The organism is Patiriisocius marinistellae, assembly GCF_009014635.1.
Taxonomy (GTDB): domain Bacteria; phylum Bacteroidota; class Bacteroidia; order Flavobacteriales; family Flavobacteriaceae; genus Patiriisocius; species Patiriisocius marinistellae.
The window spans coordinates 1384120-1441790 of sequence record NZ_BKCF01000001.1 but is presented as its reverse complement, the minus strand read 5'-3'; the positions used below and the strand labels follow the sequence as shown (position 1 = coordinate 1441790).

Genomic DNA, 57671 nt, shown 5'->3' with positions numbered 1-57671 from the left:
AAAATCTCTTGTTCCTAGGTTGTCCTCAACTAAAGGAGATGCCCAAAGACCACGACCGTAAGTTGCCGCGTAAAGTGTATTTGTGGTGTGATTAATATCAAATTCATTAATAACTACATTAGGCATATTTGTATTATATGGTTCCCAGTCTTGAAGTGTATTATCAATATAATATATTCCATAATCCATCCCTAAATACAATCCATCTTGCCCATTGTCATCCCAGATAAGTGCAGTTGCACTAAAATTAGGCAAGTTCTTTTTATAACTTTCCCAAGTTTCGCCACCGTTATTTGACACAAATACTTTATTATTATTATTTGTTGCTACGGCTATTTTATTAGGGTTTGTAGGATGAACTGCCAATGAGCGCGCTGAACCTCCATAGGTACCCATGTCTTCCCAATCTGTAGCGCCACCATTTTGTGTTCTAAATAGAAGGGTATTATCTGTAAAATACATTATTTGATTGTTTGATGGGGCTATTTTTAAGTTATCTATATTCCTTATGCGCTCTTGCGAAATTGTTGTCCAAGAATTACCATTATTAGTTGATTTTATAACATTTTTATATGCTACATATAGTGTGTTTTGTTCAATTGGATCTTGCTCTAGAGGAGTTACCCAATTTCCACTACCTCCACCTGGAGTATTAACACCTTGATTACTGTTTCCTTGATTTGTTGAGCGGTATAAACCTCCATTTTGAATCATCCCAAAAAACAAGTCGCTATTTGTATTTGAAACAAATCCTTCCATACCATCTGCTCCATACCATTCTCTCCACCCAGTACCTTCTGTATAAAATGATCCTCCATTATCTTGTGAACCTCCTACTACAGTTACGTCTGCTTCTTGGGAAACCCCTATTTTATAAAATTGACGAATTCCTAGTCCTTCTGAAATATTTTCATAATAATCTGCATTTAAATTTTGTGTGTCCTCGGCTTTGAAAAAACCACCATCTGTTCCAACAAATAATATACTATCAACAAATCCAATGATGTCTACATCTGCATGACAATACCCTATTCCTTGATTCGCAGCACTATTTATTAACCAATTTGAAGTACACTCAAAAGAAACTCCACCATTTAAAGAGCGCCATGTTTGAATACCTGCAATATGAACCTCATCAACATTATTTGGATTTACTGCAATATCCATATCTCTTGGTGCTTGTCCACTATTATCTTGTCCATTTACATCGTACCCAAAATAGTTAAGACCACCCTGATTTAATCCTGTAAAAGAATCACCACTATTTGTAGATTTAAAAATCCCTCCAAAGATTCCTGAACTTGCCTGAATCACATAAACTACGTCTGGATTATCTTCAGAGACTCCAATCATTTGGGCATCGTTAGATAAATTAGGCGTTGTTGTAAAGGTGAGTCCACCATCAATAGATTTATGAAATTCATTTCCCGAAGCATATACTACATCTGGATTTCCAGGTTTAAATTCAATATCAAAACCTCGATTATCGCCTGTTATTTGTGTCCATGAATTCCCGCTATCATCACTACGGTATATTCCTGCGTACTCAGCTGTTGCATAAAGAATATCTGTATTTGTAGGGTGAATTAAAATTTTATTTACAACTGAATTACCAATAGAACCTACTGCATTCCAAGTTCCTCCCGCATCTAATGATTTAAAAATTTGTCCGTTTGTAGACCCAAAATAATATACAGAACTATCTAACGGATCAATTGTCACTGAGTATGATGTAATGTTTGAAAACATATCTGTCAAAGGATTCCATGATTGACCTCCATCTAGTGTTTTCCATATACCGCCACCTTCTGAACTTATAATAATATGATCTACATTGTTTGAAGCTAATGAGAATCCTGTCACTCTGCCTAGACCAGGACTCCAAGAACTTAGGTTATTAAAATTAAATGGTCCGAGTTCTTCCCAGTTATCGACAAGCTGCGCCCTGCTTGCTGCTGTTTCATTTAGATAATCATTATAACGTTCAAGCTCTGCTATATTTTGAGCGTCTGTAGGTATGTAACCATTTTCATTCATCCTTCTATTTGCCATGTACTCCCAGCGTTTAAACTGTTTGTAACCAGAACCTCTACCAGTGTCTCTATTAGCAAAATATGCCTCGGCATTTGCAACAACTGCTTCCACAGAATGAGTTCCTGCATCAATCATACGCAAATATTCTTGTGCCGAAACAGTTGAAATAGAAATAAAAAGAACGAATAGGGAATAAATAATTTTTCTCATAAATTAAAAAATAAAGCCAAAATAGCTGATTTACATAGCCTAACAAAAATAGCCAAAAACTGCCCATCACAAAACAAACTTTGTACATTTACATCTCATAAAAAACACCTATTTATCTCCTTTCTATGTCTCCATATCAAATTTTAGGTCTTATTGGTGGTTATTTTGGATTACTACTATTAATCTCATATTTAACAAATAGAGGTGGTAGTAATGCAGATTTCTTTAAAGCAGGAAAACAATCTCCATGGTATTTAGTTGCTTTTGGAATGATAGGCGCATCGCTTAGTGGTGTTACTTTTATTTCTGTTCCGGGAGCTGTAGAAGGGATTAGTTTTGGATATTTTCAAGTCGTATTGGGTTATACAATTGGCTACGCAGTAATTGGAATGGTACTTTTACCACTCTACTATAAATTAAATCTTACCTCTATTTATTCCTATCTTGATGGAAGATTTGGGAATGCCTCCTATAAAACAGGAGCATCTTTCTTTTTACTCTCGCGTATTGTTGGTGCTAGTTTTAGACTATATCTCGTTGCCATTGTGTTACAAGATTTAGTTTTTGATAAGATGAATTTCTTCGGAAATGAGGGCGTCCCATTTTGGATCACTGTTACAGTTACCATCTTACTTATATGGCTATACACGTTTAAAAGCGGAATTAAAACAATCGTTTGGACAGACACGCTGCAAACCTTATTTATGCTCATCGCATTAGGTGTAGGAATTTATTATGTTTCGGAAGGTTTAGGACTTTCGGGTGCATCACTTTTTAATGCTATTAGCGAAAGTGATATGTCTCAAATTTTCTTCTTTGATGATATAAAAAGCGGAAACAACTTTTTTAAGCAATTTATAAGCGGTGCATTTATTGCCATTGTTATGACTGGACTTGACCAAGATATGATGCAAAAAAACCTCACCTGCCGTACGTTAAAAGATGCTCAAAAAAATGTATTCTGGTTTACACTCGTTTTGACGGTAGTGAATATTGTCTTTTTATGCCTTGGGTTATTATTAACTCTTTACGCGCAACAAAACGGAATCGATGCGACAAAAGATAAATTATTCTCTACAATAGCTGTAGAATCTGGTATGGGAATTGGGCTCGCAGTGTTCTTTTTACTTGGACTCATCGCAGCGGCATACTCTAGTGCAGATAGTGCGCTAACATCACTAACAACCTCTTTTAGTATTGATATTTTAGATATTGAAAAGAAACATACCGAAGAAAAACAAATAAAAATTAGAAAGCGCGTTCATATCGCTATGTCATTTGTGCTAATTCTGGTTATAATTTTCTTTAACTACATAATTGGAGATACCTCTGTCATTACAAAACTCTTCACCTTTGCTGGATATACGTATGGACCTCTGTTGGGATTATATGCTTTTGGACTTTTTTCAAAGTGGAATGTAAAGGACAAATTTGTTCCATTAATAGCCATAGCATCGCCATTTTTAGGATATGCTATTAGTCATTATAGTCTAGTGTGGTTTGGATTTGAATTTGGTTTCTTTATCCTTATCCTAAACGGACTCCTTACCTACTTAGGATTAGTATTGATTCGTACCGAGAAGTACTAACGTGCAAGCAACTTCACTCTCAATATTGTTTTCTGAAAGCAACGAGTAGAATGCTGGGTTTTCTGTTCCAGGGTTGAAGATTACACGTTCTGGTTTTAATGATAAAATGTAATTGTAATATTCCTCTTGTCGTTGTGGGTTAAGGTACAATGTAACAGTATCAATATCTTTAAAAGGCACTTTTTCTGTTTCAATTTCAACGCCAGCAACTTCACCTTTTCTAAGTCCTATTGCAACTACGGGATGCTTGTACATTGTTAATCTATTGATAGCAATATTTGAATATCTATTTTCTTTAAGACTCGCGCCAATAACTAAGGTTTTCTTTTTCATAATGTGTTTATTCAACATAAAAATAGCTTTCAAATAAATGAAATTTCAGAAGAAAATGTTAAAGTTGAAATCAAGTGTAACAGGTTTAAAAAAGATACGTCTATTACATAGAAACGTTTTCACTTTATTGCGATGAATTTTACGTTGATGGTTAGTGTTAATAATTGCAATAAAGTTACAGCCCCAAAATTCTAGGTTTCGGGGCTGTTTTATTTTAATAATTTTCTTCGGAAATATTATAAGATTAAAAAAAAATTAAAAAAACTGCAACACTAACAATAATCTAACCGTCTATAAAGAAAAAGATGCCATTGTTTGTTTTGAGCATCGCCTAAGAAAAAAATTATATAATTATTTGAATTAGCCTTCACAATCATATAAGTAAGTACGTTAGGTTTTAAGTGTAAGCCCTCAGAGAAGTCTGGGGGCTTTTTTATTATAAAACATTTATTATCTAATGGACCATCTTTTTAACACAGAAGACACAGAAAATAAAATTTCAAATCGTAAGTCAAAACCCTACCACCTAATAATGGATTTGACAGAAAGTTTTAAAAATTTAATATTATGCATTCTATCAAATTTTTAAAAGAACTATCCCGAAAAATAGTATTCATTTCGATTTCAGTTCAAAAAACCCTACCACCTAATAACCACACTACCCCACGTAAAGCCACTACCAAAGGCAGCCAGTACCACCAAATCACCATCTTTTATTTTTCCTTGTTCCCAAGCTTCAGATAAAGCGATGGGGATGGATGCCGCTGTTGTGTTTCCGTATTTTTGAATGTTATTGAACACCTTTTCATCCGCCACTTTCATTTTATGCTGGATGTATTGCGAAATACGCAAGTTGGCTTGATGCGGGATAAAAAGGTCAATATCTGCCGTGGTCAAACCGTTTGCTTCGAGCCCTTCTTTAATGACTTCGCTAAAACGTACTACAGCATGTTTAAAAACAAACTGCCCGTTCATGTGCGGGTAATACGGTATATTTTCTTGGTCGTTAGCAGCGATAATTTCTGGCACCCAATGTTGTGTGGCTGGACCTTGTAACGCCAATTCGTCTTTGTGTTTTCCTTCACTGTGCAAGTGGGTGGAAAGAATTCCGCCTTTTTCACGCTCATTTCTTGAAACAACAACAGCTCCTGCTCCATCACCAAAAATCACTGAAACTCCTCGCCCACGTGTTGTAAAATCGAGGCCGCCACTATGGTTTTCACTACCAATAACGAGGACGTGTTTGTACATTCCGGTTTTTATAAATTGATCTGCCACCGAAACCGAATACACAAACCCACTACACTGGTTTCTTACATCCAGCGCGGGTATCGTTCGCATTCCCATCATTTCTTGCACCTGCACGCCACCACCCGGAAAATACATATCTGGGCTCAACGTTGCAAATACAATCATGTCAATATCATCTGGAGTCAATCCTGCTCTTTCCAGCGCAATTTTTGAAGCCTTCACTCCCATAATTGAAGTCGAATTGCCATCCCCTTTTTTAATATGTCGGCGTTCTTTGATACCTGTACGTTCTTGAATCCACGCATCGTTGGTATCCATTACTTTTGAAAGGTCATCATTGGTGACCACATTTTCAGGGACATAGTGCCCCACACCACTAATTTTTGAAGAATACATAATTTGCTTCTGTTTTAATGCGGAAAGATACATATTTAGCAATTTGTGGTCTTACTTTTTAAACATCTTTTAGTATGCGTGCATAATAATTTTGTGTTATTTGGATTAAATTTCCGTAACTTTTCTGACTCAAAAAAATTAGCACTATTGTATCGTTCTTCGGAAATATTAATGAGATAAAAACGGTAACAAGCATTTAAAATTTCCGAAGCGAATATTAGTATCATTAAATTAAAAAAACTATGAAAAAATTAACCTTACTATTTGCCTTTTTAATTTGCCTGTCGCCATTAGTTGCGCAGGACACAAATGGATATCAAAAACCCCATAAAGCAATTTTAGACCTCGTGGATGCGCCACTTGCGCCTTCGGTTTTGCTTGATGACAAAGGTGAAAATGTAGTAATGCTATTTCGTGACCCGTATAAAAGTATTGCAGAGTTATCTGAAACCGAGTTGCGCTTAGCAGGATTGCGAATCAACCCTAAGACAAATATAGGGAGTCGTACTAATTTTTGGAACAATATTAAAGTCAAAAAAGCTACTGCAACAACAGATACGCAAGTAAAAGGTATGCCCGCAAATCCAAGGCTTTCAAACTTTACATGGTCACCCAATCAAAAAATGATTGCGTGTTTGAATACTACAAACATGGGTGTTGAAGTATGGGTATTGGATATTGAAAATGCAAGCGTAAAAAAAATTACAAATGCTACTGTAAACGCTAATATGGGCGATGCGCTTAATTGGTTTAAAGATAATAACGCGCTATTAGTAAAAATGCTACCAGCAACTAGAAACCCACTTATTAATGTGGATGAGGCGGTACCTACTGGGCCAACAGTTTCGCTTAGTAATGGTGAGAAAGCTCAAAATAGAACGTACCAAGATTTATTAAAAAACCCAAACGACGAGGCAAATTTTGAGCAATTAGCAATTTCTGAAATTAAAAAGGTGGATTTGAATGGGACTGTTTCAAACTTTTTGCCTAGCGGAATGTACCGTAGTATTTCTTTCTCTCCTGATGGGAATTATGTATTAGTTTCAAAAATTAAAAGGCCTTTTTCTTATTTAGTTACTTATAGAAGATTCCCGTATGATGAAATGGTTTATGACAATAAAGGAAATTTAAAAACAACGGTAAACGAAGTGCCTCTTGACGAGGTGCGCCCTAAAGGTTTTATGTCAACCAGAATGGGAAAACGCAACATGAGCTGGAGAGCTGATAAAGCTGCTACACTTACTTACGCAATGGCACAAGATAAAGGAGATCCAGAGATTGAAGTGGAATATAGAGATATTGTCTATCAATTAGACGCTCCATTTACAGGAACAGGAAAAGAAATTTTTAAAACTAAACAACGTTTTTCTGGTATTACTTGGGGAGATGATAATACGGCAATAGGTTATGATTATTGGTGGAATACTCGTAATACAAAGACATATTTATTTAACCCATCAAATGGTGGGAAAGACGCTAAAATTATAGGTGACCGTAATTACCAAGACCAGTACAGTGACCCTGGAAATTTTGTTACAAAAAGAAATGAATATGACCGCTCAGTCTTAGTGCTTGATGGAACAACTGCTTATTTAATAGGTGATGGGTATTCTGAGAAGGGGCAATTCCCTTTCATTGATGAAATGAATATGAAGACCCAAAAAACAAATAGATTATATGAGTCTGCTTACACAGATAAAAAGGAAGATATTTATGAGATGATCGATATTAAAAAGGGGAAAGTACTTGTACGTATTGAATCCCAAAAAGAATATCCTAATTATTATTTCAGAAATATTAAAAAGAAGAATGATTTAACTCCGGTTACCGCTTTTGACAATCCTTTTAAAAGTCTGCAAGATGTACATAAAGAAGTTATCACCTATAAAAGAGATGATGGACTAGAATTAGAAGGAACGCTATATTTACCTGTAGGTTACGATAAAGAAAAGAAAGAAAAAATGCCAATGGTTCTATGGGCATATCCAAGAGAGTTTAAAGACAAAAACAGTGCATCCCAAAGCACAACCAACCCCAACGAATTTATATACCCTTATTATGGGAGTCCTGTTTATTGGGTAACACGAGGGTATGTAGTTCTTGATGATGCAGCTTTCCCTATTGTGGGTGAAGGTGATGAGGAACCTAATGATACCTTTAGAAAACAGCTGGTAGGTAATGCAAAAGCAGCTATTGATGCGGTGGACAATTTAGGGTACATTGACAGAACACGTGTAGGTGTTGGCGGTCATAGTTATGGTGCATTTATGGTTGCAAATCTTTTAAGTCACAGTGATTTATTTGCTGCCGGAATTGCAAGAAGTGGTGCTTATAACAGGACGTTGACTCCTTTTGGTTTTCAAAGTGAAGAACGTAGTTATTGGGATTCTCCAGAAACCTATAATACGATGTCACCATTTATGCACGCAGACAAAATGAAAACACCTTTGCTCTTAGTACACGGAGAAGCAGATAATAATAGTGGAACATACCCACTACAAAGTGAGCGTTATTTCAATGCTTTAAAAGGACTAGGCGCTCCAGCGAGGTTAGTGATGTTACCTAAAGAAAGTCATGGTTATCGCGCAAAGGAGAGTATTCTTCATTTACTATGGGAACAAGATACGTGGCTAGAAACATATGTTAAAAATAGAAATAGCAATGTGATAAAAGCAAAAGAGCAAATTAAAAAATAACTAGTAAATTCATTTTTAAAGAAAAAATCCCACTTTACGAGTGGGATTTGCTTTTTATATGCTTTTTCTAATTCACTAAAATACGAAAAGAGAAGCGTGTGCCTCTCTTTTCTAAACAACCTAACCAATAAATTAATAGTTTACAAAGAATTGTAAATTCTACTATTTTATGATATAAAGATACAATTTTGTTTAACTATTTGTAAAAATCAATAAACAAAATTTTGTTAAAGTTTATTGCTCACTAAATTGTCATATTTATTTCAAACCTCAATTTCAGTTTCGCTGTGACATCCTGTCATCTAAATGGTTTTGGTACTTTGTTTGAAATAGGGATATTAATTGCAGAAAATTTTAATGCCTTGCATATTTCCGCAGTGAATATTTTTTCAGAAACGAATACTAATAACTCCGAAAATTATCGGAATAAAATAAATAAAACAATGAGTACAGGGACTATTAATGTAGCGGTGGAGAATATTTTTCCACTGATTAAAAAGTTTTTATACAGCGACCACGAAATCTTTTTACGTGAGTTAATAAGTAATGCCACAGATGCTACTTTAAAGCTTAAACACCTAACTAATATAGGTGAAGCTAAGGTTGAATATGGAAACCCAATTATCGAGGTGAAGATTGATAAGGAAGGAAAAAAATTACACATCATCGACCAAGGAATTGGGATGACCAAAGACGAAGTTGAAAAATACATTAACCAGATTGCATTCTCTGGTGCTGAAGAGTTCATCGAAAAATATAAAGACACAAAAGGTGAAGATGCTGGAATTATTGGACATTTTGGTCTTGGTTTCTACTCTGCCTTTATGGTTGCAGATAAAGTTGAAATCATTACAAAAAGCTTCAAAGATGAACCTGCAGCACACTGGACGTGTGATGGTTCTCCTAATTATACATTAGAAGAAGCATCAAAAACAGAGCGTGGTACTGAGATTATCCTTCATATTAGTGAGGATGAAACATCATTCCTTGAGGATAGTAAAATTCAAGGATTACTTAATAAGTATAATAAGTTTATGCCGGTGCCAATTAAATTTGGTATGAAAACCGAAACACTTCCTAAACCAGAAGATGCGAAAGAAGAAGATCCAGCACCTACTCAGGAAGTTGATAATATTATCAACAACCCTACTCCAGCATGGACTAAACCACCTACAGATTTAAAGGACGAAGATTATAAATCTTTTTACCGTGAGTTGTACCCAATGCAATTTGAGGAGCCATTATTCAATATCCACTTAAATGTTGATTATCCTTTTAATTTGACGGGTATTTTATATTTCCCAAAGATGAGCAAGGACATGCAAATCCAGAAAGATAAAATACAGTTGTTTCAAAACCAAGTGTTTGTTACAGATAATGTAGAAGGTATTGTGCCAGAATTTTTAACAATGTTAAGAGGTGTAATTGACTCACCAGATATTCCATTAAACGTATCTCGTAGTTACTTACAGGCAGATGGTGCTGTAAAGAAAATTTCTAGTTATATTACACGTAAAGTGGCAGATAAATTAAAGAGCTTATTCAATGAAAACCGTGAGGATTTTGAAGCCAAGTGGGACGATATTAAAATTGTGATTGAGTACGGTATGTTGACGGAGGAAAAATTCTTCGATAAGGCACAGGATTTTATGTTATATCCAACTGTAGATGGTAAATATTTCACATTTGCAGAGCTAAAAGAAAAACTTGCTGCAGCACAGACTGATAAAGATGATAAACTTGTATTGTTATATGCGAGTAATAAAGATGAGCAGCACAGTTATATAGCTTCTGCGCAGGACAAAGGATATGAAGTTTTGTTATTAGACTCTCCTATAATTTCGCACTTGATTCAAAAGCTAGAATCTAGCAAAGAGAAAATCTCTTTTGTACGTGTTGACGGTGACCATATTGACAATCTTATTAAAAAAGATGAGGAAGCAATTTCAAAATTAAATGATGATGAAAAGGAGACGTTGAAAACTTTCCTAACGGAAACAATACCAGCCGATAAATTTACGGTTCAATTAGAAGCAATGGATAGCAATTCAAATCCATTTATTATTACTGAACCTGAATTTATGCGTCGAATGAAAGAGATGCAACAAAATGGTGGTGGTGGAATGTTTGGGATGGGCAATATGCCAGAGATGTTCAACCTTATTGTGAATACAAATCACGAGTTGATTTCAGAAATTCTAAACACAAAAACTGCTAAGAAAAAAGAACGTTTAGTAAATCAAGCACTAGACCTTGCAAAGCTGAGCAAAGGATTATTGAAAGGTGCAGACATGACTTCGTTTATTAAGCGCAGTTATGAGATGATAAAGTAAGCAGTTTGCTTATTTAATTTTAAAGGCTTCGGAAATATTAAATTTCCGAAGCCTTTTTTATTTTATTTAGAAAAGGTTTTTAAAATCAATATTAACCACTTTTATGATTAGTATTAAAGTGTGATATATAAATTGAAACAACCAAAATTTTAAGACTTCAAATTTCCGAAGTTTTTAAAGTTCATTTAGATTTGTTCTACAAACTAAAAAACCTCACTTTGAAACACTTATCACTATTTCTTCTACTAAATATATTATTCCCTTTTATTTCAGTATCACAATATGTTCAATTAGGTGACGATATTGATGGTGAATCCTTTGGTGATTTTTCAGGATGGTCCTGCACTCTAAGTAGCAACGGAGATGTACTGTGTGTTGGCGAACAATATAATAATGAAGGTGGCCCCACCAGTGGTAGTGGTGCAAATTTTGGACAGGTGCGCTGCTATCGATGGAACGGAACCGCATGGGTAGCATTGGGTGATGAAACTCATGGCGAAGTAACAAATGATAATTTTGGCGGTGACATTGAAATGAATCTTAATGGTACTCGCTATGCAGCTAGTGCCACTGGAGCGGTTACAGGATACGTGAGAGTTTATGGTTATACTGGCTTAATATGGCAACTTATAGACAATGAGATAGTAGCACAAAATAGCGGAAATTCTTTTGGAGCAGACATATCAATGAACGGTCCTGGTAATATTGTTGCCATTGGTGAGCCAAGAGATGATACTAATGGGAGTGATAGTGGTCGTGTGCATATATACATAAACGCTTCAAATACTTGGCAGCTAAGAGGAACTCCCATTAATGGAGAAGGCGCTGGTTATCGTAGCGGAACATCTGTCTCAATTAACAACAATGGCTCAACGGTTGCTATTGGAGCTATAAATGATGATTCCTCTCCCGGACAAGATGGAGCAGTAAGGATATATGATTTTGATGGTACTTCTTGGATTCAAAGAGGTTCAGCTATTTATGGTGGCACAGACACAAACGCTTTTGGATCAGATGTTTCTATTAACAATAACGGTAACGTAGTAGCTATTGGAGACCCTGGCAGTAATGCTGGAGGTGGAGGATCAAGTTCTGGATTAACTCAAGTTTACGAGTTTAATGGGACAGATTGGGTTCAAAGAGGTCAAAGTTTATTTGGGGTAAATACTTCAGACAATTTTGGAACTTCTGTTTCGCTTGATGGCGATGGAAATACTTTATTAGTTGGTGGTGATGGTAGTTCATTTTCAGATCCTGGATATGTGAAATTTTATGAATATGATGGGACAACATGGGTTCAAGTGGGAGCTACAATTGTTGCCGAAAATACAGGTCAAACACAATCGCAATATTTTGGCCACGCCACAGCAATAAGTAATGATGGTCTTACTGGAGCTGTTGGAGACTATTACAATCAAAATGATGGAGATACATTTCCTATACCTAAAGGAAGTACACGTGCATATAGAAGAGATCCATCAGCAACTCAAGATCCCGTTGCAATATGTCAAGACATTACAGTATTCCTTGATATCAATGGCATGGCAACTATTGTTCCCGCTGATATTGACAACGGTTCATCAGATGCTGAAGGACCGGTAACACTCTCCATAGATTTAAATACTTTTACGTGTGCAAATCTTGGCGCAAATACTGTAACTCTTACGGTTACAGACAATGAATCAAATACTGCTACCTGCCAATCAACAGTAACAGTAATAGATAACATCCCTCCCACTATAAACTGTCCAGCAAACCAGAATGGAACTACAGATGCAAATTGCGAATTTATATTACAAGACTACACAGGGTTAGGGGTAACTTCAGATAACTGCAGAAATGTAACTACAACACAAGACCCGCTACCAGGCACAGCAATTGGAACAGGAATAACCACAATTACATTAACTGCTGATGATGGTTCAAATAGTTTTACATGCGTTTTTGAAATACTTATCGAGGACACCACAAACCCAATAGCAAATTGTATAGCACCATTTACCCTCGATCTAGATGCCAGCGGAATGGCAACCATAACTGTAGCGGATATTGATAACGGCTCATCAGATGCTTGTGGGATTACTTCACAAGTTGATATAACAGACTTTTCATGTGCAGATATTGGAGATAATACAGTAACACTTACAGTAACTGACTCAAATGGAAATAGCTCTATCTGTACTACTATCGTTACAATTGAAGATCCCCTAAATTCATGTAATCTTCCACCAGTAGCTAATTGCCAAGACGTAATAGTTTCTGAAGATTCAAATTGTCAGGGTAATGCAACAGCTTCAGATTTTGACAACGGCTCATTTGATCCAGAGGGACAACCTGTCACAATAACAGTTTCACCCGTAGGCCCCTATTCTTTAGGTGTTACAACCGTAACCTTATTTGTGGATGATGGGGTTTCGACGAGTTCTTGTACAGCAACAATTACAGTAAACGATGCAACTCCGCCAACCATAACCTGTCCACTTAATATAACTGAAAGTGCAGATAATAATTGTGGTTTTATCCTTCCTGATTACACCTCAATGGCTACGGCGATGGATAATTGTAGTCCCATTATGGTAACACAATCTCCTCCCCCTGGCACAACTATAATGGCTGGAATGAATACAATTACTTTGACCGCGAGCGATGGAAATTCAACTGCTGACTGTACGTTTATAGTGGATGTAATAGATGATACGCCACCTGCCGTAATTTGTAATGATATAACAGTTCAGTTAGATAACACCGGAAGTGTAACAATCACTGCTGCAGATGTTTCTTCAGCAAGTAGTGATAATTGTTCGGTAGCTTCGGTGACGATTGATAATGATACATTTAATTGTAGTAATATTGGTCTTAATAATATACTTATAACTATTACAGATACTAGTGGAAATATTTCTACATGCAATGCAATCGTTACGGTCGAAGACAATATAGGACCTTCTGCTATTTGTCAAAATATCACCGTATTTCTAGATGCAACTGGAATGGCTACAATTACACCATTAGATATTAATAATGGAAGTACTGATAATTGTGAAATAGATAATTATGCCATTGATATCACTACGTTTGATTGTACAAACATTGGCGATAATACAGTTACACTTTTTGTGAGTGACATAAACGGAAACACTAGCAGTTGTACATCAACAGTGACAGTAATTGATGATTTTGCGCCAATGATTACATGTCCAAATACGATAACAGAGAGTGCAGATGGTAATTGCACATTGATTCTTCCAGATTACACTTCAATGGCTACAGTTATGGATAATTGTAGTTTCATTTCAGTAACACAATCACCTGTTCCAGGTACCGCTGTTATCATAGGGGTGAACATGATTACCTTAACAGCGAGCGACGGAAACTCAACTGCTGATTGTACATTTATAGTTGATGTTATTGATAATACGCCACCTGCCGTGATTTGTAACGACTTTACGGTTCAATTGGACAGTACAGGAAATGCAACCATTACTGCTGCTGATGTTGCTTCAGGAAGCACTGACAATTGTACTATTGATACAATTCTACTTGATAATGATACATTTGACTGCAGTAACGTGGGATCAAATAACGTGACAGTAACGGTTACAGATACTAGCGGAAATACCTCTACTTGCACATCGATTGTTACGGTTGAAGATATGGTAATCCCTTCGGCTTTATGCCAAAATATCACCGTTAGTCTTGACAGTACAGGAAGCGTAACGATACTACCTCAAGATATTGACAATGGAAGTTCAGACAACTGTGCTATTGACACATATGCACTAGACATTGATACATTTGATTGTAGTAATCTTGGTGAAAACACAGTAATATTAACAGTAACAGATGTTAATGGAAACTCAAGTACTTGTAACGCCATGGTAACAGTAGAAGAAACCGAAATTCCCACTGCAGTTTGTCAAAACATAACAGTTGCTCTTGACGCAACAGGAGTTGCTTCAATAACGGCTGCTGAATTAGATGGCGGTAGTACAGATAACTGCGGAAATATAACAACAACAATTGATATAGATACTTTTACCTGTGATAATTTAGGGACTAATGAAGTTACCTTAATCGTAGAAGATATAAATGGAAATGTCAACACTTGTATAGCAATTGTAACCATTGTTGATGAAACTGCACCTACGGCCGCATGCCTAAATATTACTGTTGAACTTGACGGTAATGGTATGGCGGTAATTGAAGCAAGTGATATTGACAACGGTAGCACAGATACGTGTGGTATAACAAATATTGATATTGATACTTTCTTTTTTGATTGTTCAAATTTGGGAGAAAATATAGTTACACTAACAGTAACTGATGACTCTGGCAATCAAAGTTCATGTGAGTCCACTGTTACCGTTATAGGAACAAGTGCTGTGCAGGCAATATGTCAAAATATTACAGTTCCATTAGGACAGGATGGAACAATGACCATTAACCCTATAAATGTGTATGGTGGAAATCTGGATGTAAGTTGTCCAGAAACAGTTTTCAGTCTTGATAGAGATACTTTTACATGTAATGATATAGGACAACAAATAACCATTACACTAACTGCAACCGATAATAACGGTAATACAACAAGCTGTCTAGCACAAGTTAATGTTGTAGATTCACTTGCCCCAATAGTGACCTGTCCGGAGAATCAAACCGTAATATCAACGGGACCTTATGAATTACCAGATTATTTTGCCATTGGTGAGGCTACTGCAGTTGACAATTGTACTACTCCAATAACCATTTTTGATCAAGACCCTTCACCTGGAACATTGCTTGAACAAGGCACATATACTATTACTTTAATGGCTGAAGATAGTTATGGTTTTGAAGGTGATTGCGAATTTATTTTAGTTGTAGATGATGTTTTGGGTACTTCTGAAATATTAAAAGAAATTAGCTCAATAGGTTTATACCCTAATCCAGCAGATAATTTAGTTTCCTTAAATAATCCATCAAAAATACAAGTGAACCTCATCACTATTTATGACATTATAGGAAGGCTCATAATTACTGAAAATATTAAAAACGGAACTTTTGAAAAAACAATTGACATATCCACATTACAAAGTGGAAACTATCTAGTAATGCTTCAAACTGAAATAGGAAAGTTTACAATCCAACTCATCAAAGAGTAAAAAAATCCATCATAATATTAAAATGAATCGTTTCAATTTTGGAACGATTTTTTTATTTAAAATCAAGATATTCTTATAAAAAATAGTTCAAAAACACTAAAAACTACATTTTATCGTAAATTTTTTAACTTGAACGATTATGTAAGATTACGTACTTCTACGTATATCATAAAATTTTGTTAATCAGTATATTGCCTCCAAATCATAATGCTGTTTTAGATGAAAAAAACAATACTTTTCTATACTCTCCTCCTACCTTTCCTAACAGTTTTAGGCCAGATTAATGATGATCATAGAAATAGTTCATTATTAAAAAATACAATTAATAAAAACGTTGATTTAGACTTATTCACAAAATCAGTTTTAAACGGTACAACTGGAGATGATGCTTTTATAATTTCTGAAATCGCAAATTCTTTAATAGTTACCATGAACGGTAATGAGGTTTTGATGCAATCAATTGAAAATACGACAAGTTTAACCATTAATGGAGGTAATGGTGATGATTCTGTTGTAATAAATTTTACAGATACTAATTTTTCTTTTCCCATTACTTTTAATGGTCAAAGACAAGCAACTACAAAAGGAGATTATTTAGCTATAAGAGGAACATTCTTAAATCAAATAATTACACATACTCCTCCTGGATTAGATGGAAATAATGGTCATTTAGATTTAGATGGTGTAGTAATTAACTTTACAGGCCTAGAACCTATTAGCGCAGGAGATGCTGCAAATACTATAATCAATCTACCTAATGGCGTAAACAATAATGCTACTGTTAGAAATAGTATCAATCCTGGAGAAATAGAAATTATTGACAACGGAGCAACATTTGAAGACACTATTATTCCTAACCCAACCACATCACTTACCATTAATGGTGGAGATATGAATGACGAAATATTAGTTCGTAATTTAGATATCGCTTTTGATGCTAATTTTACTATAAATGGTGGAGGTCAAATTGATGAAGTAACTTTTCAATCATTTACTCCTGTAAATATAGGAACAGGTGATTATTTAATAAATGCTCAAATAATAATTGTAGATGGACCTGTTATCACTTCAGGAGCTGGAAAAATAGATTTTAATGCCATTAGAAATATTATAGCATTCTCAACAAGCTCAATTACTACCTCAAATGGAAATATTACTCTTAACGCGAATACCTCTGGAACTTTTATAGGACCTGACACAAACGCCATTATTATTGATGGTGGTTTGGTAAACTCAGCAGCAGGTACAATAATGATGACTGGTGTTGCCACAGGAAACGGTATTAGCAATAATAACCATGGTATTAATTTGACAAATAATGCCTTGATTGAAACAATAGGAAGTGGTAGCATTTCTTTAAACGGCTCTGGTGGAAGCGGAATAGAATCAAATTATGGCGTAAACATAAGTAATTCGGTGGTCAAATCTAATGGCGGTGGAGTTTCAGTGAATGGAATTGGAGGAAATGGAACAGACATAGGTAGTGTAGGAGTCGCATTAATCAATATGTCGATGATTGAAGACACTTCATCGGGTACTGTTGTTATTTCTGGTCAAGGTAGTACCGGAACAAATTTCAACTACGGAATACTAATGAATGATTCCTTTATACAATCTAATAGTGCAGAAACACGTATAAATGGAACTGGAGGTATGGGAACTAATTCTAATAATGGTATTTATTTAAATGGTTCATCTATACAATCTAACGGTGGTGGTATAACTGCTAATGGAGCTGCTGTAAATAATAGCGGCAGTTCAAACAGAGGTGTCTTTCTAGACAATCAATCAGTTATGAAAGATCTTTTATTGGGAGAGATTTTAATTACAGGGCAAGGAGGAAATGGAAATGGAGATAATCAGGGTTTTTATGTAAGAAATTCGGTTGTTGAAACTAATGGTGGCGGTATAATTGTTAATGCTACTGCTGGAAATGGGACTGGTAGTGGTAATAAAGGTATATATCTATCAAATCTTTCTAAAATGGAAGATCTTTCTGAAGGAGAAATTTTAATTAATGGTCAAGGTGGTACTGGAATAGAAGAAAACACAGGGGTACATATAGAAAACTCATCAATACAAACTAATGGTGGTGGATCTAATATTAATGGTACAGGAGGTAACGGAACTATTGATGAAAATCAAGGAGTCGCCATATTAAATGCAGCTAAAGTAATTGAACTTTCAACCGGTACTATATCAATTAATGGACAAGGTGGTATCGGTGATGAATTTAATAGAGGAATACAAATTGAAGGAGCAAATGTGGATGTGATTTCAAATGGCGGTGACATTAATATTTTGGGATCTGGTAACCTTGCTGCATTTGGTTATTTTAATATAGGTGTAAGTATCAGAAATTTAGCTCAAATTTCAACCATTAATAATGGCTCTATAAATATTAATGGAACAGGAGGAAGCGGTATAGATTTTAATTATGGTTTAGAGGTTTTAAATTTAGGTACTGTTGTAAGTGCTGTAAATGGTAATATAATTTTGAATGGACTTGCAACAAGTTCAACAGGAGGTTTTAGTGGAGGTTGCTATTTTAATTCTGAAATAACAACTTTGGGTACTGGAAATATTACAATTTTTGGTACAGCTGGTAATGCTAATGGCCCTGGCATTTCATTAAGAAATGATGATGCATTAATTGATGCTGGTGGTGATATAATAATGACAGCAATTACGGGTCCTTTAGTCACACCTAACGGCATACCTCCTTCTAGTTTAGTTGTGGGAAACTCGTTTACATTTAACGGTGAAATGAGACCCGGTTTGAACCCTACATCATTAGCCCAATTTCCAATTAACGCAGCGGTAGCAATTTCTTCTGGAGATATTTTTACGGTTAATGTAGCTGGTGAAACGGTTGGTGGTTTAGATTACGATCAATTATTAATTACAGGAACCGTAGATATTACAGATGCTACTTTAAATCTAGTGGATAATATATTTATGCCTATTTCTCAGGCATCGACTATAACGATTATAGACAATGATGGTGTAGACCCTGTAATAGGCACATTCAGTGGGTTTCCTGAGGCTGCCGAATTTACTTTTAATGCTCAACAGTTAATTATTAGCTATACAGGTGGTGATGGAAATGATGTAGTACTTTATGTAGATTCATTACCAACTGCAATTTGCCAAGATATTACCGTCCCTTTAGACGTTAATGGCAACGTAAGTATTGTTCCTTCACAAATAGACAATGGATCATCCGACCCTGATGGACCAGTTACCCTATCTATAGATATGGATATGTTTAGCTGTGCAGAAATTGGGCCAAATACAGTAACGCTTACTGTAACTGATAGTAGAGGAAATACAGATACTTGTACTTCAACAGTGACTGTTGAAGATGTTACGCCCCCAACCATTGTATGTCCTGGAAATCAAGCAGAAAGTTTAGATGGTTCAGGAACTTTTACAATACCAGATTATACGGGACTAGCAATTACAAATGATAATTGTACCGTTGTATCAGTGACTCAATCGCCACTTCCAGGAACTGTGATTGGACTTGGCCCTATTACAATTACTTTAACTGCAAGCGATGGTACAAATACAGCAGATTGTACTTTTATTTTAATGATTACAGACGATACACCTCCAATGATTGCGTGTCCTGCAGAACAAATGGGTACTGTAGATGAGAACTGTATGTTTGCTTTACCAGACTACACATCACTCGCTACAGCTACTGATAATAGTGGTATTGTAACGGTAAGCCAATCACCTACCCCTGGAACAATGGTGGGAGTAGGAACAACCTTAATTACTTTAACTGCTGACGATGGAGGTAATACTGCGGATTGTACTTTTGATGTAGTTGTTAGCGATACAATTCCACCAACTATTTTATGTCCTGCAGATTTAGCAGAAAGTGCAGATGGTTCAGGAACATTTACACTTCCAGATTACACATCATTAGCAATCACAAATGATAATTGTATGGTAGTTTCAGTAACACAATCGCCGCTTCCAGGAGCTGTTATTGGTCTTGGCACTACTACAATTACATTAACTGCAAGTGATGGTACAAATACTACTGACTGTACTTTTATTATAACTATTACGGATGATACACCACCAGTCATTGCATGTCCTGCAGACCAACTGGGTACTGTAGATATAAACTGTATGTTTGCTTTACCAGACTACACATCACTCGCTACAGTTACTGATAATAGTGGTATTGTAACGGTAAGCCAATCACCTATCCCAGGAACAATGGTAAGCACTGGAATAACAATAGTTACATTGACGGCTGATGATGGAAATAATACTGCAGATTGTACTTTTGATGTAATCGTTAGTGATACAATTCCACCAACTATCTTATGTCCTGCTGATCAAGGAGTGAGTGCTAATGGTACTGGGACATTTACACTTCCAGATTACACAGGTCTTGCAATCACAAATGATAATTGTATGGTAGTTTCGGTAATGCAAATGCCTACAGCCGGTTCTGTAATTGGTCTAGGTGCAACCGTAATTACACTAACTGTAAGTGATGGAACAAATACAGCAGACTGTATATTTACTGTAAATGTAACTGATGACGAGCCTCCTATGATCACATGCCCTGCAGATCAAGTAGGAAATGTTGACACCAATTGTATGTTTGCTTTGCCAGACTATACATCACTCGCTACAGCTACTGACAACAGTGGTGTTGTAACAATTACTCAGTCTCCTATTGCAGGAACAATGGTAAGCACTGGGTTAACAATAGTTACATTGACCGCTGATGATGGAAATAGCACAGCAGATTGTGCTTTTAATGTTACGGTAAGCGACGCCATCCCACCAACGATTATATGTCCTGCAGATCAGGCAGAAAGCGCAGATAGTTTAGGAGTATTTACACTACTAGATTACACAGGACTCGCAACCACAAATGATAATTGTATGGTAGTTTCAGTAACACAAATGCCTGTTCCAGGAACTGTGATTGGACTTGGTACTTCTATAATTACATTAACTGTCAGTGATGGTACAAATACAGCAGATTGTACTTTCAATATAACTATTACAGATGATACCCCTCCTATGATTTCATGTCCTGCTAATCAAGTGGGAGAAGTGGATGCCAATTGTATGTTTACTTTACCTGATTACACATCACTTGCTACAACTTCAGACAACGGTGGTATAGTAACAGTAACTCAATCGCCCATTGCAGGAACAATGATAAGCACGGGTGTAACAATAGTCACATTGACTGCAGATGACGGAAATAGCAATACAGCAAACTGTGCTTTTAATGTTACAGTAATTGATACAACTGCTCCTATGGCAATGTGTGTGGCACCATTTTCAATTTCATTAGATAATTTTGGGATGGCTAATATTTCCGAAGTAGACATCAATAATGGAAGTATTGACAACTGTTCAATCGCTAGTATTTCTATTGACATTACAAGCTTTACATGTGCAGATATAGGTGATAATACAGTTACATTAACTGTAATTGATTCTAGCGGTTTAATGAGTAGTTGTAGCACAATTGTAACTGTTGAAGATACAGTAGCTCCTTCGATTAATTGCCCTGCTGACCAAGTAGGTAGTGTGGATGGAAATTGCGAATTTTTAGTTCCAGATTATACAATGCTTGCTACGGTTACAGACAATTGTCTTTCTGCTTTAAGTATTTCGCAAGACCCTGCACCTGGTGCAATTTTAACTCAAGGAACTACTGTTGTTACAATATTTGCTGATGATGGGACAAATATAAGTAGTTGTATATTTAACTTAAATGTTATTGATGATATAGCTCCAACAGTTGCATGCCCTGGAGACCAAACCGAAAGTACAGATGCTAGTTGTTCTTTTACAATTCCGGATTATTCTGGACTTGTAATGGCTTCAGATAACTGTGCGAATCCAGTTTCCTTAACCCAATCTCCAGCACCAGGTACAATAGTAAACACAGGAATTTCAATAATTACAATTATTGCATTTGATGGAACAAATTCTAGCAGCTGTACATTTAATGTAAACGTTATTGATGACATTGCTCCTACAGTACTTTGCCCAGCAAATCAAACTGAAAGTGCAGACACAAACTGTGAATTTGTTATCCCAGATTATTCTGGGCTTGCAACGGCTTCAGATAATTGTGCAAACCCTGTTGCTCTAACACAAACTCCAGCACCGGGGACTATTGTAAGCATAGGTGTTACCCAAATAACAATTTTTGCAGATGACGGAACAAATACAAGCAGTTGCAATTTTGACTTAAATATTATTGATGATATAGCTCCAACTATAACGTGTCCCAGCAATCAAACCGAAAGTGCAGATAGTACTTGCTCTTTTATAATCCCAGATTATTCTGGATTAGCTACAGCATTTGACAATTGTGCAAACCCTGTTACCTTAACACAATCTCCAGCAACAGGGACTACAGTGAGTATAGGTATTACGCAAATAACATTATTTGCAGATGATGGAACAAATATAAGTAGTTGCGTTTTTGACTTAAATATAATTGATAATATTGCTCCAACTATAATGTGTCCTGGAGATCAAACCGAAAGTGTAGATGCTACGTGTTCTTTTGTAGTCCCAGATTATTCTGGACTCGTCACAGCTTCAGATAACTGTGCAAATCCTGTTTCTTTAACGCAATCTCCAGCACCGGGAACAATCGTAGGCACTGGGATTACACTAGTTACAGTTTCAGCATTTGATGGAACGAACACTACAGATTGCACCTTCAACATTACTGTAATTGATGACATTGCTCCAGTAATTATTTGTCCATTAGACCAAAATGAAAGTGCAGATACAAATTGTGAATTTGTCGTGCCAGATTATACTGGATTTGCAACCACTACAGATAATTGTGGAGTTAATTCTATAATTCAAACACCAGTAGCAGGTACTATAGTTTCAGTAGGAATTACAAATATTGAATTAGTAGTTTCTGACGGGACAAATACTGAGAACTGTCAATTTATCTTAACAGTCACAGATGATACTGCTCCTACACTTAGTTGCCCTGGCAATCAAACCGAAAGCGCCGTTGCTAATTGCGAATTTATTATCCCAGATTATACACCACTCGTGAGTGCCACAGATAATTGTGGAACGGTAACGGTAACTCAAATTCCTGCTGCGGGGACAACCGTATTAGTTGGAACTACAATTATTACAATGACAGCAAGTGATGGCATAAATAGTGATTCCTGCACATTTGACCTCAACGTTGTAGAGGCGACTCCACCTATTGCAATTTGCCAAAACATAACGGTTATTCTTGATGCTACAGGAACAGCAACAATTTCAGCGGCAGATGTTGATAATGGTAGTAATGATAACTGCGGAAACGTAACAACAACGATTAATATAGACACATTTGACTGTGAAGATTTAGGAACAAATGAAGTAATACTCACTGTAGAAGATGACAACGGAAATATTGCGACCTGTACTGCAATTGTAACAATCGTTGATGAAACTGCTCCAGAAGCATTATGCAACAATATAACAGTTGAACTTGACGGTAATGGGATGGCAGTTATAGAGGCAAGTGATATTGATGGCGGAAGTACTGATGCCTGTGGAATTGTGTCTTTTGAAATAGAAGTAAGTCAAACAATATTTGACTGTTCAAATATAGGAGAAAATATTGTTACATTAACAGTGACAGATACATCTGGAAATCAAGCAACATGTGACGCAACAGTAACCATTATAGGAACAACTGGAGCTGTTGCCATATGTCAAAATGTAACAGCGCCATTAGGACAAGATGGAACTGTAACGATTCCAGCTATAAGCGTTTATGGAGGAACACTAGATATTAGTTGCCCAGAAAATGTATTTAGTCTTGACATTGACACATTTACTTGCGATGATATAGGACCACCAGTTCCTGTAATACTTACCGCTATAGATAATGATGGAAATATTACCACATGTCAAGCTTTTGTAAATGTGGTTGATTCTCTAGAGCCTATGATAATTTGTCCAGATAATCATACAGTAACCTCAACTGGTCCTTATGCACTACCAGATTATTTTGCAACTGGCGAAGCAATAGCCATGGATAACTGTACAGACCCTGTGACAGTATTTGACCAAGACCCTAGTCCAGGAACTCCATTAGAACAAGGCACACATATAATTACATTATCAGCTCAAGACAATAGCAATTTTGAAGTTGAATGTGAGTTTGTTTTAATTGTAGATGACCTATTAGGAACAAACAATACAGAACTTTCAGTAGCTACTATTGTAATGTACCCTAATCCGGCCTCAAATGTGGTGATGATTTCAAACCCTCAATTAGTTATTATCGACCAGATTTCAATCTATGATATTACTGGAAGATTAGTGCTATTGCAAACTGAAGTTCATGAAGAGAGAACTACGCTAGATATTTCAACCTTGCAAGGAGCAACTTACGTTGTTATAATTAACACTGAGCTTGGTGATGTAATAAAGCAGTTGGTTGTGGAATAAATTGAACTAACATAAAAAACTCCCTAAATTTTAGGGAGTTTTTTTTATTTTACGCTACAAACGCAAACCTACTAATTAGATTTAATATTTTGGATCTAAGTTTACGATACCGTTTTCAATTGCATAAACTACAAGACCTGCACTGTTTTTTGCTTCGGTTTTTAGGAGTAGATTGTTACGGTGTCCTTCTACGGTGCGTGGGCTTATAAATAGTTTTTCTGCTATTTCGTTTGTGGTTAATTGTTGACAGATAAGTTGTAGAACTTCACTTTCTCTTGTTGACAAATGGTTTTTATCAAATCTAGATTTTGTTGCTTTCCCTTTATTAAACAAACCATCTTTGATAAACTGAAGTACTTTTTCATCATAAAAAAATCCTTTTTCTGCTACCTCCTTTATGGTTTTTACCATAAGTGTGGGTGAGCTATTTTTTGCTAAATAAGCTACGGCACCTATTGATATCATATTTACCACAAATGGTTTACTAAAGTAACTAGTTAAAGCAATTACTTTACAATTTGGAAATTCTTTTTGGATTAGCTTTGTTGCCTCTACCCCATTAAGTTCTGGCATTTTCAAATCGGTTATTATGATATCGGGTAGTGTTTCTGCTACTCTAAGTTGATCAACTAAGTCTTTGCCATCAGCTGCGTCAAATAATATCTCAAATTCTTCAACTCTATTTAGTATAGCTCGCATTCCTTGTCTAAAGAGCTGCTCATCATCGGCAAGGACCATTGTTATTTTTGTACTCATTGTTTTGGTTGTTTAAAATTTCCGAAGTTGGAAATTTTATGTTTTTAGATTGTTTGAGTCTCGGGAATTTCAGAAGTAATTATAAATGTGCTCCCTTTTCCAACAATACTATTTATGTGTATCTGGCAGTTAAGTATTGCTGCTCTACTTTTAATATTTTGTAACCCAAGACCTGTTCGTTCTTCTAGACCTTTTATTGAAAAACCTGAACCGTTATCCTCAAAGGTTAAAGAAAATCCATTAGAGGCTTGTAGCAATTTAAACTTGATTTGGGTAGCTTTTCCGTGGCGTGTGGCATTATTGATTAGCTCTTGTACTATTCTAAAAATATGAAGTTCTTGGGTACAATTTAATTGCAGTTCTTGGATTTTAATTTCATACAACATTTGCAGTGCATTTGTTCTTTTAAAATCCTCAAAAAGTTCTTCTAGTGCAACTTGCAGACCAAATTTATCCAGTACAGGTGGCAGTAAATCATGGGCAATCCGTCTTGAACTTTCTAATGTGTTTGTGACTACATTAAGTACATGTTCTAGTGACATTCTATCTTCTTTAGATAATTCTGGATTATCTAGTAAGGTGTGGGTAGTCAAACTCACTACATTCAATTTTGCACTAATATCATCGTGTAAATCTTGTGCAATACGTTGACGTTCCTCTTCCTGTGTTGCTATTGTGGTTTGTAATAATTGGTCTTTATATTTTACTTGTAATCCTATTTTTTCTAATTCTTTTTGAACGATTCGTTTACGAGAATAGAAAAAGAACAACATTAACCCTGTTGTTAGAAACACGGTAAAAATTATACCGTAAACGAGAAATGCTATTAAACTGTCTTGCGTCTCCATTTTGAAATATTAAATTTCCATTCAAGAAATATTACTACATGTAACAATAAATATGAGATTCTATTTATTTCTGAAATATTAAATGCTGTTTCATCACTTAAAATATTTTTATCAATATTGTTTGTAAATAAAGCATATAATAAAAAGATTAATGAACTAATAGATAAGTATACTAATAACCCCCCACTTACCAATAAATAGTCTCCCTTTTCTGTTAATGAATTGTACAAATGGACCATGATATAACCCAAGACTGGAATGGTCGCTATCAAAATTTCTGGTAAATTAAAATATACAAAATCATCTGGCCAAACTATATAATAAACTATTAATGCTATTAAAACAATAACGAGTAAAAGGTTAACAACTTTTTTTTGTTTTTTATTGAATAACGATTTATAAAAAAATGACAAACAAAGAAATTGAATAATTAAATAGACATGAAATAAAAATAAATTATTACCAGTCAAATCTGCCACATAATCAGCAACTAATTGATTTAAAAATATTAAGACTAGGTATAATGCTAATAAATTAAGCGACCTATTTTTTTTAATTTTAAAAGCACTATACAGGTATAGAACTGAATTAAAACCAATTAGAATAAACCATAATTTACCAATTAACTGTAATAGTACTTGCATAAATTAACTATGATACAAAGAACTATTTTTATTACAATATACAGGACACGGTTTCCCAAAATCAAAAGCACCACTTCCAGCTAATTTTACTTGTGGTTTATCTAGGCTATTTTCAACTTGATCTTGTGCTTCACCATTAACCTCAACTGTACCTACTAACACTATTTTCTTTTCAGCTTTTGCTACACTTTTAGGGTTTGATGAATCCATAATCAAACCATTATACGCACGAATACCATCAATTGGGTAAGAAGTTCCATCTGTAATTAAATTTCCATTACCATCTGGTTTTAATACTTTAAGCTCGGTAAGTAATTCTAACAAATCTACCATTGGTATAAGAAATGCTTTTGCTTGATCTTTGCAGTGTTCTTGCCACGCTTGAGTCCAAGCTTCAGCATCACCAATTTTCACACCATTTGTTGGTAATGCTGCATTATTTTTTGATTCACTCATCTTATATAAATTTTAAATTTTGGTCATTTGTTTTTTACAAGTTCTTAAAAATACCTCGTATAAAAAATAGCTAACCACAAAACGGGTGTTTTTACGTGGTTTTGGTTTTTATACTTTAAAAAGCAAACTATTTAAAATCAATAATTTGTAAAACGATCAACAGTTTAAAAAAATTAAGCATCCCAGAAAAATCTTTAAAGCCGTTTATCGAAAACATTTAAGCTACGTGATTTTACTTGATGCTAATTTTTTGTTAATTAGTATATTGCCCCTTTAAATAATACTTGCGACTTATAATGAAAAAAAATACCCTGCTATTTATTACAATTGCCTTTTTTCTCTTTAGCTATAGTGGGTTTACACAATGTGGACCTGGTCAAAATATTTCTCAAAATATTGAACAAGTTAGTTTACCCTCGCAACCAGGTGATGCATATGGGCAGAGTTTTACAACATTTTGTAACGGTAGTATAGAGTCATTAACCGTTTATACAAATGGACAAGCAAGCGCTACATTATTAATGACAATTTTTGAAGGTACAGATGCAACTACACCACTTGCAACACAACCCTTTACTATAAATAACGGAACCACAGAATTTTTAATACCGTTCCCTTCTAATCCCGCAGTGATAAATGGAGGTGTTTACACCTATATTATATCAGGGCAAACTCTTCCTATTTCTTGGCAAGCATCCTTTGGTAACGCTTATCCTAATGGGAGTATATTAGAATTACAGCCAGGCGAATTCCCTAATTATCATGATCCTACTTTTGATTTTCGTTTTATCGTTGGCTTTGTTGACGAAGTAGACCCTATTGCCATTTGTCAAGATATAACCGTACAATTAGATGCTACAGGGAATGTTACAATTTTACCATCAAGCATTGACGGAGGAACAAGTGATGACAGCGGTAGTTTTACATTAACTTTAGACAATGACACCTTTGACTGTAATAATGTAGGGGCAAACATGGTACAATTAACCGCTACAGATGCAGCAGGTAATAGTGACATTTGTAATGCGACTATTACCATTGAAGACACTATGCCTCCAATAATAACATGCCCTGAAGACATCACTGAAAGCGCAGATATTAATTGTATGTTCACTCTTGATGATTACAGAGCACTTGCTACTGTGACAGATAATTGTGCAGCATCAATTTCAATCACACAAAACCCAGCTCCTGGAACAGCCATAGGATTAGGAGTTACACAAATAACACTGGAAGCAACAGATGGAACAAACGCTATAGATTGTATATTTAATGTAACCATAGTCGACGATACCCCTCCAGTTATTAATTGCCCATCAGACCAAACCAGAATTGTAAATATTAATTGCGAATACGTAATACAAGACTATCGTTTTATAGCAACATTTTCTGACAATTGTAATTCAATAATTATAAGTCAAACCCCTCCTATAGGCACTATAGTAGGTCCCGGAACAGTACAAATAACCCTAGAAGCAACTGACGGAACAAATACCGAAAACTGTATGTTTGATCTTACAGTAATTGATAACGAGGATCCTCTTTTAATTTGCCCTTCAGCACAAACCGAAAACGCAGACACCAACTGCCAATTTGAAGTGCCAGATTACAGTCTTCTTGCATCTATAGAAGATAGATGTGGTATAGCATCTATAGTACAAACTCCAGCTGCTGGAACATTTATTGGCATAGGAGATACGTTGATTGATTTAGTAGTAACTGATACTTCTAACAATAGTAGTATTTGTAATTTTACACTAACGGTATTAGACAACACTCCGCCAATCATCGGCTGCCCATTAAACCAGACAGTTTCGGCAGATATCAATTGTGGATTTATACTTGAAGATTACACAACATTAGCAACAACGAGCGATAACTGCGGAAACGTAACCATCACACAAAATCCCGTTGCTGGAACAACAATATTGACAGGAACAACAACAATAACACTATTTGCAAACGATGGCACAAACTCAAACACATGCACGTTTGATATTACTGTTATTGATGATACGCCACCAGAAATCTCATGCCCGGCAGATATCACAGAAAATGTTGACGCCAGCTGTACTTTTACACTCGGAAATTACACCACATTAGCAACAGCAACAGACAACTGTACAATAGTTTCAATAACTCAAAGTCCAGTGCCGGGAACAGCTGTAATGGCAGGAGTAACACAAATAACATTAACTGCTTTTGATGGTACAAATACCACAGATTGCAACTTCAACATTACAGTTATTGACGGAACACCGCCAGAAATAACGTGCCCAGACAACCAAACCGAAAGCGCAAATGCAGATTGTCAATTTGAAGTACCAGATTACACTGCACTAGCAGTTTTCTCTGATGACTGCGGAATTTCAACCGTTACACAAACACCTACCGCTGGAACACTCGTAAATATCGGGAATACAATTGTAGAAATATCAGTTTCAGATGGAACAAACACCGAGAGTTGTAGCTTTAATCTAAACGTAATAGATGATACTCCGCCAATCATCGGCTGCCCATTAAACCAGACAGTTTCGGCAGATATCAATTGTGGATTTATACTTGAAGATTACACAACATTAGCAATAACGAGCGATAACTGCGGAAACGTAACCATCACACAAAATCCCGTTGCTGGAACAACAATATTGACAGGAACAACAACAATAACACTATTTGCAAACGATGGCACAAACTCAAACACATGCACGTTTGATATTACCGTTATTGATAATACGCCACCAGAAATCTCATGCCCGGCAGATATCACAGAAAATGTTGACGCCACCTGTACTTTTACAATCGAAGATTACACCACATTAGCAACAGCAACAGACAACTGTACAATAGTTTCAATAACTCAAAGTCCAGTGCCGGGAACAGCTGTAATAGCAGGAGTAACACAAATAACATTAACTACTTTTGATGGTACAAATACCACAGATTGCAACTTCAACATTACAGTTATTGACGGAACACCGCCAGAAATAACGTGCCCAGACAACCAAACCGAAAGCGCAAATGCAGATTGCCAATTTGAAGTACCAGATTACACTGCACTAGCAGTTTTCTCTGATGACTGCGGAATTACAACCGTTACACAAACACCTACCGCTGGAACACTCGTAAATATCGGGAATACAATTGTAGAAATATCAGTTTCAGATGGAACAAACACCGAGAGTTGTAGCTTTAATCTAAACGTAATAGATGATACTCCGTTAGTAATTGAATGTCCAATGAACGAAACCGTTTCTGCAGACATTAATTGTGAGTTTATAATTCCAGATTACACAAGTATTATTATGACAATTGAAAACTGTGGCCCAGTGACAGTCACTCAAAATCCAGTTGCTGGAACAATTGTTTCAACTGGAGCAAATACCATAACAATTTCGGCAGATGACGGACAGGATTTTGTAGAATGCATGTTTGATGTCATTGTAAATGATAATATTCCGCCAACAATTAGTTGCCCAATTGACCAGTTTGAAAGTGTTGATGTTGATTGCATGTTTTCCGTACCAGACTACACTTCCCTTGCATTAGCTATGGATAATTGCACAGTAATTTCCGTAGAACAAAATCCGTTACCCGGGACACTCGTTGGGTTAGGAGATACAACAATAACGTTAATTGTATCTGACGGAACTAATACAGATACTTGTAGTTTTAACTTAAACGTAAAAGATAACACACCTCCTGTTGTAACCTGTCCAGATAACATCACTGCATTTGGAGATCCTAACACGTGTGACTTTATTGTCCCAGATTATTTAAGCCTAGTTACCGCTAGTGATAATTGTTCTATAGTTTCTGTTACTCAAGACCCACCTGTTGGCACAATAGTAACTCCGGGAAATCTTATTGTAACTTTTACCGCATTTGATGGCTTGAATGAAACTAGTTGTGATTTTACCGTTACAATAATAGACAATACACCTCCAACAATAATGTGTCCTCCAACACAAATTGTAACTGTAAATTCAGATTGTCAATTTATATTGCCAGATTATACCTCATTAGTCACTGCAAACGATGCTTGTAGCACACCTACCATTGTACAAACCCCTCTAGCTGGAACTATTGTTAATGTAGGAACAACAATTGTAACAATGGAGGCTTCAGATTCTCAGAATACAACAAGTTGTACTTTTGAGGTGATTCTTGAAGACAATACAAATCCAATTGCTATTTGTCAAGATTTTACCATCTTGCTTGATGCATTAGGCACAGCTACATTATCTCCTAGTGACATTGATGATGGTAGCAGTGATAGTTGTAGTACGGTTTCGCTTACAGTGGACATTGACACTTTTGATTGCAGTAATATAGGTATCAATCCTGTTGTGTTAACTGTGACAGATAATGCTGGAAATACAAGTTCTTGTACAGCCATGGTAACGGTAGAAGATATAATTGCGCCACAAGCCATTTGTCAAAATATTACAATACAATTAGACGCCTTAGGAATGGCTGTTATTACACCAGCAGAAATTGATGGAGGAAGTACAGATGCCTGCGGAATAAACAACTTAGCTATTGATATTACCACTTTTGATTGTTCAAACATAGGTACTAATAATGTTACACTTTTCGTTTCAGATAATAATGGAAACAATAGTTCTTGTGTCTCCATTGTCACAGTAGAAGACACCCTTCCCCCTACTGCTATTTGTCAAGACATTACTGTACAACTTGACACCATGGGAATAGCAAACATTGTAGCTGCAGATGTTAATAACGGGAGTACAGATAATTGTGGAGTTGACACAATTTCAATCGATATTAATACTTTTGATTGCTCAAACATTGGCACTAATAATGTGACGTTAACGGTTACAGATATCTTCGGAAATTCTAGTCAATGTACAGCTATTGTTACTGTTGAAAATAATAACATTCCAACAGCTATCTGCCAAAATATTACCGTACAATTAGATACTACAGGAATGGTGACAATTATCCCATCAGATATTGATGGTGGTAGTGTTTTAACATGTATCGCTACAACCCCTTTATCAATTGACATAGACACATTTGATTGTTCAAACATAGGACCTAATGATGTTATTTTAACAGTTACAGATGACCAAGGAAATACAAATAGTTGTACAGCTACCGTCACAGTAGAAGACACAATAGCACCACAGGTTCTTTGTCAAAACATTACTGTACAGCTAGACGCTACTGGAACTATTTCAATAACACCCGCAGCTATTGATGGCGGTAGTTCAGATGCTTGTGGCATAAGTGCTACGAGTATTGATATTGATACTTTTGACTGTTCAAACATTGGTGCTAATAATGTTACCCTCACCGTAACAGACATTAATGGAAATACTCAATCATGTATTGCTGTCGTTACGGTAGAAGAAACCGAAAACCCAATTGCACTTTGCCAGAACATCACGGTTTCACTTGATGCTAGCGGTTTTGTAACAATTATTCCTTCAGATGTTGATGCTGGCAGTAGTGATAATTGTAGCATTGCAACAATAATGATAGATAACGATACTTTTGATTGTACTAACATAGGTGAAAATGATGTAATATTGACAGTGACTGATACCTTCGGAAATGAGAGCTCTTGTACTGCTGTGGTAACCATTGAAGACACGACTGCACCTACAGCAGTTTGCCAAGATATTACGGTGATGCTTGATGCTAATGGAACAGCTACTATTACTGCTGCTGATGTTGATGGAGGAAGCTCAGATGCCTGCGGAATAGAATTTACAGCAATTGATATCACATCTTTTGACTGCAGCGATGTAGGAGCTAATAATGTAATACTAACCGTTATTGATTTATATGGTAATGAAGCAACATGTACTGCTGTTGTAACCGTAAATGAACTTAACGCAACTCCTATTGCAGTTTGTCAAAATGTTACCATCCCACTAATGCAAAACGGTACTGCTACTTTATTACCTCAAGCACTAGACGGTGGTTCTAGTGGAGCTGGATGTTCAAATGGATTAAGTATAGACATTAACACTTTTGATTGTAGCGATATAGGAACACCCGTTATGGTAACCTTAACAATTACAAATGGTAATGGAGACACTGATAGCTGTGTAGCTTTTGTTAACGTAATTGATGGATTAGCTCCAGAAGTTTTATGCCCAGCAGACCAAACAGTTATCTCAACAGGCCCGTATGTACTACCAGATTACTTTGCTACAGGAGAGGCTATGGCAATTGATAATTGTACAGATCCAGTTACAGTAACAGATCAAGATCCTAATCCTGGAACATTACTTGAACAAGGCACACATATTATCACGCTATCTGCTCAAGACAATAATGGCTTTGAAGGTGAATGTACTTTCGTATTAACTGTAGATGATACCTTAGGTAATAACACCTCTCAAATCTCATTAGCAACAATTACACTCTATCCTAATCCAGCAACAAATTATATAATACTAAGTAATCCACAAAATGCTGCATTGACATCTCTTTCAATCTATAACCTCAACGGTAAACTAGTACAAAACGAAGATTTAATAATGATGGGAGTTAATAAAAAAATAGATGTTTCCTTATTGCAGAGTGCAAACTATCTTGTTATAATTGAAAGTGAACAGGGTCAAATCACAAAACAGCTATTAATAGAATAAATTCTAACAAATAAAAATGAACAATCAACACTTTATTTAATATTATTTCTTTTCAACTAAATCGTCGAGTGCATTATCTATATTATAATACATAAACTTATATCCTAAAGCTTCAATTTTTTTACTACTTACTAATTGCCCTTCTGTTACTAAAATTGCCATTTCACCAAGTGCTAATTTAAGTACAAAACTAGGAATATTAGGTAACCACATGGGAACGTTATATTTATTAGAAAGAAGTTTGGTAATTCGCTTATTAGTAACTGGCGTGGGAGCTACGGCATTAAAAACCCCTTCGTCTCTATCTTTTAAAAGTTTCATGTAAATCCCTGCTATATCATCTATATGTATCCATGATAACCATTGATTTCCATTTCCTATTGCTGCAGGAGCACCCATTTTAACCGGTTCGACTAATTTAGAAAAGGCACCATCGTTTTTATCAAATACAACACCAGTTCTTACTTTAGCAACATCAATACCTAATGACTTAAATTGATTTGCTACAGCCTCCCAAGCAACAACTACTTCACCTAAAAAACTATCTTCAACACCTACGTATTCCTCTGTATAGAGCTCTACTTCACTATTAGGATAAATACTGATACCACTTGCAGAAATAAAATGTCCTACACTATGGTCTATTGATTTCAAGGTTTCGAAAATTAAGTTTGCAGTTTGTGTTCTGCTATCTAAAATTATTTTCTTGTAACTTTTAGTCCATCTTTTAGCAATAGTAGCTCCTACAAGGTTTATAATTGTCGTAACTCCATTAAATGCTTTTGCATCAATTAAACCCTCTGCTGGATTCCAATAAAAGCCTTGATAATTTTTTGTATTTTTTATTTTTTCTTTACTCGTAGTTAAATAATGTACAGCAATCCCTTTATCGTGACACAACTCTGTAATTTTTGAGCCAATGAGTCCTGTGGCCCCTGTAATTAATACCTTCATATTCTATTCATTATAGCTTATATTAAAGATAGCTACGATTTTATAAATTTGAAATATGATTAACAATGATTAACTAAAGATTGTGAAGGAATTTTGAATTTTCAAAAGATTAGTATTACCCCTATTATAATTCAATTGATATTCTATACTTTGATTAGAGATAAATCACTTTTTAATAAAATTAATTATTTTTTGGTAGCACGCAACATTTCTCTTTTCCCTGGAGGTCCCGGAAGGCGCTCAACTTTAAAACCTACCGTTTCCATCGCTCTACGAGCACTTCCTTTTGCAGCATAAGTAACAAGAACACCATTTTGCTTTAGTGCATTATACATTGTAGAAAAAGTACTTTCGACCCACATTTCTGGATGCACCCTAGAACCAAAAGCATCAAAATAAATAATATTAAATTGTTCTTTATCAATAATTTCAGAAAACTTTTTTTGCTCTTTTTTTAAGCCGAAATGAGGTGTAATTAGTCCCATTGTTTCCCAAGGGATTTCGTGCATTTTATTAAAGTTTTCTTGAGATGCGTTCAACTCATTTGGATAGTTTAGTTGAGATGTTTCAGAAACAGTAACTGGGTAAGCTTCCACTCCAGTATATTGAATTTGAGTTTTTAAATTTTCACTTTCAATTTGGGTTAAAAAAGCATTTAATCCAGTACCAAAGCCAATTTCTAAAATTGCAATATTAGTATCGCCAGAAATTTCGGCATAATGATGCAAGCCCATTTTAATAAAAACGTGTATTGCTTCATTAATAGCACCGTGCTTTGAATGATACTGTTCGTCTAACTCTGGAATATAGATAGACACAGAACCATCTCCTGTTGTTATAATTTCGCGTTTCAAACTATTCTTCTATAGAAGATTCTGCAGGTATTAAAACTCCTGAAGACATAAAAGACAATGTTCTTTTAGGCTCTGTAATTAAAGCAATCTCTTCTGGTGTACTTCCACCATCTTCTGCGTAATGACGTTGCTCTTCTACACTAACCTCTGCAACAAATGCTTTACCATCGACAATAACTTCTTTACCGGCTAGGTCTAATGGCATAAAAAATGCATAATCTTTAAATTTCACCATTACTTCCTCTTCGCCTAAATCCATACGCATCCAACATCCCTTCGCTTGGCAAACCTCATTCACTTTAGTTTTAAATTTTAAATCAATAGTATCTCCAGGTTTAAGTTTTTTGTAAGTGTCAATCATTTCATTTTTAGAAAGTATATTTTCTTCTTTTACGCTATCACCAATTGAGATATATTGAGTTTCTACAGCTATGTTGTCTTGTTTTTTATCTTCAGTTGTTGTCTTGCAAGCAATCATGCCTAAACAAAGTAGTAATAGTGCTATATTTTTCATAGTTGTAGAATTTCAGAATTATTTAAAGCTAATAATATACTGCAATTTTAAGGATTTTTTAGGAAAATTTTGGCCTAAAAATTCGTTATTTTTACCGCACAAACAACAATTAACTAATGATAAACACAGATAGTACGTTACATATTGAAAAAGTTACATCAACAAGGGTAGGTGAAGTGGATTTTGACAATCTTGTATTTGGCAAAACTTTTACAGACCACATGTTTGAATGTGAATATAAAAATGGTGCTTGGCAACGTCCTACTATTAAGCCTTATGGTCCAATGCTAGTTTATCCAGGAATGAAAGTTTTTCATTATGGGCAAGCAGTTTTTGAAGGAATGAAAGCGTATAAAGATGAAAATGATGATGTGTTTTTATTTCGCCCAGAACAAAACCTTGAGCGAATTAACAAATCTTCAAAAAGAATGGCTATCCCTGAATTTCCAAAAGAAATTTTCCTTGAAGCTTTAAACGAATTAGTTCGCTTAGACAAGGATTGGATTCAAAAAGGAGATGGTAATTCTCTTTACATTCGTCCTTTTGCAATTGCAACTGAGGTGGGTGTTTCTGCTTCTCCATCAAAAGAATATAAATTTATGATTTTATTATCACCAGTACAGGCCTATTACAAAGGCTTTGTAAAGGTTTTAATTGCTGAAAAATATAGTCGTTCTGCTGATGGTGGCGTGGGTGCTGCAAAAGCTGCTGGTAATTATGGTGCTCAATTTTACCCTACAAGCTTAGCACAAGAAAAAGGCTTTCAACAAATTATATGGACAGACTCTAATGAACATAAATATCTTGAAGAGGCAGGGACTATGAATGTGTTTTTTAGAATTAATGATACATTAATTACTGCACCTACAAGTGATAGAATTTTAGATGGTATTACTCGAAAAAGTATTCTTGATTTAGCCAAACACAATGGAGTAAATGTCGATGTAAGGAAATTAACCGTTAGCGAATTAATTGCTGCGGCAGAAGACGGTTCGTTAAAAGAGATTTTTGGAGCTGGGACTGCGGCTGTAGTTAGTTTTATTAGCCACTTTGGTTTTAAGGATAAAATATATGAGTTGAAAGAACAAAGTGATAGCTTTGCTGTTATGTTTAAAAAACAATTAAATGACATTCAATATAATATATCTGAAGATCCTTTTGGATGGAGAAAAAAAGTTGAATTATTCTAATTAAGAATTTTAAATAAAAAAGCGCATTTGATTAATTTCAAATGCGCTTTTTTATTTATTATTTTTTGTTGAGAATTTCTGCTATGTTTGGTTTAAAATAATTAGGGCCTTTGAGCACTTTACCATCCTCTCTGTATATAGGGTTACCATCTGCCCCTAACTTACTCATATTACTTCGCTGTATCTCATTGAAAACTTCAACAATTTTTTCTTGCATTCCATGTTCTATTATTGTTCCACATAAAATATAGAGCATATCTCCTAATGCATCTGCTACTTCAACCAAATCGTTATTAGTTGCAGCTTCCATGTATTCTTCATTCTCTTCACGCATTAACTCAAATCTTAATGCATTTTTCTTTTCACCTAAATCTGCGGTTGGTGTATTTTTAATTCCTAAACCAAATGCAGAATGAAATTTATGAACTGCTGCTATCTTATCTTTCATATTTTGAACGCAAAAGCGACTATTTAAAATTTGTAATTACTGTATTTTTGTGTTTATAAAACTACACAATTATGTTCAGTACTGGTCAATGGATGTTTGCTCTTTTTTTTGTTATTGCTTTTATAGCAGCCATTACATATAGCTATCGTAAAGATATAAGATTACATAAAAAATATTATAAGGATAGCTTTTGGGTTTTAATTGGTTTTTTGATTTTCGTAGGTGTCTTAATTTTTGTAAAGTCTTTACTAAAAAATTAATTTTATTTTCTTTGGCTACAATAAAATAGAATCTCTTGCAAATTGCTAAATTTTAAATTTTAACCTAACTTGGGTATAACAATTAAAACCCGAATTTTTTTAGCATTCCCTATCATTAATCATTTAAATATCCCCAATAGTGGGTATTCTATGTAGAAAAAAAAATATTGATTTTTGTTAAAACCACTTAAACTTTGCTATTATTAATAAACAAATATGCCAAAAAACTACAGTCATAAGTACTTTGATGAAGACAAAGGGGCATATATAAATGTTGAATTTAACACACACAACAATGCCTATATAGTATCTGTAAGTGATTCAATTCTCAAAAATGATGTAATAAGCAATAAACAAATAAGGCGTTACATAGAAAATAACTTTATTATTAAAAATAAATTAAGTAATAAAGCATATTTAGCCTTAAAAAAAAATAGTCGAGAATTTCCAGACTATAAATTTGAATCAAAAAGGATAGGCAAAGTTTATTGGTTAAATAATATTCCATATCAATCATACAATTGTACACTCTTAGTGCATTATGATAGTAAAATTAGCGAGGCTAAATTAAAAAAAATCACAGATGATTATCAAGGCAAAATTTTAATGAAATGGGGCAACGTTACAGTATTAAAATTTAAAAATAATCATGATTTAGAGCGCGCCCAAAAAACATTTGCATTAATTAAAGGTGTAACAAGTGAATTAAATTTAGCTAAACTGAGTTACCCCTTTAGATATTTATTAGAAAATTATATAGGGAAGGTAAATAATGTTCCTTTAATATTAGAAGGAAATAAATTGTTTGACGCCATACAAAGAATCCACTCCGAGGAATTAATAGGTGATCCAAGTATTAAAATAGGTATTATAGATGATGGTGTTTATAACCATCCATATCTAAAAAAAGCATTAGACTCATCCTCTGGATACGACTATGTTGAAGATAAGATTGAGCCCAAATTTAATTTCAATGATTGGCATGGCACTATGTGCGCAGGCATAATAGGTGCACAAAAAAGCAATGATTTAGGCATTAATGGAATTGCAGCTGGTTGTAAAATTGTACCATTAAAAATTATTCAAGATAATATTTCATGCATTTTTTTTCTTTATCGAGCTCTTTATGACGCAGCATTTACTAAGGAATTAAAAGTAGACGTTATAAGTTGTAGTCTTGAAACTAAATTTAGCCAATCAGAAATAATTAGAAAATTAATTAATAAAATAACAACAAATACAGCAAGTCACAAGGGAATCCCTCTTGTTTTTTCTGCGGGAAATAAAATTGCAGGTGAAATTTCTGAACTAGATTTTATTAGAAAAATAAAAAATGTTATTGTAGTTGGAGCTGTAGATCAAAAAAACAAACCACTTAAAAACTCAAAGGAAGGTGAAAATATACTTTTGTCTGCGGTGGGGTATAAAGTTGTGTCTCTAGATTTACCTGGGACAGATTGTGTTATTTGTGATCCACCACTAGATCATGATGATTTTCTTTATTTTTCAAATACTTCTTCAGCAGCGCCTCAAGTTGCTGCTGTTATTGCCCTAATTAAAGGGAAAAATAAAAATATTACAGTGAATGAATTAAAAATTTATTTGACTAAACATTTAAAACCTAGATTTAAAGGACAAAATGCAAAACGCTATGGAGCGGGGGTATTAAATATAGAAAATATTATTAACCAATTAAATAAATAATTATTATGTCAGAATTTAAAGACAATTTTAGCAGCCTCAAATTAATAACAAATACGGGCTATCAATTATTACTAACAAGTTCACTGTATGGAACAAACTTTGCCATATTTGGTAAATTTTCTTTAGAAAAAGACGGAAATAAATCAATTATTAAAAAAATTGATACAAAACTCTACAACTACAAAGGAATTTTAAATCTTGGATTTTCAACAAAGCACGAAACAGAAGTAACTCTTCAAACATCTGGACAAGATTCTTACATTAATATTAAATTTTATATAAGAGCTGTGGTTTGTGGTGATGAACAAATTTCTGAAACAGAATCTAGTCCATTAACAGAATATAGATCTCTCGTAACGCCTAAGAATACCATCAAAATAACTGATCCGTATTATCTTAGAGCAGAACGTGAGTTAATCCCTATTTCTGGAAGCCTAGAAGGAAGCCCAATTACTAATGGTGTTTTTGATAGTGAATTTTATTACAGAGATGGAGCAAAATATATTGTACGTAATATTAGGGAAATACCAAAAGCTGAAACTCAAGGCATTGATGTTAAAAATATAAATGAATCTTTATTCAATGAAACTGGACCAGGTATTATCTGCAGAGAATCCAGCTTTCATTTAGTTTTAAAATAATGAACTTACTTAAAAAAAATATTTTAATAATTTTGATAAGCTGTCCTTTAATTGTTTTAGGGCAGCTTTCTCATGAGATTGAAAATATCTCAAAACATATTTACCTTCTTGATTTTAATAAATCTCAAAAATTAATTGATCAACTTGAGGACAAAGATTTAAGGATAACTTTAGAAGAGTTAAATAACATTATAAAAAACAGAGGCTCAAACAAGAAAATAGATTCAATAGCCTTAGATAAAATTACACATAAAAATAAACCGCATCCATACACTCCTCTATTTACTGAAATCGTACAAGGCTACTATAATATGTATTATGGAAATGATCAAAGTAAATCTTTAAATTCTTTCAATAATGCATTAAAAATAGCAAGTGCTAATAACAATAAAGCTTTCCAAAAATTAATTATTAGCAACATACTTCAACTCTATTCTTTACAAAAAACACCTAATAGTATAAGGCAGTTAAAATATCTTGAAATATTAGAATCAATTTCTGAAACGTGTCAAGATGCTACAATAGTTATTTATTTTGAAACTCTCTTTTTTGGGCAATCAACGCGAGAGGAGGCTTTAAAATTTATTCCGACAGCAAAAAAATTGAATAAAATTTTAAACACTTGTAATTTCTCTAAAAATTGGGAAAGTAACGTATATGATTTACTAATGGTATATTTTAGAGAAACGAACAAACAAGATAGTTTAATTAAATATGCGAATAAATTATTAGCATTACCAACTACTAACTATACAAAACTATCTAAATTTTATGCCCACCTTGAATTAGCGTCTTTGAATGCCACGAATAATAATGCAAAAGAAGCTACTAAATATTTAAGTCTAAGTAAATCCCAGTTTAATGAACTTGATAGCACTAGAGCTGCATACAGTTATTATAGGTTTGGCGCAATGAAAGTACTCTCTGTAATTGGTGAATACGAGCAAGCCTATAATTTTTTAGAGAAATCAATAATTTTTGAGCATCATCTCAATTTTAAAGAAAATCAACAAGATATTAATCAATTACAAGTAGAACTTGAAACAGCCGAGAAAGAAAAACAACTCCTACTCTCTGAACAAGAAAATAAAAAACAAGAATATTTTCTTATAGCATTAGGTGGTCTTCTAGTACTTGGAAGTTTTATAGCTGTCTTAATTAATCTTAACACAAAGCGAAAACAACGTATAGCTGAGCAAGAAAAAGAAATCGAAATTCAAAAAATTGAGCGTTTATTAAAAGAACAAGAGCTGACAACTATTGATGCTATGATTGAAGGGCAGGAAAAAGAGAGGCAACGACTTGCTGGAGATCTACATGATAATGTAGGAGCAACACTCGCGGCTGCTAAACTTCAATTTGAACATTTAAAAAGAAATAGAGCTAAAAGTAATATTACTGATGAACTTTATGAAAAAACCAGTTTCCTTCTTGCTGATGCTTATAGTAAAATTAGAAATATATCACACATAAACAATAGTGGTGTCATCGCTAAAAATGGATTATTACCAGCAGTACAAAAACTAGCCAGAAACGCAAGTATTAATGGAAAATTAAACATTGAAGTTTCAGATTTTGGTCTTGAAAACCGAATTGAAAATACGCTAGAGATTATGTTGTTTAGAGTTATTCAAGAATTAGTTACTAATATTATCAAGCACTCAAAAGCTTCGGAAGCTTCTATTGCTATAACACAACATGAAGGTATTATTAATATAATAATTGAGGATAATGGAATTGGAATTTCCGAAGAGAGAAAACTCATAAATTCAACTGGTATGGGTCTTGAAAATATTGAAAAAAGAATTGAACATATTGATGGAACTTTTGAAATTGATAGCAGCCTTGGAAAAGGAACAACAATTATTATTGATATTCCAGTAGAGCAAAATACCCAATAGTGGGTACTAAATTTTAAGGAATTATTTTTACCTTAGCAACACTATTTACCTCCTCAATAAAGACTAACAAAACGCTCTATGATTACAGTCGCTATTGCTGAAGACCACCAGTCCTTAATTGATGGGATTGAACTCCTAATAAAATATGATGAAAATTTTTCTATAATTGGTATTGCTAACGATGGAGAAGCACTTATTGATATTGTTGATAAAGAACAGCCACAGGTAATACTTACAGATATTAAAATGCCAAAAATTGATGGCATTGCTGCTACAAAAATTATCAAAAAAAAATACCCTGGGATTAAAGTTATTGCTTTTAGTATGTTTGATCAAGACGAAGCTATTAGTAATATGATTAAAGCTGGAGCAAGTGGCTATCTTTTAAAGAACTCTCCTTTAGAACAGCTATTACTAGCTATTAAAACGGTACACGCTGGAGGAACTTATTTTGACTCATCGATTAATCTTTCACTCATCACGGAGGGTTCGGTCACTTCAGCAAAAAAATCTATTTTATCAAAAAGTGAAACCGAAATTCTTAAATTAATTGGATATGGAAAAGCTTCAAGCGAGATTGCAGCAACTAGATTTACTTCTGTTTCTACAGTAGAGAAACATCGAAAAAACATGATTAGAAAGCTTGGATTAAAAGGAAAAGGTGAGTTATTGCGGTATGCTCTTGAAAAAAAATACGATTTCGAATAATACTTTATGATCGCCCCTTAAACTCAAAGTCAAGCCCTATTATTATACAAAACAAAAAGCCCCAATTTTCAATAAAATTGGGGCTTTCATTTATTTAAAATTTCAGTATTAATTTTTAATAGGAAGATTGCTATAATTTTTAGAATACATAAGCATTTGTGCCTCAAAGCTCTCAGGTTGTACAACCTCAAAACCTGTAATCTCATCATTATCATCCATTTGAGGAGTAAGCACAGGATTTACAAAACCACTATATGGTGCTGATGTAAACTGCTTATTACGTTCTAAAATTTCGGCATGTAATTTTTGATCAACTTTTACTCCATACCCTTCAACAAGAGCTTCTACGGCAGCGTAATCACCCTCACTTTTTATACGTTGTGTTTCACGCAATAACTCGCCAAAAAGATCATGTAATTTTTCATAGTCATTAATCTTAAATGAAGTTTTTCCATCTTTATTTATTTTCTCAATTACATTATCCTTCTGTCCTTTTTCAAAAGCCCAAGCAGATACCCATTGTCTATTTCGCATGTGCGCTTCTTCTACCTCATCACCTAAGTTTAAACGAATTAATTGAGTCATTAACCCATTTCTAATATATCCATCATATGCAGCAGTCCCTACTTTTTTCCAGTCTTCTACTAGACCTAGTTCTTGTAATTTAGGGTTATATAAATAATATAATCCCACAAGGTCTGCTCTACCTTCTTCGAGTGTTGAAGCATAATTTTTCAACGTTTCTTTTGTTTCTCCTACCCCTGGATTTAATTGTCCAGATGCATGCCCAATTACTTCATGCAATGCAGTATGCAATTTATCTCCTAGTTGACCATATTCTTTTTCAAGCTCATATTCTTCTTCGCTATTTACAAACTCTTTTAATCTTCCAGAACTGCCAGCATTATTATAAGCGTTTATCACATTTCCTAGTGAAACACTTTTACTACCTACAGACGCTCTTATCCAGTTTGCATTAGGTAAATTTACCCCTATAGGTGTACTTGGCGATGCATCACCAGCCTCTCCAGCAACATTAACTACTTTATAAGTTACCCCTACAACATTTTTCTTTTTATGCTCATCCATCAAAGGAGAATTATCTTCAAACCATTGCGCATTTTCACTTAAAACTGCCATTTTTTGTGACATATCAAAATCCTTAATTTGAACAATAGTTTCATAAGAACCTCTATAACCTAGTGGGTCATTATATACTTCAATAAAACTATTTATATAATCAATATTACCTTCAGTAGCCGCAGTCCAAGCTACGTTATAATCATCCCACGTTTGTAAATCACCAGTATTATAATACTTAATAAGTAAGCCTAAAGCATCACCTTGTGCTTGATTTTCTGCAACACCTTGTGCTTTTTCTAACCATTTTACAATCTCATCAATAGCACTTCCGTAAAGACCACCAGATTTGTACACGCGCTCTTTTAAAACTCCATTTTCTTTTACTAATTGGCTATTTAAACCAAAAGAAAGCGGCTTATCTGGATTTGGAGATTTTTTAGCCTTATAAAATTTCTCTACATCTGCATTCCCTACATTAGGCCCATAAAAGTTAACAGCACTCATTTTAACATTATCAACACCCTTTGCTTGGTTTACTTTTTTGCTGTCTTTATCATTAAACAACACGTCAAAAGCTTCACCTTCTAGTGTTGCTCCTGTAGCGCTCAACAATGTGTTAAGATATTCTGCGGAGAAAGCAGGCTTCATTTTATCATTTGAGTAATGATGGTGAATACCATTTGCAAACCAAACACGTTTCATGTAAGATTCAAAATTGTTCCAGTCATCACTAGATTTATCTCCATTATAAGTAGTATATATTTTTTCAAGTGCAGTACGGATTTCCAGATTGTGACGGTAGTTTTGATCCCACATAATATCACGCCCAGCAAGACCTGCTTGTGTTAAATAATACACTAATTTCTGCTCCTTCAACGTTAAATTTTCCCATCCCGGAATTTGATATCGAAGTATTTTAATATCCTCAAACTGGGTTACATTATAATCAAACGCATCTGTTTTTTCAACTTTTGCTGTTTCAACCTTATCTTCTTTCACCTTATTATCACAAGAGAAGAAAAGCATAGAACTACACACGGTAGCAAGTAATAGCGTATTTTTCATTGGTACATTTTTAGTTTACACAAATGTAACAAAAATATCCAATCATTATAAGGAGTTACTCACTTTGCACTAGTAAGGTGAAGTCACTTTTTTCTAATTAAATAAAAAGATTTTTTCAAGTTTCTTCGGAAATTTAAAACATCCATTACACTAGTTATTAATTAAACATATTCACCATAATATTTTTTTTATTAGAAATGTTTAATCTGTTATATTTCTGAAGTTATTTGTTCCTTTTACCACACATAGTATTTATAAAATTTAAATGAATCAAAAAAAAACCGACCTTTTAAATTATCTATGCTACATTCCAATTTTTAGTATCTTTAACGCCTAAACCAACTCCCTGCTCATGAAAATTTTAAAATACCTTTTCTTTTTAATTCTAATAGTACTTATTGGTGGTGCCATTTATTTTGGAACCATGGACGGTGATTATGATATTAGTGACACAAAAATAATCAACGCCCCTACCGAAGTTATTTTTAACAAAGTCAATGAATATAAAACATGGGAAAATTGGGGACCTTGGAAAACAGAAGATCCTACAATGACATTTACTTATGCTGAGAAAACTAGCGGTGAAGGTGCTTCCTATTCTTGGGATGGCGAAATGAGCGGAAGCATGACAACGACAAAAGTGATTCCTAATAGTGAAATTCAACAAAACTTAACGTTACAAACTCCAGCTGGAGAACGAAATCCAAAAGTATATTGGACTTTTGAAGAAGTGCCCGAAGGAACAAAAGTAACATGGGGAATGAAAGGAGAGCACACATTAATAGATAAGGCTTACTATACTATTAGCGGGATGGATTTTAAAGCTCAAATGCATGAAATGAATAAGCAAGGTCTTGAAGGAATTGCAACTGCAGTTGCTAAGGATATGCAACAATACGAAATTAACGTTGATGGGGTTACTCAATATGGAGGTGGTTTTTACATGTACGCAACTGCATCTTCCACGATGGGAGACATTAGTGTTAAAATGGGACAATTAATGGGAGAGGTAATGGGATATATGGAAACTAATAATATACCTATGGCAGGAAAACCCTTTACAATTTATAATCAAATTGACGAGGTTGCTGGTACTGTAATTTTTAGTGCTGGAATCCCTACTAGAGAAAAAGTTTTTACACCAGACGGAAGCCCTGCAATATCTGGATACATGGATCCTATTACAGCAATAAAAACTACGCTTAAAGGTGATTATAAAAACCTACCAGAAGCTTATGCTAAAGGTGCAGAATACATTGCAAAAAACGGTTTTATTGCACACCCTACTGCAAAAATGTTTGAAGTATATCCTACAGACCCTACTGAAATTAAAAACCCCGCCGAATGGGTTACGCAAGTTTACATGCCTGTAATTGAAAATATTGATGAGCAGAGAAGTATAAATTAAACTTCTTTTAAATAATTATGAAACAACTACTACTCGTATTTATAGGTGGAGGTTTAGGGAGTAGTTTGCGCTATATTGTAGGCAGTTACTTTTCAAGTAATACATCAACGATTCCTTACGGTACGTTACTAGTAAATGTTTTAGGTAGTTTTATAATAGGAATTTTGCTTGGAGAACTACTTAAAAACCACACATTATCTAACGCTTTACTGTTATTACTAGCTACAGGTTTTTGTGGTGGTTTTACAACATTTTCTGCATTTGCATTTGAGAATTTTGAACTTCTAAAATCTGGAAATTATACCGCATTTTTAGGATATACCCTAGGGAGTATTGCGCTTGGCATTCTTGCTATAAGTGTAGGGGTTTGGGTATCTAAGGTAATTGCTTAGTTATGTTTGCCAAAATCTTTCACTCCTGCTTCGATCCTAACTAGTAAATCATTTTCTCGTGGCGGAATAGGACAAGAATAATTACTATTATAAGCACAATAAGGATTATATGCCTTATTAAAATCTATTATAATTATCTGTCCTTCTGGAATACGAGCGTCAATAAAACGACCACCACCGTAACTACCATCTCCACTAGTAAAATCTGTAAATGGTAAAAATAGGTAATCTATATATTCAGGTTCTGTCATTGGGGGTACACTTTGATAAAGATTTAGTCGTAGTTTTTTTCCATCTAATTCAAAATGTGCTTCTCCGTATTTTACATATTCTGGCAACCTATCGGTTGTTGTTGGCATTAAAAAAGGTGTCTCCTTGGGTGTTCTTACAAATGCAGCAGTCACTCTATATTTTAGATCAATGGGATAGAACTCTAACTCTTTAAAATTTTTAAAATCTTCTGGAATTAAAATTGTTTCCTCGGCATCTGCAAACTCTGCGTTTAACTCTTCTTGGGACAAAACTGCTTCAAGAAACTCAGGTGATTCTCTTTGTGCTTGCATACACAATGTAAATACTAATCCTATTATTAAAAGTAGATTTTTCATTCCTATTTAATTTAAGTAAATATAGTAAAATAGAGATGTTGTTAACTATTCTAGTCTATTCTTATTATAATACTCTAGTGTTTTCTGGACCAAAAATGTTTTGGAACTTTATAAGCTATATTGGGTTATTAAAACAGCTAATTTATTTAAAATTTCTAAAAAAAATTAGCTGTAGTCCCATTCACTAGATTGTTTTTATTTTTTATGATTAAAACGCATCATTAATAAACATAAATAAACGATTCATTTTTGCTTCGGAAATACTAAATACTTGATACATTTTTCATTACAATAATATTTCCGTAGAAAAAACCTACACGACTTTCTGTAGATTCGTTATTTTTAATACTTTGAGTTTATATAGAAAGTAGTTGTGATAGTTAATTTAAATAGTAGTTTTGAAAATAAAAATGCGATTCAATATTTACATAATTTTACTTTTTTTTATTTCTTCATCAGGATTTTGCCAGCATATTTCTATTGAAAAAAAGGAACTACAGTTTCTCAAAGCTATTGATACCATTAACGTAACATTCAATTTTGAAAACACATTATACGATGGTCCTGAACAAGTAGAAGATAAATTTTTAAAAATTGCAAAAGAAGCTATCACTGATGGACATGGCGCTCCCTATTTTAAAGAGTGGCTTTATAAGTTTTACAATTCAAAAAGAGACCTTTATCCCGTAACCTTTATATCTGTTTTAAACAAAAAACTAAGTGAATACAAAAATCCACCATTCTTTGTAATTGATAAAAGTGGTACAGATTATACAATGAAGGTTACTGTAGCTTGGATGTATTTTGGGTATGATATCGAAATTATCGACCGTCCCTCTAAAGTCACTCTTGATATTGAATTTATAAAAAATGAGAAACCTAATTTACTACTTTCTACAACTCAAATAAAAAGAGCAATGGGTACTTACAATAGTAAAAAAGATGACGGAGAAGGAGGTGGACCTTCTTTTTTAAGAATGAATAAAGCCTATTATACTGCAGGCTATAAACTTGCCAAAGCTCTTAAAAGAATTGTAGATTAATTATTCAATAAATTTTATTAGCTTTACTACTTAAAACAAATTTAATGAAACGCAATAACACTATTCTAACCCAAATAAGAGTGTATGTCTATGGATATCAACACTGGGCTTTTGCGTATTGACAATCCTATAATAAGATATTTCAATGTATAAACGTCCCAGTATTCACTGGGACGTTTTATTTTTATATACCAACTCATCAACCAAAAATGAAAAAATTTTATAGAAATTATATAGCCAACTTTGAAGGGCTGTCTAAAGAAATCTGGTTGCTTTCATTAGTAACCTTTATTAATCGCGCAGGAGCAATGGTTATCCCTTTTTTATCATTGTATTTAGTCACCGATAAAGGATTTACAAAGCCAGAGGTAGGTATAATCATGACGTGTTTTGGTATTGGCTCATTTGCTGGCACTTGGATAGGAGGAAAATTGACAGACAGCATAGGGTTTTACAAAGTTATTACTGGAAGTCTATTTCTTGGAGGAGTTGGATTTTTCTTATTACAATATATTGATACTTTTTACGGTTTTTGTATAGGTATATTTTCACTCATATTAGTGGCAGATGCCTACAGACCCGCCATCTTTGTAGCAAGTGATGTTTATAGTAAAGAAGGAAATAAAACAAGAAGCATAGCTCTAATACGACTTGCAATAAACTTAGGCTTTTCAATAGGCCCAGTAATAGGAGGATTAATTATTGCTCACATAAGCTATACATCATTATTCTGGATAGATGGTATAACATGTGCCGCTGCAGCAATATTATTATTCATATTATTAAAACCAAAAAAAGCCACAATTGATGAACCAGTGATAATTATAAAAAAAGAAGGCCTTCCACCCTACCGCAATACCTATTTTGTATTATTTTTTATCATAATGGTTTTAACAAGCATCACTTTTGTACAATATTTTAGTGTCATGCCTCTCTATTATTCTGAAGATCATTTTTTAAATGAAGACACCATAGGATGGCTTATGTTTTTAAACGGCGCTATGATTGTAATCTTTGAAATGCCTCTTGTAGCCTGGTTAGAACGTATAAAAATATCAAAAACGATGGCAACTTTTTGGGGAGGCATATTTATTATGTTAAGCTTTCTAGTTGTAAACTTAACAAGCTGGAGTGGCGTACTTGTAGTTGGTATGTTATTAATGACCATTGGTGAAATGGTGGGCTCACCTTTTTCTAGCGCACTTGCATTAGAAATGGCACCTAAAGGAAGAAAAGGCAACTACATGGGCTTATATAGTATGAGCTTCTCAATATCTCATATGGTGGGACATAATGGAGGAATGAATCTTGCCGAAAGTTTTGGTTATGACATAACTTGGTACGCAATGGCTGCAGTGCTTATTATAGTTTCAATATTAACACTATGGTTGTACAGACTACTCAAAAAATCGCCTAAATTTAGCACTTTGTAAAACTTCTAATCAAACATTGACAATATGAAACACCAACTTCTTCTTTTCATTTTTTTCATAATTTTAAGCTGCGGAAATGTGCCAGACAAAGACAATGATAGTACTATTAAACATTTGACAGAAAATGTTGAGGAGAAGAAATTTCCGAAGTTAAATCCATTAAGATATAATGTCGCATTTTTAATAATGGACGGAACGTTTAATACAGAATTAACCGCGCCTTTTGATATTTTTCAACATACTATTTTTAGAGAAAACATAAAGGCAATGAATGTATTTACTGTTGCCAATACCGATAACGCTATTACTACATTTGAAGGGATGAAAATTATACCAGATTTTAATTATTTGAATGATAGCATTCCCAATATAGATATACTTGTTGTGCCAAGTGCAGAGCATCACCTTGATACGGACTTAGAAGATGAAGCTATGCTAAATTTTGTAAGAAAAGCCGATGCTCAAGCTCAGTTTGTGACATCACATTGCGATGGTGCTTTTGTATTAGCTAAAGCTGGATTACTTGATAATAAAGCATCAACCACTTTTCCTAGTGATGTTAAAGCAATGCGAGAGATGTTCCCTAATCTTGAAATAAAAGAAGATGTATTATTTGTACATGATGGAAAATATATAACCTCGGCCGGAGGAGCAAAAAGTTTTGAAGCAGCGTTATACCTCACAGAGTATTTATATGGTAAAAAAATAGCCCAATCTTTAGCAGATGGGCTTGTAATTAATTGGGACTTAAATAAAATACCTCACTTAATAATAAGATAGATTATTGATTCCTTAATTTATTTCTTAAATTTTTAAAACGTAATTTTTTCATATTTGTTGAGATTAATACAGCATCTAAACATGAAACTAAAAGTCCAACTACAGAGATTAAAAAAACAAATCTCACTATTGAACTACCAGTAAATTCAAGCCCTGTAAAACCCAATAATCCAGTAATTAAAGTTACTATTAAAAATTGTGAAGTATAATTTTTCATGGAAATGTATTTTGAGTTCCTATCAAAGATACTTTTAGATTTAAATTTTATTTCACAACAAATTATTAATTGTAAAATCTTTAACAGTTTAAGTTACTTGAGTCTAGCTATACTCCTATGAGCAACCACATGGGAGAGCACAATTTGTGTTTTAGTTTCCCCATAAACTATTAGTTGATCAATAAACGTTTCTAAGTGATTTTGATTTTTTAAAATAACCTCCATAACAATATTTTCATTTCCTGTAATACGGTAACAATTGAGTACCTCATCGTACGTTTTTACTTTCTCTAAAAAGGGCTTCAATTTCCCCATAAAAGCACGCAATGTGATTATTGCTTTTAATTGATATTCGGCTTTAAAAGGGGAAACTACTGTTTTATATCCAGTAATAAGACCCGCATCTTCCATTTTACGAATGCGTTCCCCAACAGCTGGCGAACTAATCCCCACTTGCCTGCCTATCTGTGCATTAGATTGTCTTGCATTGTTTTGAAGAGCATCTAAAATCTTCCAATTAATCGCATCTATTTTCATTTTACTGAAATTTTAATTATTTCGTTAATATTTAAACCAAATATACATTTTTGCTTTAATTATTAAATATAAAAATCGAAATTAGTGATTAAATTTGGATTGCTAGATTAAGAAAAATAACATTATTATCATGAGCTCTCAAGTTCCCGAATTTACACCTACATCACCTATTTACTTAAAGGCCGTAGAGATTTTTGCCCTTTCAAGAAATATTGCAACATATCTTGTTGAGGACTTTTCTTCATTACAAGAAGAAAATAAGGAACACCCAGACGTCTACTTTACTGGAGATATTGTACAACAATCTATATCATTAGCACCAGAAATATTAAGAGCAGAGCAAAAAATATTTTCAGAAGAAAAATACAAGCATGTTGCTTCTATTGATAGACTTACAAATTTATTACACAGAAATTGTGATAGACTAGAACGCAGTAGCAGCAACGGAAAAGATTTTCTTCCTATTCTTAGAAAAGAACTTAAAAAATTTAGAAAGCTTCAACGCACTTGGATGTTGACTTTATAATTATTTTTTTGTGCTTACCTTCAAAGGCAAAACAGCTCGCATCAACATAATTTTCTACATTTTAAATTAAAACTTAAACTCTTGGGAATAAATAATATTTCCGAAGTTAATAGCAACCTAAATGATAAAAAAAATGAATCATCTTTTAATCATTTTTAAATAGGTTGATAATTCTTGTTTTACTTTCTTCCGTAGTAAAAACAATCCAATCATATTAGGCACTAACATTGCAAAAATCATCGCATCACTAAATAGGGTAACCGAACCTAATGTAATAGCTGCACCTAAAACGGTGAATATACAAAAAATGAACTTGTAAATATATTCACGTTTTTTACTACGCCCAAAAAGGTAACTCCATGTTTGATATCCATAATATGACCACGAAATCATAGAAGAAAATGCAAATAAAATTACGGCAATTGATAATAAGTAAGGAAACCAAGACACGCCACTTTCTAGTGCAGTCGCAGTAAGTAATACACCTTCTTCATCACTTAAAATTGTTCCAGGAACAATCTGTCCAGTAATAATAAGCACTAGCGCAGTCATCATACAAACAACTACAGTATCAATAAATGGCTCTAATAAAGCTACTAACCCCTCACTAGCTGGGTATTTTGTTTTACCGCACTGTGTGCAATTGAAGAACTTCCTATGCCCGCTTCATTACTGAATGCTGCTCTTTTAAACCCTTGTATTACAACACCAACAAAACCTCCAGTAACGCCTTGTGGGTTAAATGCTCCATCCCAAATGGCTTTAAAGGCACTTGGGATTTCATGAAAGTTGAGTCCTAAAATAGTGAGCACCGCTAACAAATATATAATCACCATAAAAGGCACAACCTTGTCGGTCACATTTGCTGTTTTTTTGATCCCACCAATAATTACGATCCCTACTAAAATTGCCATAATAAGCCCAAATAACCAACCTTGTTCATGAATAAAACTAGACTCTGCTCCAGTTACATATTCAAATAATTTAAACGCTTGATTGACTTGAAACATATTCCCACCACCAAAGGAACCACCAATACACATAATTGCAAAAACGATAGTTAAAAATTTTCCCACTTTAGGAATCCCTAATTCTTTAAGTCCCTTTTTTAAATAATACATGGGACCACAAAAAATGACCCCTTCTTCATTAACCTCTCTATATTTAACTCCCAGTGTACATTCAACAAACTTTGATGCCATCCCTAAAAAACCTATCAATATCATCCAGAACGTTGCTCCTGCGCCACCTATAGAAAGTGCAATTGCAACACCAGCAATATTGCCCAAACCCACTGTAGCAGAAACTGCTGCCGTCAAAGCTTGAAAATGACTTACCTCTCCATCACCCTCAACTCTAATAGTATCTGGATTATCACCATCAACATTTAACACTGAATTTGAAACTACAACCGCATCATCTTCTAAAACATCATAATTGCCACGCACCACTTTAATAGCAGTTAAAAACCCACGAACATTAACACCCTTAAAATAAATAGTAAAATAGCTTGCTCCAAGGATGAGAACTACCAATACCCACGGTACACCTATGGTTTCATTTATTGGGATTTCGGCAAAAATAGTGTCTGTAAACCAACTCGTGGCTGCGCTAAATTGTTCGTTAACTCGTTCATCAAAAGATGGTGACTGTGTAAGAAAAATCATGGGTATGTTTTTCTCGCAAGTTGTTATAAATGTAGGTTTGCAACAAGGTTAACCACTAATCAAAATGCGTAGTCAATATGGTTAAGCATATGGTTACTTGGCTTCGGAAATGGATTGAAATTCAACCAAATTGTTCTGTTTTGCAAAAGTGATTAATTGTTCTTTACCTCCAGCCCCGCTTATATTTAAAATCTTTTTTATTTGATGAATATGTGTTTGTAATCCATCTAAACTTATGTGCATTTCTTGTGCGACCTGTGAGTACGAACTTTTACCTCCCAAATAGGCTAGATTAGCTAAAACTTCTTTTTGACGCGTAGATAAATCTACTTTTGAAGACGAAATTAGTACTCCCATTTCCATTTTCATACTTTTGATGGTGTCCAAATGACTCTCATTAGCAAGCGAAATTTTCTCCAATTCTGCTTTGAGTTTGTTATTTTGAATTAAAAGGGTTTGTGCGAGTGTTTGTTGTTGTTCCTTTTCGGATAAAAATTTCCAGCTATATAATAAAATTGAAAATAGTAGGATAAACAAAAACTTGAAAGAGATTGCCGAAATACTCCCTACTATTAACCAAAATTCTTGATCAATAAACTGCACTACTTGGTCCTGTGGTATTATACGTTGAGAAACTGCTACAATTATTAAAACAAATAGTGCCGTGGTTGGAAGGCGCATAAATTTCATTTGTCTACTTGAAAAAGCATTATTCAATTCAAGTAATAATGAAATTGCAACAAAAATAGAGATGGGAATATCAATTAGCCACGTAAAATTTGAACTCAGGTCTGTGTTTGTAAATGATGTTGTTAAAAAGACAAATGAAATCATTCCTAGCACACCACTGTACAACATTATAAACTCCTTAGTTGAAAATCGTTCTACTAATCGTACGCCAAGTCCTCTCTGGTTTGCATGTTCAATTGAAGGAAGCGAAAGTAATATGAACAGAGAGTTAGCCAACGAAATAAATACTCCCCAATAAACAGTTATTTTATGCGAGCTTCCTAAAATTTCGGTCAACGTCAAATTACCCATCGCACCCAATCCCCAAGTGAAAATTGCAAGTCCAAACCATTTAATTCCTTGAACAGAAGATGCTTGAACACTTTTTTGTCTTTCTTTAATAAAAATACGCTGCATAATAATTGCTGTGATAAGGCAGACAATTGCAGTTACTGTATATTCTAATGTTGCTAACAAACGGATGTTTTAATGTTAAAGATACATTTTTGTTTGATTGATATAAAAATAGATTTAATTTGAAAAACGTGTTTTAATGATCGATTTCTATTTTATCCTCTACGATATTTTATAATTAAATTCTTTCATCAATTTTTAAACGCTCAACTTTTGTAATCTCTAATTTTGATATTAAAGGGTGCTTAGGATTGACGAGTATATTATTTTCTTGCGGCAAAACAACCGATGGTACAGCCATCGCTAGGGATGTTCGATTTTTAAGCCATAAACTCCCCCAATTCTCTGTATGTGTTTGTGAAACTAAAGCATTCCATTGTGGTAATAAAACAGCTTGCTCTTGAGCAGACATTAAATTTTCTTTTGGAATTGATGCTTCTATGTAATAAAAATCATTATCAATGAATTGGTAATCTAAATGTACAAGGATTTCTAACACACAAAGAGAAAGGTGTTCTGAAAAATATAGCATCGCATCTCCTCTATTATTCCAACGTCCTCCAAATAATCTCGCGCCTTCACCTGACAAATCATCTTTATATGCCTCTTTTACAATTCGATATATCTTCATGAAATATTAAGAATAAACGCCATGCTCAATACGCCCCATGACATCTCTAACCATTTTAATACCAAATGTTGTATCTAAATAATCTATAGGCATTTTATAGGATAATGCCCGTACATCTTGATGTACCCATTTTTTAAACCGTTCTATTGTACCAAAAACTTGAATACCATGCGAAATTAATTGTGCTATTTCTAAAATTTGCTCCGTACTGTATGCATTTAAGAACTCATCATCTTTTTTTCTTTGTAATGTTCTATGCGAAATATGTAATAACCCACTCATTTTTTCCATTGAAACACCAAGTACAAAACAAACTGAAGCCAGTACAGATTTAGGCAATCCTCTGCGAGTTAATGCTATGAGATCAATATCATTTTGAATATCATAACCTACAGCACGACTACCACCAAGAACTCCTATCAGTCTATCATATTTACTATTAATACTATAATAAGTTTCTGGCTCACTCATTATATTTTTTATAGGTTTATCTTTCATAACTACGCCATTTGTCACAAATATACACTTTTTTGTCGTGATTGTTATATTATAGTAGCTATAATTTTAAATTAACATATAATTCCTTAAACACAAATCAAAAAAATCCAACATTTAAAAATGTTGGATTTAAAATATATTAATAGTTAATTATTATAACCTAGAGTTAAATGGTCACAAAAAAAATTGGAAAAATCGATTAACGCAATTTTGTCAATATAAAAAGGTGATTCACTCTTACATGTTTCTCCTATACTGCCCACCTACTTCAAATAGCTTCGCTGTAATTTGCCCTAAAGAACAAACTTTTGTGGCTTCCATTAATTGCTCAAACATATTTTCATTATTAATGGCGGCATGCTGTACTTTTTTAATACTTTCTTGTGCCTTTTCACCAAAAGCTTTGTGGAGATTATTCAGCGTTTCAATTTGATATTGTTTTTCTTTCTCGGTCGCTCGTATTACTTCAGCTGGTTGTACCGTTGGTGAACCTTTACTACTTAAAAAAGTATTTACTCCAATGATAGGGAATTCTCCTGTATGCTTTAATGTTTCATAATATAAACTCTCTTCTTGTATTTTGCTACGTTGGTACATTGTTTCCATAGCGCCTAATACACCACCTCTTTCAGTGATTCTGTCAAATTCTAATAAAACCGCTTCCTCAACTAAATCTGTTAATTCCTCAATAATAAATGAACCTTGAATTGGGTTTTCATTTTTCGCAAGTCCTAATTCTTTATTAATAATCAATTGAATAGCCATTGCTCTACGAACACTTTCCTCTGTAGGTGTAGTAATTGCTTCATCGTATGCATTTGTATGCAATGAATTACAATTATCATAAATTGCATATAATGCTTGCAACGTTGTACGTATATCATTAAAGTCAATTTCCTGTGCATGTAATGATCGTCCAGAAGTTTGAATATGATATTTTAACATTTGAGCTCTTGAATTTGCAGCATATTTATTTTTAAGTGCTTTACTCCAGATCTTACGAGCTACACGTCCAATTACAGAATATTCTGGGTCAATACCATTACTAAAGAAGAATGATAAATTAGGTCCAAATTTATTTATATCCATTCCACGACTCAAATAGTACTCTACATAAGTAAATCCATTTGAAAGTGTAAAAGCTAATTGTGTAATAGGATTTGCGCCAGCTTCTGCAATATGATAGCCACTTATAGAAACTGAATAAAAATTACGCACTTGTTTTTCAATAAAATACTCTTGAACATCTCCCATTAAACGAAGTGCAAATTCTGTAGAGAAAATACATGTATTTTGCGCTTGGTCTTCTTTTAAAATATCAGCTTGGACAGTTCCACGCACTTGCATCATCGTATCTGCCTTTATTTTATAATAAACATCTTTAGACAATACCAAATCTCCTGTCACTCCTAAAAGCACTAAACCAAGGCCATCATTACCCTCTGGCAAATCCCCTTGATATACTGGTCTATCTACCTGTCGTTCTTCATAAATAGCTTTTATTTTTTCTTCGATTTCTTTTTCAAGACCGTTTTCTTTAATGTATTTTTCACAATTTTGATCAATGGCAGCATTCATAAAAAAGCCAAGTAACATAGGTGCTGGCCCATTAATTGTCATACTTACCGAAGTCATAGGATGACTTAAATCAAAACCACTGTATAATTTTTTAGCA

The 57671-nt window shown here is 34.2% G+C and carries 36 protein-coding genes and 1 pseudogene (2 of these 37 only partly in view); 17 read left to right on the top strand and 20 right to left on the bottom strand.

Translation table 11 applies throughout. The features are described from left to right. A protein-coding gene (locus GB234_RS06410) for a T9SS type A sorting domain-containing protein (protein WP_151893675.1) crosses the window boundary here: on the bottom strand, positions 1 to 2244 show its 5' portion. Its footprint begins 246 nt before the window's first position; the window shows 2244 of its 2490 coding nt (coding positions 1-2244); the start codon lies at positions 2242 to 2244; its stop codon lies off the left edge, out of view. A 125-nt stretch (positions 2245 to 2369) separates the two neighbouring features. On the opposite strand from GB234_RS06410, the gene GB234_RS06405 reads away from it, so the two are divergent. Further along, on the top strand, positions 2370 to 3833 hold the full coding sequence (locus tag GB234_RS06405; protein ID WP_151893674.1) for a sodium:solute symporter: 1464 nt from the start codon (positions 2370 to 2372) through the stop codon (positions 3831 to 3833). On the opposite strand, the gene GB234_RS06400 is transcribed toward GB234_RS06405, so the two are convergent. Together GB234_RS06400 and GB234_RS06395 are read right to left on the bottom strand one after the other, a co-directional pair. Further along, positions 3804 to 4166, bottom strand: coding sequence for a CoA-binding protein (locus GB234_RS06400; RefSeq protein WP_151893673.1), 363 nt, complete (start codon positions 4164 to 4166; stop codon positions 3804 to 3806). The two genes, GB234_RS06405 and GB234_RS06400, sit on opposite strands and share 30 nt — an antisense overlap. Before the next feature lie 639 nt (positions 4167 to 4805). Beyond that, entirely contained in the window at positions 4806 to 5813 is a 1008-nt protein-coding gene (locus tag GB234_RS06395) for a 3-oxoacyl-ACP synthase III family protein (RefSeq protein ID WP_151893672.1), read from the bottom strand. A gap of 242 nt (positions 5814 to 6055) precedes the next feature. Here GB234_RS06395 and GB234_RS06390 point away from each other — a divergent pair, with 242 nt between their 5' ends. From GB234_RS06390 to GB234_RS06375, 4 genes are all read left to right on the top strand, one after another. Beyond that, positions 6056 to 8509: a prolyl oligopeptidase family serine peptidase gene (locus tag GB234_RS06390; RefSeq protein WP_151893671.1), complete on the top strand. Its 2454-nt coding sequence runs from the start codon at positions 6056 to 6058 to the stop codon at positions 8507 to 8509. A 443-nt stretch (positions 8510 to 8952) separates the two neighbouring features. After that, entirely contained in the window at positions 8953 to 10842 is a 1890-nt protein-coding gene (htpG, locus tag GB234_RS06385) for a molecular chaperone HtpG (RefSeq protein ID WP_151893670.1), read from the top strand. A gap of 218 nt (positions 10843 to 11060) precedes the next feature. Continuing rightward, positions 11061 to 15983 carry a T9SS type A sorting domain-containing protein gene (locus tag GB234_RS06380; protein ID WP_151893669.1) on the top strand — a complete coding sequence of 1641 codons (4923 nt, stop codon included), beginning with the start codon at positions 11061 to 11063 and terminating at the stop codon, positions 15981 to 15983. A 219-nt stretch (positions 15984 to 16202) separates the two neighbouring features. Further along, the gene (locus tag GB234_RS06375) at positions 16203 to 24461 is read left to right on the top strand and encodes an HYR domain-containing protein (protein ID WP_151893668.1); all 8259 of its coding nucleotides are present in this window, start codon (positions 16203 to 16205) and stop codon (positions 24459 to 24461) included. Between the two features lie 81 nt (positions 24462 to 24542). On the opposite strand, the gene GB234_RS06370 is transcribed toward GB234_RS06375, so the two are convergent. From GB234_RS06370 to GB234_RS06355, 4 genes are read right to left on the bottom strand one after another with little or no spacing between them, the layout of a single operon-like run. Beyond that, the gene (locus tag GB234_RS06370; RefSeq protein ID WP_151893667.1) at positions 24543 to 25217 is read right to left on the bottom strand and encodes a response regulator transcription factor; all 675 of its coding nucleotides are present in this window, start codon (positions 25215 to 25217) and stop codon (positions 24543 to 24545) included. A 44-nt stretch (positions 25218 to 25261) separates the two neighbouring features. Continuing rightward, on the bottom strand, positions 25262 to 26065 hold the full coding sequence (locus GB234_RS06365) for a sensor histidine kinase (protein WP_151893666.1): 804 nt from the start codon (positions 26063 to 26065) through the stop codon (positions 25262 to 25264). Beyond that, on the bottom strand, positions 26044 to 26709 hold the full coding sequence (locus GB234_RS06360; protein WP_151893665.1) for a hypothetical protein: 666 nt from the start codon (positions 26707 to 26709) through the stop codon (positions 26044 to 26046). Before GB234_RS06360 ends, GB234_RS06365 begins: the two co-directional genes overlap by 22 nt. 3 nt (positions 26710 to 26712) lie before the next feature. Further along, positions 26713 to 27165 carry a hypothetical protein gene (locus tag GB234_RS06355; protein WP_151893664.1) on the bottom strand — a complete coding sequence of 151 codons (453 nt, stop codon included), beginning with the start codon at positions 27163 to 27165 and terminating at the stop codon, positions 26713 to 26715. Positions 27166 to 27461: 296 nt separating this feature from the next. Between GB234_RS06355 and GB234_RS06350 the strand changes: the two genes are divergently transcribed. Beyond that, positions 27462 to 33791 (top strand): T9SS type A sorting domain-containing protein, encoded by a 6330-nt coding sequence (locus tag GB234_RS06350; protein ID WP_151893663.1) that lies wholly within the window; start codon positions 27462 to 27464, stop codon positions 33789 to 33791. Positions 33792 to 33833: 42 nt separating this feature from the next. On the opposite strand, the gene GB234_RS06345 is transcribed toward GB234_RS06350, so the two are convergent. From GB234_RS06345 to GB234_RS06335, 3 genes are all read right to left on the bottom strand, one after another. Further along, positions 33834 to 34745, bottom strand: a complete 912-nt coding sequence (locus GB234_RS06345; protein WP_151893662.1) for a TIGR01777 family oxidoreductase — start codon at positions 34743 to 34745, stop codon at positions 33834 to 33836. 185 nt (positions 34746 to 34930) lie between these two features. Next, a complete protein-coding gene (mnmC2, locus tag GB234_RS06340) occupies positions 34931 to 35599 on the bottom strand; it encodes a tRNA (5-methylaminomethyl-2-thiouridine)(34)-methyltransferase MnmC2 (RefSeq protein WP_151893661.1) in 669 nt (222 codons plus the stop codon). Position 35600: 1 nt separating this feature from the next. Beyond that, positions 35601 to 36113, bottom strand: coding sequence for a DUF4920 domain-containing protein (locus GB234_RS06335; RefSeq protein WP_151893660.1), 513 nt, complete (start codon positions 36111 to 36113; stop codon positions 35601 to 35603). A 119-nt stretch (positions 36114 to 36232) separates the two neighbouring features. Here GB234_RS06335 and GB234_RS06330 point away from each other — a divergent pair, with 119 nt between their 5' ends. Further along, positions 36233 to 37303: a branched-chain amino acid aminotransferase gene (locus GB234_RS06330; RefSeq protein ID WP_151893764.1), complete on the top strand. Its 1071-nt coding sequence runs from the start codon at positions 36233 to 36235 to the stop codon at positions 37301 to 37303. Between the two features lie 58 nt (positions 37304 to 37361). Here the strand turns inward: GB234_RS06330 and GB234_RS06325 are convergent, their stop codons facing one another. Next, on the bottom strand, positions 37362 to 37751 hold the full coding sequence (locus tag GB234_RS06325) for a pyrophosphohydrolase domain-containing protein (RefSeq protein ID WP_151893659.1): 390 nt from the start codon (positions 37749 to 37751) through the stop codon (positions 37362 to 37364). A 476-nt stretch (positions 37752 to 38227) separates the two neighbouring features. On the opposite strand from GB234_RS06325, the gene GB234_RS06315 reads away from it, so the two are divergent. The 4 genes from GB234_RS06315 to GB234_RS06300 all read left to right on the top strand — a co-directional run bounded on the left by GB234_RS06315 (position 38228) and on the right by GB234_RS06300 (position 42965). Further along, positions 38228 to 39715 (top strand): S8 family peptidase, encoded by a 1488-nt coding sequence (locus GB234_RS06315; RefSeq protein WP_151893657.1) that lies wholly within the window; start codon positions 38228 to 38230, stop codon positions 39713 to 39715. 5 nt (positions 39716 to 39720) lie between these two features. Further along, positions 39721 to 40356 carry a hypothetical protein gene (locus tag GB234_RS06310; protein WP_151893656.1) on the top strand — a complete coding sequence of 212 codons (636 nt, stop codon included), beginning with the start codon at positions 39721 to 39723 and terminating at the stop codon, positions 40354 to 40356. Continuing rightward, complete coding sequence (locus GB234_RS06305) at positions 40356 to 42257, top strand: sensor histidine kinase (protein ID WP_151893655.1); 1902 nt, start codon at positions 40356 to 40358, stop codon at positions 42255 to 42257. Before GB234_RS06310 ends, GB234_RS06305 begins: the two co-directional genes overlap by 1 nt. A gap of 78 nt (positions 42258 to 42335) precedes the next feature. Next, complete coding sequence (locus GB234_RS06300) at positions 42336 to 42965, top strand: response regulator transcription factor (protein WP_151893654.1); 630 nt, start codon at positions 42336 to 42338, stop codon at positions 42963 to 42965. Between the two features lie 108 nt (positions 42966 to 43073). Here the strand turns inward: GB234_RS06300 and GB234_RS06295 are convergent, their stop codons facing one another. Next, positions 43074 to 45113 (bottom strand): dipeptidyl-peptidase 3 family protein, encoded by a 2040-nt coding sequence (locus GB234_RS06295; RefSeq protein ID WP_151893653.1) that lies wholly within the window; start codon positions 45111 to 45113, stop codon positions 43074 to 43076. 352 nt (positions 45114 to 45465) lie between these two features. Between GB234_RS06295 and GB234_RS06290 the strand changes: the two genes are divergently transcribed. Then, positions 45466 to 46521: an SRPBCC family protein gene (locus GB234_RS06290; RefSeq protein WP_151893652.1), complete on the top strand. Its 1056-nt coding sequence runs from the start codon at positions 45466 to 45468 to the stop codon at positions 46519 to 46521. A 17-nt stretch (positions 46522 to 46538) separates the two neighbouring features. After that, on the top strand, positions 46539 to 46913 hold the full coding sequence (gene crcB / locus GB234_RS06285; RefSeq protein ID WP_151893651.1) for a fluoride efflux transporter CrcB: 375 nt from the start codon (positions 46539 to 46541) through the stop codon (positions 46911 to 46913). Here crcB and GB234_RS06280 read toward each other — a convergent pair. Then, positions 46910 to 47521 (bottom strand): DUF1684 domain-containing protein, encoded by a 612-nt coding sequence (locus GB234_RS06280; protein WP_151893650.1) that lies wholly within the window; start codon positions 47519 to 47521, stop codon positions 46910 to 46912. The genes crcB and GB234_RS06280 overlap by 4 nt on opposite strands. Before the next feature lie 410 nt (positions 47522 to 47931). Between GB234_RS06280 and GB234_RS06275 the strand changes: the two genes are divergently transcribed. The 3 genes from GB234_RS06275 to GB234_RS06265 all read left to right on the top strand — a co-directional run bounded on the left by GB234_RS06275 (position 47932) and on the right by GB234_RS06265 (position 50777). Then, positions 47932 to 48564: a hypothetical protein gene (locus GB234_RS06275; protein WP_151893649.1), complete on the top strand. Its 633-nt coding sequence runs from the start codon at positions 47932 to 47934 to the stop codon at positions 48562 to 48564. A 209-nt stretch (positions 48565 to 48773) separates the two neighbouring features. Continuing rightward, complete coding sequence (locus tag GB234_RS06270; protein WP_151893648.1) at positions 48774 to 49997, top strand: MDR family MFS transporter; 1224 nt, start codon at positions 48774 to 48776, stop codon at positions 49995 to 49997. A 24-nt stretch (positions 49998 to 50021) separates the two neighbouring features. Further along, entirely contained in the window at positions 50022 to 50777 is a 756-nt protein-coding gene (locus GB234_RS06265) for a DJ-1/PfpI family protein (protein WP_151893647.1), read from the top strand. 1 nt (position 50778) lies between these two features. Here GB234_RS06265 and GB234_RS06260 read toward each other — a convergent pair whose 3' ends face one another. Both GB234_RS06260 and GB234_RS06255 read right to left on the bottom strand, forming a co-directional pair. Further along, positions 50779 to 50994 (bottom strand): DUF1328 domain-containing protein, encoded by a 216-nt coding sequence (locus tag GB234_RS06260; RefSeq protein ID WP_151893646.1) that lies wholly within the window; start codon positions 50992 to 50994, stop codon positions 50779 to 50781. A gap of 93 nt (positions 50995 to 51087) precedes the next feature. After that, positions 51088 to 51531, bottom strand: coding sequence for an Lrp/AsnC family transcriptional regulator (locus GB234_RS06255; RefSeq protein ID WP_151893645.1), 444 nt, complete (start codon positions 51529 to 51531; stop codon positions 51088 to 51090). 130 nt (positions 51532 to 51661) lie between these two features. Here GB234_RS06255 and GB234_RS06250 point away from each other — a divergent pair, with 130 nt between their 5' ends. Next, positions 51662 to 52057: a hypothetical protein gene (locus tag GB234_RS06250; RefSeq protein ID WP_151893644.1), complete on the top strand. Its 396-nt coding sequence runs from the start codon at positions 51662 to 51664 to the stop codon at positions 52055 to 52057. 138 nt (positions 52058 to 52195) lie between these two features. On the opposite strand, the pseudogene GB234_RS06245 reads toward GB234_RS06250, so the two are convergent. From GB234_RS06245 to GB234_RS06225, 5 genes and pseudogenes are all read right to left on the bottom strand, one after another. After that, positions 52196 to 53724, bottom strand: a pseudogene (locus GB234_RS06245) (alanine/glycine:cation symporter family protein). A gap of 93 nt (positions 53725 to 53817) precedes the next feature. Then, entirely contained in the window at positions 53818 to 54930 is a 1113-nt protein-coding gene (locus GB234_RS06240; RefSeq protein ID WP_151893643.1) for a helix-turn-helix domain-containing protein, read from the bottom strand. Between the two features lie 115 nt (positions 54931 to 55045). Next, a complete protein-coding gene (locus GB234_RS06235; protein WP_151893642.1) occupies positions 55046 to 55498 on the bottom strand; it encodes an RES family NAD+ phosphorylase in 453 nt (150 codons plus the stop codon). Between the two features lie 6 nt (positions 55499 to 55504). Further along, positions 55505 to 55996: an Xre family toxin-antitoxin system antitoxin gene (locus GB234_RS06230; protein WP_151893641.1), complete on the bottom strand. Its 492-nt coding sequence runs from the start codon at positions 55994 to 55996 to the stop codon at positions 55505 to 55507. A 237-nt stretch (positions 55997 to 56233) separates the two neighbouring features. After that, positions 56234 to 57671 carry the 3' portion of a methylmalonyl-CoA mutase family protein gene (locus GB234_RS06225; RefSeq protein ID WP_151893640.1) on the bottom strand. The gene runs 1988 nt beyond the window's last position, so only the last 1438 of its 3426 coding nucleotides appear in the window; its start codon lies beyond the right edge, outside the window — the gene reads right to left on this strand; the stop codon is at positions 56234 to 56236.

Excerpts from the sequence above, each read along its gene's own strand:
- GB234_RS06405 (WP_151893674.1), top strand. The coding sequence starts at position 2,370 with ATGTCTCCATATCAAATTTTAGGTCTTATTGGTGGTTATTTTGGATTA.
- GB234_RS06400 (WP_151893673.1), bottom strand. The coding sequence starts at position 4,166 with ATGAAAAAGAAAACCTTAGTTATTGGCGCGAGTCTTAAAGAAAATAGA.
- GB234_RS06395 (WP_151893672.1), bottom strand. The coding sequence starts at position 5,813 with ATGTATTCTTCAAAAATTAGTGGTGTGGGGCACTATGTCCCTGAAAAT.
- GB234_RS06390 (WP_151893671.1), top strand. The coding sequence starts at position 6,056 with ATGAAAAAATTAACCTTACTATTTGCCTTTTTAATTTGCCTGTCGCCA.
- htpG (WP_151893670.1), top strand. The coding sequence starts at position 8,953 with ATGAGTACAGGGACTATTAATGTAGCGGTGGAGAATATTTTTCCACTG.
- GB234_RS06375 (WP_151893668.1), top strand. The coding sequence starts at position 16,203 with ATGAAAAAAACAATACTTTTCTATACTCTCCTCCTACCTTTCCTAACA.
- GB234_RS06370 (WP_151893667.1), bottom strand. The coding sequence starts at position 25,217 with ATGAGTACAAAAATAACAATGGTCCTTGCCGATGATGAGCAGCTCTTT.
- GB234_RS06365 (WP_151893666.1), bottom strand. The coding sequence starts at position 26,065 with ATGGAGACGCAAGACAGTTTAATAGCATTTCTCGTTTACGGTATAATT.
- GB234_RS06360 (WP_151893665.1), bottom strand. The coding sequence starts at position 26,709 with ATGCAAGTACTATTACAGTTAATTGGTAAATTATGGTTTATTCTAATT.
- GB234_RS06355 (WP_151893664.1), bottom strand. The coding sequence starts at position 27,165 with ATGAGTGAATCAAAAAATAATGCAGCATTACCAACAAATGGTGTGAAA.
- GB234_RS06350 (WP_151893663.1), top strand. The coding sequence starts at position 27,462 with ATGAAAAAAAATACCCTGCTATTTATTACAATTGCCTTTTTTCTCTTT.
- GB234_RS06345 (WP_151893662.1), bottom strand. The coding sequence starts at position 34,745 with ATGAAGGTATTAATTACAGGGGCCACAGGACTCATTGGCTCAAAAATT.
- GB234_RS06335 (WP_151893660.1), bottom strand. The coding sequence starts at position 36,113 with ATGAAAAATATAGCACTATTACTACTTTGTTTAGGCATGATTGCTTGC.
- GB234_RS06325 (WP_151893659.1), bottom strand. The coding sequence starts at position 37,751 with ATGAAAGATAAGATAGCAGCAGTTCATAAATTTCATTCTGCATTTGGT.
- GB234_RS06315 (WP_151893657.1), top strand. The coding sequence starts at position 38,228 with ATGCCAAAAAACTACAGTCATAAGTACTTTGATGAAGACAAAGGGGCA.
- GB234_RS06310 (WP_151893656.1), top strand. The coding sequence starts at position 39,721 with ATGTCAGAATTTAAAGACAATTTTAGCAGCCTCAAATTAATAACAAAT.
- GB234_RS06305 (WP_151893655.1), top strand. The coding sequence starts at position 40,356 with ATGAACTTACTTAAAAAAAATATTTTAATAATTTTGATAAGCTGTCCT.
- GB234_RS06300 (WP_151893654.1), top strand. The coding sequence starts at position 42,336 with ATGATTACAGTCGCTATTGCTGAAGACCACCAGTCCTTAATTGATGGG.
- GB234_RS06295 (WP_151893653.1), bottom strand. The coding sequence starts at position 45,113 with ATGAAAAATACGCTATTACTTGCTACCGTGTGTAGTTCTATGCTTTTC.
- GB234_RS06290 (WP_151893652.1), top strand. The coding sequence starts at position 45,466 with ATGAAAATTTTAAAATACCTTTTCTTTTTAATTCTAATAGTACTTATT.
- crcB (WP_151893651.1), top strand. The coding sequence starts at position 46,539 with ATGAAACAACTACTACTCGTATTTATAGGTGGAGGTTTAGGGAGTAGT.
- GB234_RS06280 (WP_151893650.1), bottom strand. The coding sequence starts at position 47,521 with ATGAAAAATCTACTTTTAATAATAGGATTAGTATTTACATTGTGTATG.
- GB234_RS06275 (WP_151893649.1), top strand. The coding sequence starts at position 47,932 with ATGCGATTCAATATTTACATAATTTTACTTTTTTTTATTTCTTCATCA.
- GB234_RS06270 (WP_151893648.1), top strand. The coding sequence starts at position 48,774 with ATGAAAAAATTTTATAGAAATTATATAGCCAACTTTGAAGGGCTGTCT.
- GB234_RS06265 (WP_151893647.1), top strand. The coding sequence starts at position 50,022 with ATGAAACACCAACTTCTTCTTTTCATTTTTTTCATAATTTTAAGCTGC.
- GB234_RS06260 (WP_151893646.1), bottom strand. The coding sequence starts at position 50,994 with ATGAAAAATTATACTTCACAATTTTTAATAGTAACTTTAATTACTGGA.
- GB234_RS06255 (WP_151893645.1), bottom strand. The coding sequence starts at position 51,531 with ATGAAAATAGATGCGATTAATTGGAAGATTTTAGATGCTCTTCAAAAC.
- GB234_RS06250 (WP_151893644.1), top strand. The coding sequence starts at position 51,662 with ATGAGCTCTCAAGTTCCCGAATTTACACCTACATCACCTATTTACTTA.
- GB234_RS06235 (WP_151893642.1), bottom strand. The coding sequence starts at position 55,498 with ATGAAGATATATCGAATTGTAAAAGAGGCATATAAAGATGATTTGTCA.
- GB234_RS06230 (WP_151893641.1), bottom strand. The coding sequence starts at position 55,996 with ATGAAAGATAAACCTATAAAAAATATAATGAGTGAGCCAGAAACTTAT.